The 57,671-nt window shown below is 39.9% G+C and carries 51 protein-coding genes and 1 other RNA gene (1 of these 52 running past the window's edge); 20 read left to right on the top strand and 32 right to left on the bottom strand.

Annotated features, from left to right (window positions below):
* From XEN7305_RS17790 to XEN7305_RS17775, 5 genes are all read right to left on the bottom strand, one after another.
* Positions 1–32, bottom strand: the start of a protein-coding gene (locus XEN7305_RS17790; RefSeq protein WP_006510878.1) for a type II toxin-antitoxin system HicB family antitoxin. 289 nt of this gene lie to the left of the window's left edge; only the first 32 of its 321 coding nucleotides appear in the window; it begins with the start codon at positions 30–32; its stop codon lies beyond the left edge, outside the window.
* Between the two features lie 41 nt (positions 33–73).
* Complete coding sequence (locus XEN7305_RS29120; RefSeq protein WP_006510877.1) at positions 74–247, bottom strand: DUF6444 domain-containing protein; 174 nt, start codon at positions 245–247, stop codon at positions 74–76.
* A 174-nt stretch (positions 248–421) separates the two neighbouring features.
* Entirely contained in the window at positions 422–889 is a 468-nt protein-coding gene (locus XEN7305_RS17785; RefSeq protein WP_006510876.1) for a hypothetical protein, read from the bottom strand.
* A gap of 223 nt (positions 890–1,112) precedes the next feature.
* The gene (locus tag XEN7305_RS17780; RefSeq protein ID WP_006510875.1) at positions 1,113–2,378 is read right to left on the bottom strand and encodes a pitrilysin family protein; all 1,266 of its coding nucleotides are present in this window, start codon (positions 2,376–2,378) and stop codon (positions 1,113–1,115) included.
* Between the two features lie 8 nt (positions 2,379–2,386).
* On the bottom strand, positions 2,387–3,661 hold the full coding sequence (locus tag XEN7305_RS17775) for a pitrilysin family protein (protein WP_006510874.1): 1,275 nt from the start codon (positions 3,659–3,661) through the stop codon (positions 2,387–2,389).
* Between the two features lie 124 nt (positions 3,662–3,785).
* Between XEN7305_RS17775 and XEN7305_RS17770 the strand changes: the two genes are divergently transcribed.
* Positions 3,786–4,514, top strand: coding sequence for an SIMPL domain-containing protein (locus XEN7305_RS17770; RefSeq protein WP_006510872.1), 729 nt, complete (start codon positions 3,786–3,788; stop codon positions 4,512–4,514).
* Between the two features lie 35 nt (positions 4,515–4,549).
* Positions 4,550–5,191: a pyridoxamine 5'-phosphate oxidase gene (gene pdxH, locus XEN7305_RS17765; RefSeq protein WP_006510871.1), complete on the top strand. Its 642-nt coding sequence runs from the start codon at positions 4,550–4,552 to the stop codon at positions 5,189–5,191.
* 229 nt (positions 5,192–5,420) lie between these two features.
* Here the strand turns inward: pdxH and XEN7305_RS17760 are convergent, their stop codons facing one another.
* From XEN7305_RS17760 to msrB, 6 genes are all read right to left on the bottom strand, one after another.
* Positions 5,421–7,508, bottom strand: coding sequence for a M3 family metallopeptidase (locus XEN7305_RS17760; protein ID WP_040898467.1), 2,088 nt, complete (start codon positions 7,506–7,508; stop codon positions 5,421–5,423).
* 112 nt (positions 7,509–7,620) lie between these two features.
* Positions 7,621–8,712, bottom strand: a complete 1,092-nt coding sequence (locus XEN7305_RS17755) for a type I restriction endonuclease (protein WP_006510869.1) — start codon at positions 8,710–8,712, stop codon at positions 7,621–7,623.
* A 331-nt stretch (positions 8,713–9,043) separates the two neighbouring features.
* Positions 9,044–9,241 carry a hypothetical protein gene (locus XEN7305_RS17750; RefSeq protein WP_006510868.1) on the bottom strand — a complete coding sequence of 66 codons (198 nt, stop codon included), beginning with the start codon at positions 9,239–9,241 and terminating at the stop codon, positions 9,044–9,046.
* A gap of 137 nt (positions 9,242–9,378) precedes the next feature.
* Positions 9,379–9,476: signal recognition particle sRNA small type (gene ffs, locus XEN7305_RS26875), an RNA gene on the bottom strand.
* 51 nt (positions 9,477–9,527) lie between these two features.
* Positions 9,528–10,340: a tetratricopeptide repeat protein gene (locus tag XEN7305_RS17745; RefSeq protein WP_006510867.1), complete on the bottom strand. Its 813-nt coding sequence runs from the start codon at positions 10,338–10,340 to the stop codon at positions 9,528–9,530.
* 43 nt (positions 10,341–10,383) lie between these two features.
* Positions 10,384–10,803 (bottom strand): peptide-methionine (R)-S-oxide reductase MsrB, encoded by a 420-nt coding sequence (gene msrB / locus XEN7305_RS17740; protein WP_006510866.1) that lies wholly within the window; start codon positions 10,801–10,803, stop codon positions 10,384–10,386.
* A 180-nt stretch (positions 10,804–10,983) separates the two neighbouring features.
* Here msrB and XEN7305_RS17735 point away from each other — a divergent pair, with 180 nt between their 5' ends.
* Entirely contained in the window at positions 10,984–11,622 is a 639-nt protein-coding gene (locus tag XEN7305_RS17735) for a hypothetical protein (protein ID WP_006510865.1), read from the top strand.
* 186 nt (positions 11,623–11,808) lie between these two features.
* Positions 11,809–13,017, top strand: coding sequence for a DNA polymerase III subunit beta (gene dnaN / locus XEN7305_RS17730; protein WP_006510864.1), 1,209 nt, complete (start codon positions 11,809–11,811; stop codon positions 13,015–13,017).
* A 116-nt stretch (positions 13,018–13,133) separates the two neighbouring features.
* Here dnaN and XEN7305_RS17725 read toward each other — a convergent pair whose 3' ends face one another.
* From XEN7305_RS17725 to bchL, 3 genes are all read right to left on the bottom strand, one after another.
* Positions 13,134–13,556: a DUF29 family protein gene (locus tag XEN7305_RS17725; RefSeq protein ID WP_006510862.1), complete on the bottom strand. Its 423-nt coding sequence runs from the start codon at positions 13,554–13,556 to the stop codon at positions 13,134–13,136.
* A gap of 84 nt (positions 13,557–13,640) precedes the next feature.
* Positions 13,641–15,044 (bottom strand): ferredoxin:protochlorophyllide reductase (ATP-dependent) subunit N, encoded by a 1,404-nt coding sequence (locus XEN7305_RS17720; protein ID WP_006510861.1) that lies wholly within the window; start codon positions 15,042–15,044, stop codon positions 13,641–13,643.
* A gap of 108 nt (positions 15,045–15,152) precedes the next feature.
* Positions 15,153–16,013 (bottom strand): ferredoxin:protochlorophyllide reductase (ATP-dependent) iron-sulfur ATP-binding protein, encoded by an 861-nt coding sequence (gene bchL, locus XEN7305_RS17715; protein WP_006510860.1) that lies wholly within the window; start codon positions 16,011–16,013, stop codon positions 15,153–15,155.
* A gap of 654 nt (positions 16,014–16,667) precedes the next feature.
* Between bchL and XEN7305_RS17710 the strand changes: the two genes are divergently transcribed.
* Positions 16,668–16,946, top strand: a complete 279-nt coding sequence (locus XEN7305_RS17710) for a hypothetical protein (RefSeq protein WP_040898452.1) — start codon at positions 16,668–16,670, stop codon at positions 16,944–16,946.
* Positions 16,947–17,036: 90 nt separating this feature from the next.
* Here XEN7305_RS17710 and hisH read toward each other — a convergent pair whose 3' ends face one another.
* Together hisH and XEN7305_RS17700 are read right to left on the bottom strand one after the other, a co-directional pair.
* Positions 17,037–17,672, bottom strand: a complete 636-nt coding sequence (gene hisH / locus XEN7305_RS17705; RefSeq protein WP_006510858.1) for an imidazole glycerol phosphate synthase subunit HisH — start codon at positions 17,670–17,672, stop codon at positions 17,037–17,039.
* Positions 17,673–17,728: 56 nt separating this feature from the next.
* Positions 17,729–23,350 (bottom strand): translocation/assembly module TamB domain-containing protein, encoded by a 5,622-nt coding sequence (locus XEN7305_RS17700; protein WP_006510857.1) that lies wholly within the window; start codon positions 23,348–23,350, stop codon positions 17,729–17,731.
* 211 nt (positions 23,351–23,561) lie between these two features.
* Here XEN7305_RS17700 and XEN7305_RS17695 point away from each other — a divergent pair, with 211 nt between their 5' ends.
* The gene (locus XEN7305_RS17695; protein WP_006510856.1) at positions 23,562–23,891 is read left to right on the top strand and encodes an STAS domain-containing protein; all 330 of its coding nucleotides are present in this window, start codon (positions 23,562–23,564) and stop codon (positions 23,889–23,891) included.
* 29 nt (positions 23,892–23,920) lie between these two features.
* Here the strand turns inward: XEN7305_RS17695 and XEN7305_RS17690 are convergent, their stop codons facing one another.
* On the bottom strand, positions 23,921–25,060 hold the full coding sequence (locus tag XEN7305_RS17690; RefSeq protein WP_006510855.1) for a PP2C family protein-serine/threonine phosphatase: 1,140 nt from the start codon (positions 25,058–25,060) through the stop codon (positions 23,921–23,923).
* A 95-nt stretch (positions 25,061–25,155) separates the two neighbouring features.
* On the opposite strand from XEN7305_RS17690, the gene XEN7305_RS17685 reads away from it, so the two are divergent.
* The gene (locus tag XEN7305_RS17685; RefSeq protein WP_006510854.1) at positions 25,156–25,977 is read left to right on the top strand and encodes a sulfurtransferase; all 822 of its coding nucleotides are present in this window, start codon (positions 25,156–25,158) and stop codon (positions 25,975–25,977) included.
* A gap of 423 nt (positions 25,978–26,400) precedes the next feature.
* Here XEN7305_RS17685 and XEN7305_RS17680 read toward each other — a convergent pair whose 3' ends face one another.
* The gene (locus XEN7305_RS17680) at positions 26,401–27,795 is read right to left on the bottom strand and encodes a TldD/PmbA family protein (protein ID WP_006510853.1); all 1,395 of its coding nucleotides are present in this window, start codon (positions 27,793–27,795) and stop codon (positions 26,401–26,403) included.
* Positions 27,796–27,863: 68 nt separating this feature from the next.
* Between XEN7305_RS17680 and XEN7305_RS17675 the strand changes: the two genes are divergently transcribed.
* On the top strand, positions 27,864–28,373 hold the full coding sequence (locus XEN7305_RS17675; protein WP_006510852.1) for a hypothetical protein: 510 nt from the start codon (positions 27,864–27,866) through the stop codon (positions 28,371–28,373).
* Positions 28,374–28,563: 190 nt separating this feature from the next.
* Here XEN7305_RS17675 and XEN7305_RS17670 read toward each other — a convergent pair whose 3' ends face one another.
* The 5 genes from XEN7305_RS17670 to XEN7305_RS17650 all read right to left on the bottom strand — a co-directional run bounded on the left by XEN7305_RS17670 (position 28,564) and on the right by XEN7305_RS17650 (position 33,339).
* The gene (locus XEN7305_RS17670; protein WP_006510851.1) at positions 28,564–29,142 is read right to left on the bottom strand and encodes a Uma2 family endonuclease; all 579 of its coding nucleotides are present in this window, start codon (positions 29,140–29,142) and stop codon (positions 28,564–28,566) included.
* A 33-nt stretch (positions 29,143–29,175) separates the two neighbouring features.
* Complete coding sequence (locus tag XEN7305_RS17665; protein ID WP_006510850.1) at positions 29,176–29,817, bottom strand: exopolysaccharide biosynthesis protein; 642 nt, start codon at positions 29,815–29,817, stop codon at positions 29,176–29,178.
* A gap of 49 nt (positions 29,818–29,866) precedes the next feature.
* The gene (locus tag XEN7305_RS17660) at positions 29,867–30,223 is read right to left on the bottom strand and encodes an NAD(P)H-quinone oxidoreductase subunit M (RefSeq protein ID WP_006510849.1); all 357 of its coding nucleotides are present in this window, start codon (positions 30,221–30,223) and stop codon (positions 29,867–29,869) included.
* 97 nt (positions 30,224–30,320) lie between these two features.
* Positions 30,321–30,830 (bottom strand): inorganic diphosphatase, encoded by a 510-nt coding sequence (locus XEN7305_RS17655; RefSeq protein WP_006510848.1) that lies wholly within the window; start codon positions 30,828–30,830, stop codon positions 30,321–30,323.
* A gap of 199 nt (positions 30,831–31,029) precedes the next feature.
* The gene (locus tag XEN7305_RS17650) at positions 31,030–33,339 is read right to left on the bottom strand and encodes a hypothetical protein (protein ID WP_006510847.1); all 2,310 of its coding nucleotides are present in this window, start codon (positions 33,337–33,339) and stop codon (positions 31,030–31,032) included.
* A 337-nt stretch (positions 33,340–33,676) separates the two neighbouring features.
* Between XEN7305_RS17650 and XEN7305_RS17645 the strand changes: the two genes are divergently transcribed.
* Positions 33,677–36,349, top strand: a complete 2,673-nt coding sequence (locus XEN7305_RS17645) for a CHAT domain-containing protein (protein WP_006510846.1) — start codon at positions 33,677–33,679, stop codon at positions 36,347–36,349.
* Positions 36,350–36,361: 12 nt separating this feature from the next.
* Here the strand turns inward: XEN7305_RS17645 and XEN7305_RS17640 are convergent, their stop codons facing one another.
* Positions 36,362–37,432: a glycosyltransferase family 1 protein gene (locus XEN7305_RS17640; RefSeq protein WP_040898448.1), complete on the bottom strand. Its 1,071-nt coding sequence runs from the start codon at positions 37,430–37,432 to the stop codon at positions 36,362–36,364.
* Positions 37,433–37,612: 180 nt separating this feature from the next.
* On the opposite strand from XEN7305_RS17640, the gene XEN7305_RS17635 reads away from it, so the two are divergent.
* Positions 37,613–38,701 (top strand): pre-peptidase C-terminal domain-containing protein, encoded by a 1,089-nt coding sequence (locus XEN7305_RS17635; protein ID WP_006510844.1) that lies wholly within the window; start codon positions 37,613–37,615, stop codon positions 38,699–38,701.
* A 69-nt stretch (positions 38,702–38,770) separates the two neighbouring features.
* Here the strand turns inward: XEN7305_RS17635 and dtd are convergent, their stop codons facing one another.
* On the bottom strand, positions 38,771–39,214 hold the full coding sequence (gene dtd, locus XEN7305_RS17630) for a D-aminoacyl-tRNA deacylase (protein ID WP_006510843.1): 444 nt from the start codon (positions 39,212–39,214) through the stop codon (positions 38,771–38,773).
* A 68-nt stretch (positions 39,215–39,282) separates the two neighbouring features.
* Positions 39,283–40,422, bottom strand: a complete 1,140-nt coding sequence (locus XEN7305_RS17625; RefSeq protein ID WP_006510842.1) for a GTP-binding protein — start codon at positions 40,420–40,422, stop codon at positions 39,283–39,285.
* Positions 40,423–40,663: 241 nt separating this feature from the next.
* On the opposite strand from XEN7305_RS17625, the gene XEN7305_RS17620 reads away from it, so the two are divergent.
* From XEN7305_RS17620 to XEN7305_RS17610, 3 genes are all read left to right on the top strand, one after another.
* Positions 40,664–42,094 (top strand): serine/threonine-protein kinase, encoded by a 1,431-nt coding sequence (locus tag XEN7305_RS17620; RefSeq protein ID WP_006510841.1) that lies wholly within the window; start codon positions 40,664–40,666, stop codon positions 42,092–42,094.
* A gap of 195 nt (positions 42,095–42,289) precedes the next feature.
* Complete coding sequence (gene def, locus XEN7305_RS17615; protein ID WP_006510840.1) at positions 42,290–42,853, top strand: peptide deformylase; 564 nt, start codon at positions 42,290–42,292, stop codon at positions 42,851–42,853.
* Positions 42,854–42,920: 67 nt separating this feature from the next.
* A complete protein-coding gene (locus tag XEN7305_RS17610; protein WP_040898461.1) occupies positions 42,921–43,118 on the top strand; it encodes a hypothetical protein in 198 nt (65 codons plus the stop codon).
* An 89-nt stretch (positions 43,119–43,207) separates the two neighbouring features.
* Here the strand turns inward: XEN7305_RS17610 and infC are convergent, their stop codons facing one another.
* The gene (gene infC / locus XEN7305_RS17605) at positions 43,208–43,741 is read right to left on the bottom strand and encodes a translation initiation factor IF-3 (protein WP_006510838.1); all 534 of its coding nucleotides are present in this window, start codon (positions 43,739–43,741) and stop codon (positions 43,208–43,210) included.
* 231 nt (positions 43,742–43,972) lie between these two features.
* Here infC and XEN7305_RS17600 point away from each other — a divergent pair, with 231 nt between their 5' ends.
* Positions 43,973–44,887, top strand: a complete 915-nt coding sequence (locus XEN7305_RS17600; protein ID WP_006510837.1) for an alpha/beta fold hydrolase — start codon at positions 43,973–43,975, stop codon at positions 44,885–44,887.
* A gap of 80 nt (positions 44,888–44,967) precedes the next feature.
* Complete coding sequence (locus XEN7305_RS17595; protein WP_006510836.1) at positions 44,968–46,344, top strand: ATP-binding protein; 1,377 nt, start codon at positions 44,968–44,970, stop codon at positions 46,342–46,344.
* A gap of 160 nt (positions 46,345–46,504) precedes the next feature.
* Here XEN7305_RS17595 and XEN7305_RS17590 read toward each other — a convergent pair whose 3' ends face one another.
* The 4 genes from XEN7305_RS17590 to XEN7305_RS17575 all read right to left on the bottom strand — a co-directional run bounded on the left by XEN7305_RS17590 (position 46,505) and on the right by XEN7305_RS17575 (position 50,472).
* Positions 46,505–48,268: a fatty acyl-AMP ligase gene (locus tag XEN7305_RS17590; RefSeq protein ID WP_006510835.1), complete on the bottom strand. Its 1,764-nt coding sequence runs from the start codon at positions 48,266–48,268 to the stop codon at positions 46,505–46,507.
* 60 nt (positions 48,269–48,328) lie between these two features.
* Positions 48,329–48,598 carry a hypothetical protein gene (locus XEN7305_RS17585; protein WP_006510834.1) on the bottom strand — a complete coding sequence of 90 codons (270 nt, stop codon included), beginning with the start codon at positions 48,596–48,598 and terminating at the stop codon, positions 48,329–48,331.
* Between the two features lie 203 nt (positions 48,599–48,801).
* On the bottom strand, positions 48,802–49,713 hold the full coding sequence (locus XEN7305_RS17580; protein ID WP_006510833.1) for an Hpt domain-containing protein: 912 nt from the start codon (positions 49,711–49,713) through the stop codon (positions 48,802–48,804).
* A gap of 57 nt (positions 49,714–49,770) precedes the next feature.
* Positions 49,771–50,472: an HAD-IA family hydrolase gene (locus XEN7305_RS17575; RefSeq protein WP_006510832.1), complete on the bottom strand. Its 702-nt coding sequence runs from the start codon at positions 50,470–50,472 to the stop codon at positions 49,771–49,773.
* A gap of 114 nt (positions 50,473–50,586) precedes the next feature.
* On the opposite strand from XEN7305_RS17575, the gene XEN7305_RS17570 reads away from it, so the two are divergent.
* From XEN7305_RS17570 to ruvX, 4 genes are all read left to right on the top strand, one after another.
* Positions 50,587–51,198 (top strand): nicotinate-nucleotide adenylyltransferase, encoded by a 612-nt coding sequence (locus XEN7305_RS17570; RefSeq protein ID WP_006510831.1) that lies wholly within the window; start codon positions 50,587–50,589, stop codon positions 51,196–51,198.
* A 28-nt stretch (positions 51,199–51,226) separates the two neighbouring features.
* Complete coding sequence (locus XEN7305_RS17565; RefSeq protein ID WP_006510830.1) at positions 51,227–51,976, top strand: NUDIX domain-containing protein; 750 nt, start codon at positions 51,227–51,229, stop codon at positions 51,974–51,976.
* Between the two features lie 74 nt (positions 51,977–52,050).
* Positions 52,051–52,680, top strand: a complete 630-nt coding sequence (locus tag XEN7305_RS17560; protein ID WP_006510829.1) for a DedA family protein — start codon at positions 52,051–52,053, stop codon at positions 52,678–52,680.
* 17 nt (positions 52,681–52,697) lie between these two features.
* The gene (gene ruvX, locus XEN7305_RS17555) at positions 52,698–53,141 is read left to right on the top strand and encodes a Holliday junction resolvase RuvX (RefSeq protein WP_006510828.1); all 444 of its coding nucleotides are present in this window, start codon (positions 52,698–52,700) and stop codon (positions 53,139–53,141) included.
* 112 nt (positions 53,142–53,253) lie between these two features.
* Here the strand turns inward: ruvX and XEN7305_RS17550 are convergent, their stop codons facing one another.
* The gene (locus XEN7305_RS17550) at positions 53,254–54,381 is read right to left on the bottom strand and encodes an RNA polymerase sigma factor, RpoD/SigA family (RefSeq protein ID WP_006510827.1); all 1,128 of its coding nucleotides are present in this window, start codon (positions 54,379–54,381) and stop codon (positions 53,254–53,256) included.
* A gap of 627 nt (positions 54,382–55,008) precedes the next feature.
* Here XEN7305_RS17550 and priA point away from each other — a divergent pair.
* Positions 55,009–57,441 (top strand): primosomal protein N', encoded by a 2,433-nt coding sequence (priA, locus tag XEN7305_RS17545; protein WP_052035197.1) that lies wholly within the window; start codon positions 55,009–55,011, stop codon positions 57,439–57,441.
* The last annotated feature ends 230 nt before the right edge of the window (positions 57,442–57,671 follow it).

Genomic DNA, 57,671 nt, shown 5'->3' with positions numbered 1-57,671 from the left:
GCTTCAACAGCATTTTGCACAGCTTCTTTCATACTGTCCCCAGCAGAAAAGCAGCCAGGTAAATCTGGAACAGTTACGCATCGCTTGAGGGAGGTCGAGATGAATTCTGTGAATTTTGCTTGATTTTCTCTTCTATTGTCGCTAATCGCTCGCTCAGAACTGTTACCACTGCTTGTACACTCTTTGGCGTGGCATCCCCATCTGATTTGGCAATTTTTATTCCCGCAATTTCAATTTCTCCACTCATGTTCCTGATTTTAGAACAGGATCTCCCTTTTTACTCACTTTTTTTCGTTACAGTCTGGGACCTTTACGAGATTTTTAAATTATTACTACTTTAAAAACAATTGATAGTTAACAGCTTATAAACTACTAACTATCAACAAAATACGCTAGAGGTTATTTAAAAATTGCTTCTTGATTACACATTGGGATCAAAAGCACGAGATGGAGTAATAGATAAGTCAATACCTAATTCAACAGTACGTTCTGAGCTAAAACCGCTTCCTTTGGCCTTATATGTTGTTTTTCCAGCTTTTAAATAAGCAGGGCCGCCACAGGTTTTAATCAAATCAGTGCCATTTTGTACTTTTATATCGCTACAACCAAATTCACGGCTTCCATCGGGTCCAGTAATTACGATGTTATTAATTACTCCACTTTCCCCTTTAGGTAAAGAAACTATTGCAGAGCCAACTCTGGCATTGCTTTCAATCTTTGCAGGAACATCGACCTTAAATGAGCCTCCTTCAATTGGAACATCAAACATTCTGATAATTGGAGGAATGCTAATTTGTGCGATCGCATTTTGAGATAAGAAGAGCAGCGAAAACGCTAGAGTAACAGCTACAACCTTCAACGACTGCAACAATTTTTTTGATAAGTTCATATTAATTTTCCTGAATTAATTAACGATTTTTTTCTTGTAGAATCTATGTTTTAAATCAGACCCGACATTACTTACTTATGAAAATCACGACAATTTTATGCATTTAGATACAATTCTTCACGTAGTGCAGAAGACAATATTTAATTGAGCAGGAGGTAATCGGACAATGGATACCCTAGAAACTTATCGACAGTATATTCAGGAAATTATGACTGAACATGTTTTAATTATTTAAAGATGGTTTAACAACGGAAATATAAGGATTTACCAGATATTTATTGGCTACAGATTTCGCCTCTTGAGAAGTAACTTGCGCGATTGATTCTTGAAATTGGCGATCAAAATCTATACCTAAACCTAAACTTTCATACCAACCATAAATCTGGGCAATTTCACTATTGGTCTGCTTGCCTAACGCATATTGACCTAAAAGTTTATTCTTGGCTCCCTGTAATTCCGATTCACTGAGCTCGATGTTGCTTAGTCGCTCAACTTCTTCCTGTAGAAGCGCGATCGCGATTTCCGTATTTTCCGGCGCTGTCCCCATATAGGTTACAAAAAAAGCAGGTTCTAAACGAGTGGGGAAAAAAGCTGAGACATCATAGGCTAAGCCGCGTTTTTCTCGTAATTCCACAAATAAACGGCTAGAAAGCCCATTTCCTAGATAGGTACTCAACAACTTTAAAACAGGGTAATCGGCACTATCTACTGCTGTGCCAAGATATCCCAGCATGACAATGGATTGCTGAGTTTCTTGTTGGGTAACTACTTCTGAAGGTTTAGAATTAATCGCCAGAGGCAGATTGATCGCAACTTTCGTATCAGGTATTTGCCAATCACCAAACATTTCCTCAATGAGGCGAACAGTTGATTCTTGGTTAATGCGACCAGAAACACTAATAGTGAGGTTATCGGGACGTAAATAGGTCTGATGATATTCCTGAAGATTACTTTGCTCTAATGGGGAAACTGTATCTTCTGTCCCTAGGATCGAAACTCCATAGGGATGTTGACCATAAATATGGCGTCGCAAGGCATCGAAAGCGACATTGAAAGGTTGTTCTTTTTGTGAGCGAATATTTTGTAGAGTTAATTTTTTCTCAAGTTCCACTTCCTCTATGGGGAAACTAGGAAAACGAATAATCTCGCTCAGCAATCTTAAAATAGGGGTAAAATCTCCCGAGACTGCTTTAAGACTCAATAGGAAATAATCTGTTCCCGCATCGGCACCCAGACTAGCTCCTATGGATTCTACTTGTTCAGCAATCTCTAAAGCAGATAAGTTCCGAGTTCCTTTGGTCATTACCGAGGCGACCAAGTTAGAAAGACCTGCGCGATCGCGACTTTCTACAATAGAACCAGCATTTTTAAAAAAGAAACGACCTGCCACCAGATCTGCCGCTTGATTTTCTACGATCAAAAGGGTGATTCCATTGGGGAGGACAATACGGTGAATATTTTGCTGAGCAGAGTGAGTTTTCAGAGACATTAAAGATTTCAACAAGGTTTCAATATCACACTAGCATAGCGCTCGGGGGACAAGTATAAATCCGCAACCTGCTGCAATTTTTCTGCTGTGATTTTCTTAATAACTGCGGGGTAAGAAGTACATTGGTCTAGCGTTGCGATCGTATTGTAATAACCATAGATGCCTGCCAATTGTCCTGGGGTTTCTGTAGAAAATATATAGTCGTTGAGGAGTAAGCGCTTGGTTCTAGCCAGTTCAACTTCCAGAAGCGGCTCATTAGCCAATTGCCAAACGCGATCGCAGATAATCTTTTCTACCCTATCTAAATATTGAGGCTCCAACCAAGCAGTAATCGTAAACAGACTCGAATCTTTTTGAAGGGAAAACTGACCACAAATATCCAAAACAAGTTGTTTTTCTTCTCGCAATTCTTGCACCAATCGAGAACATTGCCCGCCAGCAAGAATCACAGAAAGCATGTCTAAACCGACCCCAACTTCGAGATCCTCAATACCAGGGCCAATCCAACCCATCAATAAACGAGCTTGTTCAATACGGGGCAGCTGCAATTCGTGACGACGAACCCCAATTAATGGCGGTTCTGCTTCTATCGGCGATCGAGGACATTCCGAACGGAGACTAAACTGAGAAAAAGCTTGATTTGCCATAGATACCGCAGACTCGGCTTCAATTCCCCCCACTAAAACCAGAGTCATATTTTCCGGTTGATAATGGGTGCGATGAAAACAGCGCATTAAATCTGGAGTGTGCTGCATCAAGAGATCTACGTCTCCTAAAATCGATCTTTTGTAAACATGACTCTGATAGAGAGTTTGACACAAAGTTTGAAAACCCAACCAATCAGGATCGTCATAACTAGAGCGGATTTCTTCTAACACAACATCTCGTTCACGAATAAATTCTTCATCGGGAATACTGGCTTGGAGCAGAATATTCGCCAGATAAGGTAAAGTTTCTGCGATATGACTATTCGCCGTAGTTAGATAAAAATGAGCATAATCATGGCTAGTCGCTGCATTAGCAATCCCTCCCGTATTCTCAATCACCCAGTCGAACTCTCCAACTGCGACCTCAGGAGAACCTTTGAAGATCATATGTTCTAGAAAATGAGCTATTCCTGACCAAGATTCCGGCTCTGCACTTGCTCCCGCTCGAACCCAAACATCCGCCACAACCACTGGAGTAACCGGTAAATGTTGATGAATTAGGGTTAATCCATTGTCCAAAGTGAATATCTTAGCTGGCAATTCTGCGAGTTCTGGACTTGGCAATAGCTGTACCATTAATTGTTACTATTTTTGTAATATTAGACTATGGTAACTTTTGGTGATCCGCCCAACTTGTCAAATTTGCTACAAAATATTGTCCAAATTATAAAAATCGCGATGCAATTCGCCCATAACTGTGATGAAGATAAAAAAAATATTACCGCCCCGTCAATTCCTCTGGTCAATACCAATCATCGTTAGCGCTGTTTGTTGTGTTGCTACTCTTCCTGCGATCGCACAAGAGGAAGTTTTGCGGACTCTAAGCGTAACAGGAACAGGCATCGAAATGGTCTCAACAACCATTGCTGAAGTAAATTTGGGGGTCGAGATTCAGGGAAAAAATGCCGAAGAAGTACAGCAAGAAGTCGCCGAACGGACATCGGCAGTGGTAGATTTACTAAAATCTCGGAATGTCGAACAGCTAAAAACTACTGGAATTCGCCTACAACCCAACTATCAATACAGCAATAACAGCCGAACTTTAGTTGGTTATGTTGCGACAAATACCGTCAGTTTTCAACTCAAAACCGAACAAGTTGGAGTTTTGATAGATGAAGCAGTCAAAGCTGGAGCCACCAGGATCAATGGTATTCAATTTACAGCAACAGTGGAGACCCTAGCCGCAGCCCAAGAAGAAGCACTGCGCAAAGCAACTTTAGATGCTCAGGCACAGGCCGATGCTGTTTTGCAAGCTTTAAACTTTACTGCTCAAGAAGTTATAGGAATCGAAATTAATGGAGCCAAGGTTGCGTCTCCTCCTGTTGTTCGTGGCGAGCGATTATCCGCCGCCTCTGCGGATGTGAACACGCCAGTCATTGGTGGTGAACAAAAAGTTTCGGCCTTTGTAACCTTGCATATTAAATATTAACTTAGATTGATTTAAGCAAAATTCCTACTAGACTTATGGATATCAGCAATTTAAGGCAAGAATATACCCTCAAAGGTCTTAGTCGAGAAGAACTTGAGGGTGATCCCTTTAAGCAATTTGAACTTTGGTTTCAACAAGCTTGTGCTGCCAATCTCCCTGATCCTAATGCCATGAGTTTAGCCACAGTTTCCCCTACCTATTCACCTTCACAACGGATGGTGCTTTTAAAATATTTCGATCACCAAGGATTAGTCTTTTTTACTAATTACGAAAGCACAAAAGCTCTGCAAATCGAAGCTAATCCCCAAGTATCGCTGTTGTTTTTCTGGAAAGCTTTAGAACGTCAGTTACAAATCTCGGGAACTGCTGCCAAAATTTCTACTGCCGAATCTCTAAAATATTTTGCGACTCGCCCCAGAGGTAGTCAAATTGGTGCTTGGTGTTCTCAACAAAGCTCGGTTATTTCTTCTCGTAAAATGCTAGAGCTAAAATTTGATGAGGTTAAACGCAAGTTTCACAACCAAGAAATTCCCATACCTTCTGCTTGGGGTGGTTATCGGGTTGTGCCTGCTCGTTTTGAGTTTTGGCAAGGCAGAGCAAATCGACTACACGATCGCTTTTTATATTCTCGCTCTGATGCTAAATCTTCTTGGGATATCCAAAGATTAGCCCCTTGAGATTAAGGATTTTGGTTAAAACATGAAAGAATTTTGGACTAATCTTCTTTGCTTCTTTCTTTGCGTCTTTGCGCCTTTGCGCGAAACGAATTCATATCTGGATTCAACAACGCCAGGATTTTAAAGTGTTACGCGTTAGGAAGCAGGTAATAAAACAACAAAGAGAAAATCTTTCTTATAACCTAAAACCCAACACCTAACACCTAAAACCTAAAATAAATTCCCCAGTCTAAGATGCCGTCGCCAACAAGCCACTATGTCTCAATAATGGTTCGGTTTGAGGTTCTCTTCCACGGAATTTTTTGAATACTTCCATCGGATGTAGGCTGCCTCCCAAAGAAAGAACGGTATCACGATATTTTTTGCCTACCGTCGCAACAGCTTCTTCATTGTCCAAACCAACTTCCTCAAAAGCGGCAAAGGCATCAGCACTAAGGACTTCTGCCCATTTATAACTGTAATAACCCGCTGCATAACCGCCAGCAAAGATATGTCCAAAGGCACAAAGGAAATTATCTTCAGGCAATGGTTTTAATACAGTAGTATTCTCAGCTATTTTATGACGAACATCACTAGGAGTTTGGGAGCCGCCTGGTTGATAACGATGATGCAGTTCAATATCGACTAATCCAAAATGCAACTGACGCAACATTCCAGAGCCACTCATATAATTTTTCGCAGCGAGCAGTTTTTGATAATATTCTTCGGGTAAAGTCTCACCAGTTTCATAATGTTTAGCCATTCCGAAAAGGGTCGGGCGATCGTAACACCAGTTTTCCATAAACTGACTAGGCAATTCCACCGCATCCCATTCCACGTTATTAATCCCTGCGGCACCAACATAATCAATGGTGGTGAGCATATGTTGTAAGCCGTGACCGAATTCATGGAAGAGAGTGGTTACTTCTCCAAAGGTCATGAGACTTGGTTTATCTTCTACTGGGGGAGTTTGATTACAGATTAGATAAGCGACAGGAAGACGAGTAGAAGTTTTCCCCTCTATTGTCATTTTGGCCCTACCAACACAATCATTCATCCAAGCTCCACCGCGTTTTTCCGCTGGGCGAGAATAGGGGTCGAGATAGAAGTAAGCAATAGTTTCATCCTGTTCATTATTAATTTGGAAGAAACGCACATCTTCATTCCATACTGGGGTTTCTCCGTCAGCAGGGGTGATTATTACGCCAAAAATTCGCTTCGCTAAACCAAATAAACCCTCCAAAACTTGAGGCAAGGGAAAATAGGGACGCAATTCTTCTTCTTTAAAATCAAATTTGGCTTCTTTTTGCTTTTCAGACCAATAGGTTGTATCCCAATGCTTGAGCTCTGCTACTCCTGCAAAAGCTTTTAATTCTGCAAATTCTTGCTGTGCTGCATCGTAACTGACAACTCGCAGTTCTTCGGAAAGTTTATCGACTGCTGCAACATTAGGAGCCATTTTGCGAGCTAAGCTAAGTTCGGCAAAACTTTCAAAACCGAGAATATTGGCTTTTTCTTTTCTCAATTCTAAAATGCGATCGATATTGGGATTATTATCTAATTCTCCACTGGAGGCACGAGAGAGAAAAGCTTTATAGAGTTTTTCTCGTAACTCACTACTAGTGGCATATTTCATGAAGGGGATGTAGCTAGGATAGTCCAAGGTCACTACCCAAGGGCCGTCTTCAGGGGTTGCGGCTTCTTCGCCTTCTGCTTTAGCAGTTTGTGCCATCAAACCTAAAGCACTACCGGGTAAACCTTCAACATCTTTTTTGTCAGTAAGTTTTAGTTTAAAAGCTTTGGTCGCATCAAGAACGTTATTAGAAAATTTAGTGGATAATTCTGCAAGTTCTAATTGAATTTGGTTAAATTTGTCTTTGGTTTCGCCTTCTAGTCCGACACCAGATAGTTCAAAGTCTCTGAGGGAAGATTCGATAATACGTTGTTGGGCAGGCTCAAAGTTATCCCAGTCTGAACTGTTACGTAGTTCTTTAAAAGCTTCATAGAGAGCTTTGCTTTGGGAAAGTTTATTATAGAATTTGACAATTTCAGGTTGCATTGTCTCATAGGCTTCTCTGAGTTCGGGGCTATTTTTCACGCCCATGAGATGCCCGACAATACCCCAACTCCAGCCGAGTTTTTCTTCCATGGCGGTAAGGGGTTCGACTAAACCTGACCAACTGGGGTTTACATTGGCTTCGAGGTTGGTTAAATCTGTTTCTAGTTGTTTAAGTATTTCGGTTATGGCTGGAACTACATGGGATGATTCGATTTTGTCGAAGGGTGGTAAGCCTTTGCCGATTAATAAGGGATTTTCTGTAATGGTTGCGTTTGTCATATATGAGATATTGTGATTTACATCTTTAATATCTTTTGACTGTAACGCGATCTGATTGGAGAGTGAAAGAGATAGAGAGTTGGGATAACCGAAATATACTTTTTGATGAGAGTTATTTTGCCAATGTCCTTTGTTCATAAGCATCTACAATCGCTTTAAACTGATCTGCATGCTTATAAATTTCGTCCAGTTCTACAATAGAAACTTTTTCCGAACTTTTGTCTCCATTGATATCTATTGAATAAATTTCTAATTTCCTGTTTTTCGGATTATTAAAATGTAAGCGTACAATTTGTCGGCTACCATTATTGTCTAAAAGGATATTACAGTAGTTTTGTGTATCTCTATACGTAATTCTAGAAGGTTTTACCACCGAACTTAAAATTCCTCTGAGAATGTAAAATCCATCCCGTTCATCTTCAGTAAATTCAGTTTTTTCTCCTGTATGTAAGTCCTCTAGATCATCTTTTGGGTCTACTTTAGGTGGATTAACAGCATCATCCAAAAGATTTTTCATCTCTTCAGTAATGAACTCCTTAATTCCTCTGAGAGTGTACCCAAGAAAATCTTGTTTCAATCTACCTGTATAGGCATTTTCAGGGCATAATTCTCTGAAAAAATATTTCGTAAATTCATCATTTGGTGCTTTTAACTGTTGCCTTAAAAGAGCTTTTATTCCACCTACATACTTTAATTCTGAGGCAGAGCTGATAGCATTACTAACATCAAAGGCAGATTTGGTTAATTTAGACAGTTCTTTAATAACCGATTCATTTAAATTAAGTAAGTCTATTACAAGAAATGGCTTTTTATCCATTCTATTATTCCTATCAAGATCTGCAAAAAAATGATATACAACCCCATCTGTTAAAACGCCAATGCGAGCATCAGTAGACGCAAAATAGCTAAATAATTGGGTGTAATGCCTGTCATGGTTAATGTCTATGCCATAACATTTGCACTCCACTAAGATTACTGGTTGACCATCTTGAAGTATCGCATAGTCTAATTTAAACTTCTTCGATGCTCCTACATTAGCATCATATTCAGGTATAAGTTCATTAGGATCAAACGGGTTGTATCCTAATATCTGCTGAATAAAAGGCATTATTAAAAAATTCTTAGTAGCTTCTTCTGTCTTTATACTGTCTAATTTCTGTGGAACCGAAGCTGCAAATGCTTTAACACGATCAATGAAATCCATAAAAATACGCTCTTATCTCTTGTGTGAGTAGTAAATAAGTAGATAAAACTATTATTCCCAAAACAAGTCAAATCAAGAACAAGATTTATAGTCAGTCAATAGCGAAAAATATCAAAATTAATCTCTAGAATTATAATCACTGAAACATGAGGCTATGCAAAGCGGAGCTCTTCGCGATCGCGTACACTTGCGCTATCCAAAAAGGTTAAAACATTAAGTCAACGTCAGTTCGACGAATTTTTTGTTGATTAAATTTCCCAAGTTGAACAACGAAGTAATAGGCTTTTTCCTAAATCCCCAAATCCCTAAGTCCCTAGATCCTTACTCAGAACTAGTAAATTTTGTACTCATCGAACTTACGTTGAAAGAGATTCCCCCCTGCGCGATCGCCATTATCAATTTGCACTCCATTATCAAGAGGAGTCAAACTAGTGTTTGTTGTGCCGTCAACAGTAATTTGTGCTGTGGCGGCAAAAGTTAGAGCATTACAAAAAAATAAGCCAGAAATGAGGGAGTACAGAGTTTTCATGGGGGAATCTGCTGAGTTTAACTCGTCTCATATTATCTCCAACTACACCTTTAGAATCAAAAGTTTTCCTAAAAGCAAAATAAATAAGAAGTAAATTTAAACCTTCTGCCCTCTGCCTTCAAGGACGAAGTCCAATAAAAAGACCCGAAATCCACGCCTGTCCTAAGCATCCCGTATTGCTGCTACCGTCAGGTCCTGACAAAGTTTGGGCGTTAAAACTGCGTGGGTCCGAGTCAATTAATAAGATAACATAATTGTGGTTGTCGTTACAGAATTTAGTCAATTCTCAATCGAGAGTCAAAAACTTCTCCAAAGCTTCAACCATTGCTGGAGGCCAACGACGAATGCTGGCAACCCAATCCAAATTTTGATAGCGAGGATCTAACCCGACGGCTGCAACCCAATTGCTTTCGGCTTCTCCTTGTTGCCCATCCACCCAGAGTATTGCGGTGATCGCAGCTCGCACATCGGCAAAGGTGGGATATTTGCGAACCAAATTTCTGACCTGTTGTAAGGCATCTTTGCGATCGCCAAGTTGATAGGTGACTAGGGCAAGATTAGAGCGGGCCGTAGAAAAGTCAGGAGCGATCGCGGTAGCCTGTTGATAATCAGCTAAAGCATCCTGCCATCTCTGTTGTCCAGCCGCAGCATTACCGCGATTATTGTAGGCCACAGGATCTTGAGGATCAATAGCTAATACTCGATTGTAGTCGGCGATCGCATGGGGCCAATCTTGTTTTAACTCATAAGCAATGCCCCGATTGAGATAGGGATCGGCATATTGATCCGTAATTGCGATCGCCTGATCAAAATCCGCGATCGCAGCATCCAATTTATTCTGAATCACCCGAACATTGCCGCGATTACTCCAGACCGCCGGGTTACTGGGAAAATCAGCGATTAATTCTGTCCAATAGTCTTCTGCCTGGGCAAAATCACCTTGATTAGCAGCTTGAAAAGCTTTTTTTGCGATCGCGTCTCCCTGTTCGAGTTTCTCTTGGCTAATATAGACCTTATCTGATTGAGCAAATGCGGGGGCATTGATCCCCCACAATGAGCACAAACCGATTAACAACAGACATATTAACCAACGGCGCATTACACTATCTCCCAAAGAAAATATACCTAAATCAATGTGTGTTCTAGCCCTCTGAATTTTTTGGCACAAAATTGAGAGAGACTCCATTAATACAATAGCGTTGACCTGTAGGTTTGGGGCCATCGTTAAAGACATGACCAAGATGTCCACCACAATTACTGCAATGAACCTCTGTTCTGACCATGAATAAGGAACGATCTGTGGTGGTCGCGATCGCGCCTTCTACGGGTTGATAAAAACTAGGCCATCCCGTGCCACTATTAAACTTAGTTTCCGAGGTAAACAATATTGTGCCACAGCCGGAACATTCATAATGACCTTCATCATAAACTTTGTCTAGAGGACTAGTGCCTGCTCTTTCTGTACCATGCTTGCGCAAAACGCGAAACTGTTCTGGAGAGAGAGTTGCTTTCCATTCTTGTTCGGTTTTTTGAACGTCGTATTCGTTGGAAGAGATTGCCATAATGGGGATCTTAAAATTTTTTAAATTTGCCTTACTGTTAAATTATTGCAAGATCCTGATTTCTTAACAACTTTCCCCCATTGCAACACACATCTGATTTGATAATCCAAGAGTTTACTTTACAACTGCACTGAGACTTGCTTAGCTGGAGATTGGGTTTTAATTCAGGGGAAAATAATTTTGGGTGTAGAACTGCGCAGTTACGTTTATTTGGATCGCTTACAATCACAACATGCAGCTTATATTGGCACTGTAGCTTTGGGCTTTCTACCTCTTCCAGGAGATGCTTCTTTGTGGATCGAGATTTCTCCTGGAATTGAGATTAACCGCATTACGGATGTGGCCCTCAAAGCTGCCGTTGTGCGACCTGGGGTGCAATTTGTTGAGAGATTATATGGTTTGCTAGAAATTCATTCCAATAGACAAGGAGAAGTCAAGGCTGCGGGTAGAGCTATTTTAGAAGCCTTGGGGGTAAATCAGAGCGAGGGACTCAAGCCCAAGGTGGTTTCTAGTCAAATTATTCGCAATATCGATGCTTACCAAGCCCAATTGATTAATCGTAATCGTCGAGGACAATTATTGCTCGAAGGACAAACCTTATATGTGTTGGAAGTACAGCCCGCAGCCTATGCCGCTCTGGCAGCAAATGAAGCAGAAAAAGCCGCTTTGATTAATATTTTGCAAGTAACTGCGGTGGGAAGTTTTGGTAGATTATATTTGGGCGGAGAAGAAAGAGATATTATGGCAGGATCAGCCGCAGCGTTAGCGGCGATCGAAAGTGTCGCAGGGAGAGAAACTTATCAAGGAAAGAACGAATAATCTATCATTGACGGGCTACCCCGCACCGCCGCCGCCAGGCACAAGGGAACGCCATTAACCATTAAATATTTTTCTTTCTTGTTCCCTGTTCCCTATTCCCTATTCCCAAAAAACTCGGGTTTATTGTGCCACACGAGTACAAGAATTGCTATAACACATCTAACATTCAACACCATATTACTCAATATGAAAATTGTTTGCAGTCAAAGTGATCTCAAAAGTCAGCTTGCTTTTGTGAGCCGTGTCGTCCCTTCTCGTCCTGAACCAATAGTCCTAGGAAATGTTTTACTCCTCGCCGATGAGGCAACCCAAAGAGTCACCTTGACTGGATTTGATGGTAGCTTGGGGATTCGCACTAGTTTCCCCGCCGAAGTTAGCGCCAATGGCACCATTACCTTACCTGCAAAGTTTTTTAATGACATTGTGTCTCGCCTACCAGAAATGGAAATCACTCTTTCTTGGGGAGAAAGTGATGAAGAAACTGGTGGTTTAGTGGCGATTTTGAGTTCAGCTTCGGGGAAGTTTCAACTTAATGGCATGGACGCAGCAGAGTTCCCCGAACTGCCAATTGTTGATAATGAAGATATTATCGATTTGCCGATCGCAACTATGCTAGAAGGCTTAAAGGGTTGCCTGTTTGCCGCGAGTACCGAAATCTCGAAGCAGATTCTCACAGGAGTTCACCTCGCAGCATCAGAAGATAACAAGGAATTTCTTGAATTTGCGGCAACTGACAGTCACCGTTTATCGGTTTTGCAAGCTTCCTTGACTAATGATCAAGATACGGAAGATGATGCAGGAGCCAATGCGATCGCAGAAGATCAACTGATGATCAACCTGGCAGATTTTTCGGTAACCATTCCCGCAAGAGCTCTACGGGAGCTGGAGAAAATGCTGACCGATGGCAGCCACACCAGTAAAACCGTGAAAATCTGTTATGACGAAACCCAAATTCTGTTTGAACTTGGCGATCGCATTTTAACGACGATGCGCTTGACCGGCACTTATCCTCCTTACCAAAGATTAATTCCTGCCAATTTTACGCGAAATCTAGTTTGCGATCGCAAAAGCCTCTTAAGTAGTTTAGAGCTAGTAGCCGTCCTCGCACAAAAAACTAACATCGTTAAATTCACTTTAAATGCTGCCAATAGTGAACTTATACTTTCTGTAGATGCCCAGGATATTGGCAGTGCAACCCAATCATTACCCGCAGAAATTACGGGGGAAGATGTTGATATTGCCTTTAATATTAAATATCTGATGGATGGGCTCAAAGCCTTATCGGCAAACGATATAAAAATGCAATTGAATGAATGGAATCAACCAGTAATTTTCACGCCAGTAAATGGCTATCTTATGACCTATTTAGTTATGCCAGTTCAAATCAGGAGCTAGACATAGGAATTTATGCTCTCTATCTACCAAATCGACGCCATTCTCTAAGGGTTCAAACATTTATTGATTTTCTTGTAAATCATATTAGTCAAGAATAAGAGCAATTGCCATAATTTTCAATTAGCTATATTTGACAAAGCAAACTCAATAATTGCATCTTGATTGACCATTGTGGCCAATTCTTCTGGTTCGTAACTTCCCGATGCTACTTCTAGAGAAGCTAAATCCAAAGCATTAGGATAGGCTGCGACTAGAATTTCCTTTAACTCTTCCAAGGGTACGTAATAGCCACCAGCTTTGCGTCGTTTATTAGCATTGAGAATTTCACGAATTGAATTACGAATCGAAACATCCCAGGATTTAGTAGTTCTTTTTTCTGCTCGTTGTTTAATCAGGTGTAGAAGAAGAATAATGGCATAGCTACGAATTTTATCAATAATCGCTTTGCGTCCCATTTCTTCTAAATCTTCTACTAAAGCAAGAGAACCCCTAATATCTCCTTGTAGCAATAATTGTTTGAGGTCTAGTAATTCTTCCATAATTTAATGGTAAATCTAGATAGCAAAAATAGAGACACAGTCTAACCATATCTCTATTTTCATGTTGTCACTAAATTGTAAGAACTAAACTTTAGCTTCTTCTTTCACTAACTTATCCCATCCCAAATCTTTGAGATTATTATTGCGACGCAGAGGACGAGTTGCCAACTCTAAAATATCTCTAGCATTGGTAAAACCGTGAATTTGAGCAAAAGTGAATTCCACAGACCATTTAGTATTGATGCCTCTAGCTTCTAAAGGATTAGCATGGGCCATACCAGTAATAACAAGATCAGGCTGTATGTCTTTAATCCGTTGTAGTTGATTGTAGTTATCGGGTTTTTCCACAATAGTTGGGAGAGGAACGCCCATGTCACTACAGGTTTTTTCCAGCAAGTCCAACTCTGCTTTTTGGTAACGCTTATCCATATAGGGAATTCCAATTTCAGGACAAGTCATGCCACACCGAATCAGAAAACGAGCTAAAGAAACCTCCAAAAGATTGTCTCCCATAAAGAAAACAGATTTACCGCGAATTAGCTTAATATAATCTTCCAGATTTTCCCAGATTTTCGCTTCTCTTTCTTCCAATCCTTGGGGTTCAATGCCAAAGACGGAACAGATTTTCTCAATCCAAGCCCGAGTGCCATCAGGTCCAATGGGGAAGGGTGCACCAATAAGTTTGGTTTTGCGACGACGCATCAAAGTTGTTGCCGTGCGAGAGAGGAAAGGATTGACCCCAGATACGTAATAACCTTCTTCGATGACAGGTAATTCGGTAAAGCGTTTGGAAGGCAGCCAACCAGATACTTTGACACCTTGTTTTTTCAGTTCCAACGTCAGGTTTGTAACCACAGGATCGGGCAAGGAACCAAATAAAACCAAGGGAGGATGATCCACATATTCAGCGTCGCCTGCTGTGATATCTTCTTTCTTGCGTCCAAAGTTCATTAATTTGGAAATCGCATTGCGCTCAGTTTTTTCAGCTTCTTCTTTGGGAGCTTCTTTCGGGCATTTATGCGCCATTGCCGCGAGTACGGTGTCTTCTCCTTGGGTGAAAGCATAATCTAAGCCATTCGCCCGAGCTGTAACGATGGGAATACCGATTTCTGCTTCTAATCTGGGAGCTAAACCTTCGAGATCCATTTTGATGATTTCTGTGGTACAAGTCCCAATCCAAACAATCACACTGGGGTTGCGATCGCGCTTAATTTGCTGACATAATCTTTTTAACTCTTCGTAATCATTGAGCTTGGCAGAAATATCTCCTTCTTCCAATTCCGCCATAGCGTAGCGAGGCTCAGCAAAAATCATTACTCCCATAGCATTTTGCAGGAAGTAACCACAGGTTTTGGTGCCAATTACGAGGAAAAAACTATCTTCTATTTTCTGATATAGCCAAGCAACACAACTAATGGGACAAAAGGTATGATAATTTCCAGTTTCGCATTCAAAGTTCAATGCGCTTGGTGTTTCGGCAACGGTCATGTTTTTATATTCTCCTCTATACTTCTTTTTTTAAGATGCTGACTGATAAAAATATGTACGGGCGAATGGCCATTCACCCCTACCGATGACTGATAACTGTTAACTGATTTAGACCATCATTAATTCTTCTTCTTTGGGCTTGGTGGGATTGAGATAGAAATCGGATAGCAGACTAAATAATTCTCTGTCTTGTGACTCATTGGGGACAACTCCTTCTGGTTGTGCCAAAATTTGGTCGGCTATGTTGAGATAATAATCGCAAACGAAACTAAGAGCAGGATCTTTATCTGCCATCTCAAATAGGGTTTTTCCTTTAACCCGAGATACTCGAATGTCTTCAATTAAAGGCAAGATTTCCAGTACGGGCATAGGAACATGGGAGATATATTTGTCTATAAGATCCCGCTTAGAAGTCCTGTTCCCAATTAAACCTGCAAGACGCAGGGAATGAGTTCTCGCTTTTTCTCTAACCGAAGCGGCAATCCGATTAGCAGCAAACAAGGCATCAAAACCATTGTCAGTAACGATTAAGCAATAGTCGGCGTAGTTTAGGGGTGCAGCGAATCCTCCACAAACTACGTCGCCAAGAACGTCAAAGAGAATGACATCATACTCATCAAAAGCATTTAACTCTTTGAGCAGTTTGACAGTTTCCCCGACAACATAACCACCACAGCCAGCACCAGCAGGAGGGCCCCCAGCTTCAACGCAGCTTACTCCACCATAACCTTCATAGATAACGTCTTCGGGCCAAATATCTTCATAATGAAAGTCTTTTTCTTGTAGGGTATCAATAATCGTAGGGATTAAAAAACCTGTAAGGGTAAAGGTGCTGTCATGTTTGGGGTCACAACCAATTTGGAGAACTTTTTTGCCTCTTTTGGCTAAGGCTGCGGAAATATTACAGCTAGTTGTAGATTTGCCAATTCCGCCTTTGCCGTAAACTGCTAATCTTATTTGTTTGCCCACGTTGTTAATCTCTCCTGATTATCTTCCCTCCTATGACCAGAGGAAATTGTTTTAAATTTGTTTTGGTTCGTTAAGTCAATTATTTACTTATTAATACCGAAAAATAAAGCCTTGGGAAGATTCAAAATCAAACTTAATCGGATTATGTAGTTTCTAAAAGTATCATGAACATTTGAAATACTTTGAGAGACCTTGTCAGAATATATAATATGCCATAAATAAATTTTATGTCTTATTTTTATATAAATAACAACAAAAGACAAAATACTGAATATTTCTCAAAAGTGCGATCGCAAACCCTGAGAAATCAAAGATAGCTCTTGAGTATTTATCACTAGAGCACCAGGACTACAGATCGCTGTGATCTTTGTTTTACAAGACTTGAGAGTTAATCAGGCTACTGCATAATTTACCTACGATCATGACTGAGATGAGAATTAAAATTTCGCGGAGACAGGTAAATAATCTTTTTTGTAAATTAAGAATAAATTTTGCAGTTACCTAATCAATTAAAGATGTAATCTGAGAAAATTCTCAGTATTTTCTGGCTGAAGTCTCAGGGAAAAAAGAGAAATTGGAGACAAGGCAGAGAACATAGATCAAAAGTAAGAGATTATTTACTGTTGATTGCTAATGCGATCGCAATTTATGACGATGAAATTAACTATCGAACAAGAATTTGAAAAAGAAAACTTAAAACGCTATTTGGAGGAGCATCCAGAGCAGGCCAAGATGGTTGTCTGGCAATTGTTCGTCAGGATGATTCGAGGCCATCAAAAGCATCAAAAACTAGAATCGCAATATGACGATTTACTTCAAAGATATATAACCCTTCATGATGCCTATCTGGCAAATCTTCGGCTAATTCGCCAAAAAACCGTTGGACAAGCATCAAACCAAATCCAACTGCCAAATTTCAGCCAAGAACATTAAATAAAGGCAGAAGGCAGAGGGCAGAGGGCAGAAGTTCGCTTTTTCCTGATGTACCTTAAGACCGAGGAGAGTGTACGTGGCAAAAATCAATTAAATAAGCACGGCAGTTTTTACCATGCTGACAAAATTAGATAGTATTTGTAGGCCAGCGTCAGAAGATTTTTCCGGGTGAAATTGGACGGCCATTAGATTATCTTTTGCGATCGCAGCTGTAAAGGTTTGGGAGCCATGGGTAACGGTGGCAGCATCAACAACCTTATCTATCGGGTCTACATAATAAGAATGAACGAAATAAACATAGGAATTAGGATCTATGTTTTTCCACAAGGGGCAACCTGGTTGGGTCAGCTCCAATTGATTCCAACCCATATGGGGAATCGTAATTCCTGGTTCGCTCCGAAAACGCTTGACTCTCCCAGGAATGATTCCCAATCCCGCTTCCGAGCCTTCTTCTGAGCCTTCGAAAAGAATATGTAAACCTAAACAAATTCCCAGAAAAGGCTTTCCTGATGCGATCGCCTGTTTGATGGGTTCTGCCAACTTGCGATCGCGAATATGCTGCATTGCGGGATCGAAAGCACCTACTCCAGGTAGTACTACCGCATCTGCTTGGGCAATATCCTCCGGGGAATCGGTTACATTGGTGGTTGCCCCTGTTTTCTCTAAACCTTTACAAGCAGAATGAAGATTCCCCATATCGTAGTCAATTACTGCGATCGTCGCCACGCTCTACCTCATTGAATTATTACTTCTTGAATTAATTATAGACGAGGGTAGAAGTCTCAGAATCTTAATTCGTACTCCAAAATCGTACGACTCTCATCGTCAAAGTTGGTAGAACCTCGTAGCACAAAATTCTCGTTGAAATTGTAGCGAATCCCCACTTGCGCTGGAATCTCACCAATATTGAGGATTTTCAGCACAGAAAAGGAAAATTTATCGGTAACATTAATTGCCAGTTCCCCAGCCAAGGCATCACGGCGATCGCGTTCTTGATCTTCATCAATGATTTGTGTCGGGAAAAGTCTGACTTCACCAATGGGAAAAATATCATTAAACTCTGAATTCAAGCTACCAAACAATGCCGAACCTGCCAAATTTGCCAACCCCAAAGTGCTACTTCCTCTGCCCAAGGTGTCCACAAAACCACCACCTAATAACGCCAAGATTTGCGTTTGACTGCGGGGAGGACTACTAGTAAGTTGTATTTTATTAGCAATCTGACTCGCTAACCCTTCAACCTTAGCTGAAATGCGCACAGTGTCGAGAGTGCCAAGGCTAAAGGTAGGATTATCCTCAATTTCTGAGGACAAAGAGTCTCTAACAACACTATTTTGCTTAGTTTCGATCGCAGAACCAACCAGATCAATATTTAGAAAAGGATCAAGTCCGTTGCTACGGGTAAATCGGGCTGTGTTTTCCTCACCCTGCGCCAGGTTTAGCTGAGTGGTGAAGAGATTCACCTGTCCTCGTTCGACATTAATCGTGCCTTCGGGAAGGGGCTGAAGGAAAGTCCCCTCAAGATCAAGGGTTCCTGTGGCAAAGAAGTTTAAAATAGGAGGCTGACTGATCTTAATATTTTTTCCCAGCTGAAGTTGTAAGTTTTTATATTCGACTGCTGCAGCTAATCCCTCTTCTTGAGCTGAAATTCTAGAATCAGTATTGGAATTTGGATTATCTTCTTCTGTGTTGGAATCTGGATTCTTTTCTTCTTCTTCTGTATTGGGATCTAGATTATTTTCTCCAGGGTTGGAATCTGGATTATCTTCAACAGGAGCAGTGGTATTGCTGAGCAAAAATATGCCATCTTGTAAGTCGATAGAGCCTGTGATATCAGGTTCAGTCGCTGTTCCCAAAATTTGTAAACTTCCTTGGACTCCACCTTGATATAGTCCTTTAAGGTCGATCGCCACATCATCAAGATTAATTGTCAGAGGATTTTCTTGAATGCTATCGCGAGTTAAAGGAATGGTGCCTCCGGCGGAAATTTTACCTCCACCGAAATTACCAATAAAGTTTTCTACCGAAATGTGGTCCAAATCAAAATTAATTTTGCTGTTAACCTCGGTTAGTTGCTCATCGGGCAAGCTTCTGACCTCTATTTTTCCCTGCTCAAGATTAACTGTGCCTTCTGCTGTCAGCTGACTGGCTTGATTTGTCGTTTGATCAAACTTCCCTTGTAAATCTAAGACGACTTCTCCCTGCCCATCGAGCCAATTAATTTCGCCATTTGAGAGGATATTGATAATAGCTAGACCATTGTCTTTAATATTGAGACTTGCCTTAAGGCGATCGCTTTGTGGTGGGGTACTAGCAATGGGCAATTGATAGGGAATCTGGCCATTAATAGTTAAAGGTTCGGCTTCTGGCGCAACAATACTACTAGCACTAAACGTTAAAAGGGCATTATTGTAATCGAAATAGGCTTCGGTCGATTGAATCGAGTCTTGATTGATGGTCGCATCGCGAATGATTAATTCTCCCTTCCCTTTGGGGTTTTCCTGCTTCCCAGTGATTGTCGCTTCGGCGTCGATAGTGCCACCGAAAGCAATTTCAGGGGGCAGAGTCACCACTTGTTCAATTAGTTCAATCGGAATATCATGCAGATCTACTTTGCCCGAGAGATTTTCTCCCCCTAAGCTTCCGGTAATAATTAGTTGGGGTTGCAGGATTTCTTGGTTCCTAGTATTCAGGGGGCGTTTATCTGGGAAATAAATTTTTAAGGGAAGTATGGTTAAAACATTGTTACGCAAATCTCCTTTTAGAGTTATTTCCTCCGCAAAAATATTGTCTTCCAGTGATTCTCCTGTTTGACGCTTCGCCCATTGCCATTGTCGACCTTGGAACTGGAAGTCTGCGGTAATACCCTGATTGAGAGAACCTGAAACTTCTATTTCGCCATTGAATCCACCTTTGAGATCTTTTAGTTCTGGGAGAAAAGAGGATTCTTGTCGTTCCTGCTCCAGCTTATCTAAGTTATATTGGGTTCTCGATAACAACTCTATTTCCTCCCACAATGATTTGGTATTTTTGCCAATACTTGGGGGATTAGTATCAAGTTCCAAATCTGAGAAATCACTATATTTGCGATCGCCGGAAAAATTGCCGATATCTCTAAGCTCAAAAATTTCTAGGGCGACTAAAACATCTTGTATTTCTCCTTTTTCGACTGAGACAATACCATTCACTCCAATATCATCGTCTTTTTGGATAACATCTCCTTTTAATTGATAAACACTACTTCCTTGGGTAAACTTGACATCTTCGATGGCGAGATAATTAGTAGCGTAGTCAAAGCTTCCTGTAACTTGACTCCCATTAAAGCGACCGAAAGTGGGGGAGGTAATCACCAGGTTTTGCCCCGAAGTATCGAGGGTATTAAGATTGGAGGTAAAATCGCCGGATAGTCTCCCCAGTAAGGGTTGAGCAGCAATATTTTCGGGAATATCGAAATCAGGACTTTTGAGCGCGATGATTTTGAGCAATTCTAGGGGGAAGTTGGTTACTTCTGCTTGCAAGATCTCTTGTTTTCCCTTACCGACCACAGAAAATTCTGGATGTTGTAAAGAGAAAAACTGAGGCAGAAAATTGCGATCAAGTTGTAATTGGATTTGTTGGTTTTGCTCACTCAAAGATTCTCGCAAATCTAAATTAATTCCCGAGTTGGGATTAATTTGCACTGTACCCGACAAATTTTCGGCCAGAGTATAGGATTCGACAACAAATTCACGCATTGTCAGATCCCCATCAATATTCATTAATGAGGGCGTACCACTCAAGCGACCTCGAAAATCAAACCTGCCAGATTTAGTTAAATTGACGGCCCAGCTAGGAAGAGTAAGTTTGAGTCGATTAATATCAATCCAATTAGCTCTGGTGACATCGAATTCAAAGTAATTAACGGCTGCTAATTTATCGGGAATATTATCAAAGAAGCTTTCATCTAGTTCGATAAAACCTTTGGTATCAAGGTTATCTCCTGTAGCTTGGAGAATATCTAAGCGAGAGCCATCCCAAATAACCTCAGCCGTAAAAGCGTCTTCGAGCAAATCAATACCACGACTAAAACTGACATTCCCGATCGCCGAAATCTCAGTGGGATCTATTTTTTCCACCTGCCCCGCAACATCTAATTCTCCGGTTAGATTTCCTTCAAGAATCAAATCATCAGAATTGGGATCGGCAAATAAACTTAGATCTACTCCTTGGGGAATAATGATTGTTTTAAAATTACCATCTGCGATCGCCAAATTCTGGGCCGCAAAAATCCCTTCCGGCAGTGTTAAACTGCCATCTCCGGTGGCGATAATTCCTGAGGGAGTAATATTGTCAATGGTTCCCGAAATATTAAAATTGCCATTGATCAAACCAGCAAACTGTTCAGGAGTTGTGGAGTTTAATTGTTTGAGTTCTAAATTTTGGGCATCTGCGATCGTGCTCCAATTATTCCCTGTGACTCTCAAATCAGATAGACTCAGGTTTCCTGTGGCTAATTGGAGATTTCCTTCCCCAGTTATCGTAGTTTCTGTTCCTGGAGCTTCACTGACTTTTCCCGTCAAAAAGACATCACCCTTAATTTGATCATTAAATTCGGCGGGGACTTCAGGGAATAATTGCCTGAGTTTGATCTGATTAGTCGTAAAATCACCTCGCCAAATGCCAGATGCTAGATTAATTTGAGGAGATAGAATTGTCCCCCCAACTGTCTTAACCGTAGCTGTTCCCTCAGCAACCACAGTTTGGAGATTCGGATCATTGATGTATCCTGTGGCACTGAAACTTCCGTTCACTAAGCCCGCACCAATAGTTTCGGGGACATCTTTACCGAAAGGCAGACTATCAAACCTGACATCAGATGCCAGAATTTGCGATCGCCATTGCCGATCTTGATAGCTTAGATTATTGAGGGTCACGAGCCCCGCTCCGAGAACAAAATTCCCCTTGCCATTGCTAATTTGAAAGGTGCTCAAATCATCGGCGGAAAAATCAAGCTGAGCCTTCCCGTTAACTAAACCAATCTCTAGAGGTAGTTTGGTGTTGTAGCTTTTGGCAATTTCTTCGCTAACTAAATCTGACCCTTGAACATTTAACGTAACTTTCTGGCTGGCATCGAGTTTAATCAGTCCCTGAGCTTGTATTTTTCCTCCTGGTTCGGGTATTCCCGTAAAATCTTGGATCACAAGATTATTTCCTTGAAGCACCAAATTGCCCTGAACTTTTTGGAAATCAAGTTGGTCGATTTGAGTCTTTGTTGTGCTAGCAATGCCAAACTCGATGCGAGGATTCTCTAAAACTCCTGACATCGCTAATTCCCCGACGATTTTACCTGTTAGGGGAACAGGAGATTCCAAGTCTAAAGCTGCTAAAACCTGATTGCTATCTATAGGTTTAATTTTGGCATTGAGATTATAATTTCCCTCTCCTGCAATATCTAAAGTTCCATTAGCGACTCCTGGAACTTCTCCAAAGAGGGTTGCGACGCGTTCTAATCTGAGTTGAGAGCCATCAAAATATAGTTGACCATTACTTTTAGCAAAAGTATTAGTTAAACCAGGAATGCCCAGAGTAATATCATTTAGTTTAATCTTGCCATCAAGTTCAGGAATTGGCGCACCTGTGAGTTTGACCCCTATTTTGCCGTTGACATGGCCTTCTTCCAGGGCGATCGGTAAAGCTAAAAGATTTTCAATTTCTGTGGCGGGCAATTTTTTGCCATCAACTACCAAATCAATAACATTATTGATCGCTTCTCCCGTAACCTTAACTTTTCCTCCCTGGTTTAATTTTCCTTGAACTTTAAACCTAATCAACCTGCCATTATTAAGAAAATTGACTTTTCCTGAATTGAATTTGGCCTGCACAGGAGGATTCAGTTTTTTGGTTTCCGGTTGACGCGCCACCAAAGTGATATCAGCTTGTTGGAGGTTGATCGCCTTGACATCAATTTGAATTCCTTCCCCAGAGCCTTCTCCCGAGCCAAAATTAGTAGGAGTCCAACTTCCGCGATCATTCTGTTCAATATAGAGATTCGGACGAATGAGATTTACTTCGAGGGGCAGGTTTTTTTTTATAATAAATGGAATTAAATTAAACTTCACACCCACCGCATCAATCTCGGCACGGTCTGGATTATCTGGAGTTGCCGGTAATGTGCTTGGCCCAAAACGAGCTGACATTAAAGATAATTTTTGCAAATCGCCAATAGTGACCGGACGATGTAGGTATTTACCCAGTTCTACTTCGATCAGGGGAATTAACTTTGTTTGAACAAAATACCAAGCAACAACAGAACCAGTCCCATAAAGACCTAATAAAACCAGGAATGCGATCGCCAACCAGTTCTGCCACCGTACAGTTTTCTTGAGAGATTTTTTGTCTTTTTGGCACTCTTTGGTCGGCTTCATTAATTATGCGATCAACATTAAATTAAAAATAGGATTTTCCCAGTACCTCAGTCTTCTCGTCAATCTTATCCTAGGTTTCTCAATCTTTTCTGTACTTGGTTTGCTTTTCCTCGGACCTGGCTCTTCAGAGCTAATTATGAACCGATTGTAAGTCTTTTTTGGTATACTATTGGAAGACTAGAATCAAATGAAATTTTACAATTAGTATTTTATGAGTTCTGCTGTTCAAATAATTGAACCGAAAGGTATTTTAGATGGGACAAAGGCCGGTGATTTTCGCGACAATATTGATCGCAGCATCAAGAATGGCGTCCAAATTATTCTAGTTGACTTCACGAATGTTACTTTCATGGATAGTTCAGGTTTAGGAACCTTAGTTCTGTCATTGAAAACTGTCCGCAATGCTGGTATCAAGATGTTTCTTTGTTCTATTAATGAGCAGATCAAAATGCTGTTTGAACTAACTAGTATGGATCGGGTTTTTGAAATTTTTGATAACCGGGAAGAATTTGAAAAAATACTCTCCTCAAATGCCCAGTAGCTGAGCAATCTCGCAATTGCTCGGCGAGTTTAGAAAAAATCAATTTGCATAATTGACAAGTCATCATTGAACTGAAAATTGGGGTGCCAATCCCGAACATATTGTAGCAATCGCCCCAGGTTACGGTCTGGGGTTTGTTGATGTTTTTTGAGCAGGCCGATAAACTTATCTAGACCCCAATAAAAACCATTTCTTGGCTCAAATTCATAAATGCCATCACTAAAAAGATAGAGACTAGAAGAATCTGGTATTTCGCAGTGCAAATCTACATACTCAGCATCAGCAAACATTCCCACGGGAATTCCCGGGGTTTTTAATTTGCGCTCTACGATGTCTTGAGACTGCAATTGCGACAATAAAATTCCCGGGGGATGTCCTGCCGTGGAATAGACAAGATGACGTTTTTTATAGTTATAAACTCCGTACCAAATTGTAAAATACTTATCATTATAATCGCTCATTTGAAAAATCTGATTAAGATTATCAAGAACTGAACTTGGTTGATAATAATTGGTATGTTTGAGTTTTTGCGATCGCAGTAGATTAATTACCGACAGAGAAGGCAAAGAAGCTCGCAACCCATGACCAGAAACATCTAGTAGATAAATAGCCAGATGTTCGGCGTCCAACCAAAAATAATCAAAACTATCTCCACCCAATTCCCTTGAGGGGATAAAACGCATATCAATATTTAATCCCGAATGCTGTAGTGGTTGCGGTAATATTGAGCGGACATAGGCGGCTGCTTCAGCCAATTCAGTTTCTAATAATTGTTTCTGCTCTTGTAGATCCTGACTTAGTTGATGTAATCTTAATCCCGCGCGAACCCGAGCGGTAATTTCGTGCATCGCGATCGGCTTGCATAAAAAATCATCCGCGCCTTCATTCAATCCTTTCACGCGATCATCTACTGAGCCTAGAGCGGTTAGTAGAATAAAAAAGGTGGTAGATAATTCCTGAATCCCTTTTACTTGACGACAAACTTCCAACCCATCCATCTGTGGCATAATCCAATCACAGATAATTAACCCAGGACGAAGCTCTTGAGCTTTAGCTAAACCTTCTTTTCCGTCACTGGCCACAGCAACTTCATAACCTTGCTTTTCTAGGGTTCGCTTAAGCAATAATTGAGTTGAAGAATCATCATCGATAACTAAGATATGAACCATAATTTGGTTACTACATGTTGTTTTCTCTTCCAGTGGAAGTTACTGACCATTCAGAAAAAATAATTAATAATTTAAATTTAGATTCATAATAAACAATGCTTAAAGAAAAAGTAATAGTTGATAGTCAATGGTTATTAGAAAACTTGGAGAATCCTCTACTAGTTATTATAGACTGTCGATTTCAATTGGCAGATCCTAGCTGGGGACAAAAAGAGTATGATTACGGTCATATTCAGGGCGCTCATTATTTGAATTTAGACCAAGATTTGTCTAGTAAAGTTCAAAGTCATGGCGGTCGTCATCCTTTACCCAATATACAGAACTTTGCCGCCAAATTGGAGTCAATTGGAATAGTAAAGAATCAAAGTTTAGTTGTCGTCTATGATGATTCTCGTTTTGCCTTTGCCGCCCGTCTCTGGTGGTTGTTACGTTATCTAGGTCACAACACCGTGTCCTTACTTGATGGCGGTTGGAATGGCTGGAAAAACATGGGTTATCCCATTTCGACAAACCGACCTCAAACATCTCAAGGTAATTTTTGCCCCCAAGTTCAAAATGATTGGACTGTCGATATTGAAAAAGTGAAGGGTTGTCAGGAGTCTGCTGCATCCGTTGTGTTGGTTGATTCTCGCGATCGCGATCGCTATGAAGGAAAAAGAGAACCCATAGATCCTATAGCAGGAAGTATTCCCGGCGCCCTCAATTCTCCTTGGAAACAAGTTTCCACGACAGAGGGCTATCTCAAACCCTTAGATTATCAAGAACAATTATGGTCCGATTATCAATCTGCCTCCGAAATCATTGTCTATTGTGGCTCGGGGGTGACTGCTTGTGTCAATCTCCTGTCTTTGGAATTAGCCGGTTTTACCAACACTAAACTTTATCCTGGTGGTTGGAGTGACTATATCAGTTATTAGAAGGCAGAGGGCAGAGGGCAGATGGCAGAAGATAGATGGCAGAAGATAGATGGCAGAAAAAAGCGAAATATGAAGTTGTGTATCTTTTATTAGAGAATCAAATAAAGTCATGTTATCCTGACAACAGAAGCAAAGAAAGAAGCTTCCCTGACAGAGAGTACAGCTCTTGTCCATGTTCGATTAAAGGAGGTCAAAAGGCTGTTAGATTACATATCTGTCTCGTCCAAAAAACACAATAACGCTCAACTAGAAAGCTGATATTTCCTCAATTGGGAAAGAGGGAGTAAGTGGGAAGAGTTTACTTGTCACCGCTCTAAGTTTCATCGATTGATAAGAGGAAAACCCTTAGTTAGTATTGCTTGAGCGTTATTGTTGTGAAGAGTAGCTTTTTCCCATAATTCAGTCTGAATCATCTCCCTTGACTTAAAGACTTTCGCCCCCGACCACCACATCTTTGATTCGCAAACTAGGGCCGCCGCAACCTACAGGTAAGCCGTTTTGCCCAGCTTTTCCACAACCACCAGATTCATCCCAATAAAAGTCATTACCGATCGCTTCAATATTCGCTAGGGTTTTAAATACATTCCCCGATAAGGTGACATCCCGCACAGGTTCGGCAATTTTTCCATTACGGACCATCCAAGCTTCTCCTGCACTAAAGGTAAACATTTCCCCATTGGTCATGCCCCCTAGCCAATTTCGGGCATAAACTCCTTCGTGGATATTTTGAAATAAATCGGCAACAGGAGTATCTCCTCGCTCGATCCAAGTATTCGTCATGCGAACTAGAGGCGGATAATGATAATTGAGGCAGCGGGCATTGCCTGTCGCTGGTTCGCCTAAAATCCCCGCGGTTTCGCGAGAATGTAAGCGTCCGGCTAAAACTCCATCCTTGATTAATTGAGTGGTCGCAGCAGGTGTTCCCTCATCATCATAATAATAGCTACCACGATGTCCTTCAGGGGCTGCACCATCATAGATTTGCAATGAATCAGGGCCAAATCGCTTGCCCATGCTCATAACTTCTAGTAATTCTGGGTTTTCGTAGGCCATATCAGCTTCGGAGAGATGGCCAAAGGCTTCATGAACAAATAATCCTGTCAAAATGGGGTCAATCACTACAGGATAGGTGCCTCCTTTGATACTGGGCAAAGATAGCGCATCGATCGCTCGTTGGGCTGCGCCGATTACTTGTTGATCCAAATCCAATAGATCTTCGTAACCCCTGCGAGATCCCGTGGTTTCCCTGCCTGTTTGAATAATTTCCCCTTGACGGGCGATCGCGGAATAGCGCATTTCGAGATCTGACCAGGATTGCTCGATCAGACTGCCTTCGGAGGTGGCAAGAATAATATTGTGATAGCTGTCGCTATAGCTGACGGCAGTTGCGATAATGCGATCGCTGTAGCTGCGGAGAATTTCATTATAGCGATCGCATAAAGTTTTTTTCTGACCTAAAGATATCTGGCGGGGATCGCTCCCCGTTAAAGGTAAAGCACAGACTGTTTGGATTGGCGTCACTTCTGCCAAAATTGTCTCCTCATCACCAATAATTCTCGCGGCAGTTATAGCTTCTTCGATTCGTTCTGCTAAAGTTGATAAATCGTTGAAAGCAGCAAATCCCCAACCTCCTTTGTAACAAGCTCTAACTTGTCCGCCCAAAGAAACACTTTCACTAAGAGTTTCCACTCGTTCTTTACGCAGGGAAATATCTGTACCTTCTGAAGCTTCGAGACGGATAATCAGGAAATCAACCCGATTTTGATAACGATTGATTAAATCGACGAGGATATTTTTGTGATCGCTTATTAAAGTCATTAGTTATTTGTGTTGCTTAATTATTGTTATGCTGGTCAACAAAGCTTGTTATTTCACTAACTAATATTATGAGTCTTTTAGCAGAACGTATAACTTCTCATCTAAAAAAAGTAGTTGGGCAAAAGTTAATAGATGTTAGCCTCTTCTGCTATGAAGATGAGATTAGTGCTTCAGCTATAGAAAATCTTCCATATTACTTTAGTGGTGAATTAATTTTAAACTTTGAGAGTGATATAGCCATAGTTACCTGGGATGAAAACGCTGGTTGGCAGGACCATTTTTCACTTTATATAGGCTGTAAGCATCTCTATATAACAACGTCCAATCTTGTAACATGGAATATTTCTAAATTGAAACCTTGGCACAATTACATTAATCAAAAGTTAATTTCTACTCAAATTTACGGTTATAACAAGACTCCTCATGTTGTTAAATTTGAGTTTGGGAATCCCACAATTTTTGTTGGCGATAGCAGCGAAATGAGTCTGGGAGATGGAGATGATTTACTAATTACAACTAAACTTCCTACTAATACTTATGATGACTGGGATCTTATGTGGGAAGTATCAAGTTCATGATATTAAAAAGAAAATCGGATAACTATCAAACTAATCAATCAAATAATAGACTCTTGCCTAAATCAAAGTTGTGAATTATTTTTTCTCTAGAAGACGGAGCCGGGCAAGCACAGATGAACAGAGATGAACGCAGATAAGGTTGTTTAGTGATAGATTTTCGCAAAAATCATCTTGAAATTATTTCTATAAATTATTTCGATAACCAACCAAATAATTCTCCCAAAGTCAACTCAAATGCTTGAGCAAAATTAGGTGTTGGTAAAACATCGGTTGCCACTTCAAAAAATTTAGGTTGTTGCTGAGGAAAATAAACCAATACAGATTTTTCACTAGGATCAATTAGCCATCCTAATTTTGTGCCATTATCTAGACAATGAAGAATATTTTTGGTTACCTTGGTCTGACTTTGATTGGGAGACAAAATTTCAATTGTCCAATCTGGTGAGGCTTTAAATGAGTCTGCTATTTCCCCATTGCTATCATGGGGAATTCTCTCCCAAGTAAAGACACTGACATTGGGAACTGTAGAGCAATCGCCAAAAGTACATCTTAATTCAGGAAAAGCCCTAGCAATTTTTGTTGGTTTAAGTATGCTATTGAAAGCAATAATTAACTCTGCTTGGATGATGCTATGTTTACCTTTCGGCATCGGTTTTTGGATAATTTTGCCGTCAATAAATTCGCTAGCTGGTTTCGTTTCTGGTAATATCAAAAACTCTTGTAAGGTAATTTGCTGAGATTGGATCGTAACCATCGCATTATTGGCCATCAGAACATTACTTATGCCGATTTTAGCTAAAGACTAAACACTGTAGGAAATTAAATTACCTAGATATTCTTTGATAAAATCGATAACAGTCCTAACTGCGGTAACCCCAAAAATCAAAATTGAGCTTGTTATAGTAAAACCCACAGAACAAATAAACAAGCCAAAAATACTAATTAGCCCATCATCCTCTAGTAAACCAAAAGCCGTCACGAAAATACCGATCGCTGGGATAGTATTAGTCAGAGGAATCGGCAGCATCATCGAAATCGACATTAATGCGATCGCGCTACCCAGTAAAATCCTTCCTGGCAAACTTGCACAAATATAAGCAAATCTTGGTTTAGTCAATCTTTCAACTCTTTGCAACCAAGGAAGTCCTTTTTTGACAAATCCCTGCACCGTCTCAAGTTTCATCGATCCTTTCATCATTTTGGCTGGCAGCCAAGGACGTTGACGTCCCAGAATAAGCTGAGAAGCCAAGAAAAATATTGCAATGCCAAAAGGAACCGAATAACCAGGGGCTGGAATTGGCAAAGCCGAAGGCAGAGCCAAAATTACCAACAAAAAGCCAAAAATACGCTCCTCTGTCAGAGATAAAATATCTTCGAGAGTTACCTGGGAATCCCTTTCTTCCTCAAAAAAATAGCGATTTAATTCTACAGACAATTTTGCCATATTCAATGAATAAAGGATGAGGGATAAAGGATAAGGAAAAATGAAGAAACTAGAGAAACTTGCCTTCGGTTTCAGGGTTTTCCATCTTAGGTAATCCCATACTATAGTTGCGAACTTTTCCGCCCAGATTATAATTAATTTCTCCCTTATTTAACAAAGAACGCACAAAATGTTCCAAGTCTGAGCCGACACGACGGAGATTATACTCACTAAGATCTTCCCCGCTACTAGCTTCTACTAACTCATCAAATTTGCGATAAACTTTCTGTAAAGCGTCCTCACTCCAGTTGAATTCATTATCTGGATCGACATCCAAAGTCAAAACATTTTCATTTTCTACTAATTCGTTACCTTTCACTTCTGCTGTGTAGATACGAATATGACGAGTAGTTGATTTAACAAGCATATTTTAGGAATTGATAAAAGGGAAGGATTCTATTCTTGATTATTTTAGCTGTTGGGGACATTTTTTGTCCCCATATGGATTAATTACCGATCAAAGTTTACTTATAAGCTTTAATGCATTGTTCTACAAGAGGTCTAACGGCATCTACATCTTGCCAACCAGTAATTTTAGTTTCTTTTTTCTCTAGGTTTTTGTAGGTACGGAAAAATTCAGCTATTTCTTCTAGCCGGTGAGGAGCAATATCCTTGAGGGAAGTAACATTCCCATAGCGAGGATCTTTATCGGGAACACAAAGAATCTTCTCGTCGCTATCTCCACCATCAATCATTCCCAACATCCCAATGGGTCTAGCTGCAATTACACAGCCAGGGAAAGTAGGTTGATCCATAATCACCATGCCATCTAAAGGATCGCCATCATCGGCCAAAGTATTCGGAATAAAACCATAATCGTAAGGATATTGAACCGAAGCATAAAGAACGCGATCTAAGGCAAACGCGTTGAGATCTTTATCGAATTCATATTTATTTTTGCTGCCCGCAGGAATTTCAATTAAAACATTGATAATACCAGGTTTTGGTTGAGCCGGGATGAGTGATAAATCCATGAAATTCCTCCAAATACTAACTGTCAAACTAAAAAAGCATTAATCCCTGAAGGAAAAGTTCTCCAGGCTAAAAATAGAGCTTCTAACTCTGCCATGATGCATTCTACCTGAAGGATCGTATGTATTTTATTTGTAATGACTATAAATACTGCTAAGTCTCCTCATAATGGCGTACATATGCGGATAAGTAAGCACTTATTTAAATCCTTGATAGTCCTGGGTGAACACTTTGTTTTTCTTCTTGATCTACAGAATTTGAATTAATCAAGAAAATACCCAAAATTACAAAAAGAAGAGTCACCACCACACAAATAGCTGGCACTATTAAATTCAGGTTATAATCGCTGAATTTCTTTTGGTCTACTTCTTGTTCTATCACTTGGTCTTTCTGAGGCAGATGAGACTTACCACTACTAGACGATGGTGAATTTATTAATTGGCTATGATCTCGATTTTTTTTATTTTCAGGGTCAGTAGAGTCTGTTTGCTGATCACTGTTTTGATTCTCTAATTCTTGTTTTAGAGTTTCGGCATCAAATATTTTTTGAATTTCAGCTATTGTTTTTTCTGGATTCAAACAATAACGACTAAACCAAATAGCAGCTTTTCGAGTTTGCTCTGCATTTAAGTCGGCAATTTTTTGTAGCCAATCTTGAGTTTCCGGTAATAATTGCTCTTTTTGAGCCTCTGAGACTACTTCTTGTAGTTTAAAATGTTGGTTCAATAATGGAAGAAGTAAAATTTTATGCTCTTGAGACAAATCATGAAAAAACCTTAAAATATAAGCAATATTCAATTTTGGAGCCACTAAATCACTCTCAAGCAATCCTTGATTACGAACAAAACAATATTCCGAAAAATTTATTGTTTCTCCCAAAGAGTTTTCACTCTGATCGGTATTTTCATTGAGGGCTACTGGCAAATCATCAGATTCTGAATTAGGAATCTCATCGCCCAATTCTTCTACAGCGAAAATATCCTCTTCTTCTATTTCATGATTATCATCATAATCTTCTGTTTGATTAGAGTCTACTGACAAATTATCAGATTCTGAATTAGGAATCTCATCGTCCAAGCCTTCTGCTACAAAAATATCCTCTTCTTCTATTTTGTAATTATTATTATTATTATCTTTTGTGTTATCGGATTCTATTACTGAGGACTCAGGTTCCTCACCAGGAGTTTCATGATTGAAATCTTCTACATCAGGAAGATCCTCAGGTTCTTCTTCAATTTCTTCCGTAGAATGAGCCAACTCTTCTATAACAAAAAGATCCTGGAAATCTTCTGTTTGTTGCTCTTCTATTCCATCCTCAAGATCATCAATTAAAAGAAAGGTTTCTTCGTTTAAAATAGCATCATCTAATTCTTCCGGTTGCGACAAATCTTTGTTGGCAAATTCTTCTGAAGAATTGTCAACCTCTTCAACTGATTCTTTGGCAAGAAGATGAGAATTTTCATCCAAAATAGAATCATCCGACTCTTCCACTGCAAAAAGATCCTCAAGCTCTTCTTCGACCTCTCCCGTAGAATTATCCACATCTTCTACAACAAAAAGATCCTCAAAATCTTCTGTTTGTTGCTCTTCTATTCCATCCTCAAGATTATCAATTAAAAGAAAGGTTTTCTCGTTTAAAATAGCATCATCTAGTTCTTCTGGTTGTGACAAGCCTTGGTCGGCGAGCTCTCCCGTAGAATTTTCGACCTCTTCAACTGACTCTTTAGCGAGAAGATGAGAATTTATATCCAAAATAGACTCATCCAACTCTTCTACTGCAAAAAGATCCTCAAGTTCTTCTTCGATCTCTCCCGTAGAATTTTCGACCTCTTCAACTGACTCTTTAGCGAGAAGATGAGAATTTTTATCTAAAATAGACTCATCCAACTCTTCTACTGCAAAAAGATCCTCAAGTTCTTCTTCGACCTCTCCCGTAGAATTTTCGACCTCCTCAGCCGACTCCTTAGCAAGAAGATGAGAATTTTTATCCAAAATAGACTCATCCAACTCTTCTACTACAAAAAGATCCTCAAGTTCTTCTTCGATCTCTCCTGTAGAATTTTCAACCTCCTCCGCAGATTCCATTACCAAAAGAAAGGAGTTTTTATTTAAGATGGCATCATCTAACTCTTCTAATTCCGAGATATCTTTATCTTGAAGATACTTAAGATCTTTTAGAGATTCTTTTGCTTCTTTTATTAAATCTTCTGTTTTTTCTATCCAAGGATCTCCTGGATTGTTGGATACATCAGCCTGCAATTCAATATAAGTTTGCCAGTCAGGGTCGATTTCGCCCATTACCCGACTATACAACCAAAATCCTTCCCAAGAGACATTGATCGTGATTAATGCATCGGTAATATTATTTACCAGTAGATCGTAGTCAAGCTCAATATCTAATTCTCTATTAATATAGATATGTAATACCGACTCTTGAACCATGATTTGAAAATTCAAGCTGTCATATTGACAAGCCTCATCTAAAACCTGAGCAATTAATTCTGGGTCCATAAAAAGAGAGATAGAAAGCATTTAGTCCTACAATTCCCAAATATGAATTTCAGATCAACAATAATATAGAGCATCAAGATGAGAAATTTTTTCTGGTTACTACTGTATTCTCAATGATTGCGATATTTTTTGTTTTTAACTTGGTGTATTAACTGTGTGAACATATCAATCTTCTGTTTTTGATTTAGCAAAAATGGAAGAACTAACACAATAATAATTTTCTGAAGTTAAAATTGATTAACAATTTCAATCAATTAAAGAGGATAGCTGATAAACAACAAAGAATAAAAGGCCGTTACCAGGAGGCAAATTAACAGACCCCATCCATCTCAAACCCATGAAATACCGAGATATAAGAAAAATTATTGCAACCATTCTATTTATCTTATTAGGATTTTTTTCTAGCTTATTAATCGATAATATAAGTATTAATTCGGTTGTGGCACAACAACCAAACCGCAGCAATGTTGAAATTGTCACTCGGCAAAACAGTGCGCTTAGCTTGGAGGAAGCAGGAAGGAAATTTTATTCCCAAGGTAATTATCAAGCTGCTATTGGGCAATGGAAAAAAGCGCAAAAAGCCTATCAGACTCAGGGTAATTTTCTTTTAGAAGCCAGGGTTTTGAGCAATTTGGGTTTAGCATATTATCAAATGGGTAATTGGCAAGAGGCTAAGCTCAAGAATGAAACTAGTCGTCATCTGTTAGTTCATCGTCGTAATCTGTCGGCTAATCAAGATGGCGCCAATATGGATCGTGTTCTGGCACAGATTTTTAATAACCAAGGAATTTTACAATTAGCATCAGGTAATGCTGAGCAAGCGATTCTAAGCTGGCAAAGAGCTCAAGATTTGTATGATGATATTGGAGAGGAAAATGCCTCTATTCACGCGGCAATTAATCAGGCAAATGGCTTTGAAAATTTGGGGTTTTACCATCGTTCTTTCAGAATTTTGTCAGAAGTTAGTTCTCAACTAGAACAACAACCTGATTCTAGGCTCAAATCTATAGGCTTGAGGAAATATGGTGATAGCCTCCGTTTGTCGGGCAAGTTTTCCGAAGCAGAGACGTTTTTAGTCAAAAGCTTAGCGATCGCAAAAAAACTAGATTTTTCTCAAGAGCAAGTACAAACTTTATTGGCTTTAGGAAAACTAAAATTTGTTCAATCGAATTTTAGCCATGAAATTAGTAAATGGAAGGCCTTGGAATTTTATCAACAGGCTCTCATGCTTTGTCAAGCCACAGATAATTGCTTGGCAACTGATATTCCTTTACAAATTAATTTAGCTCAATTTAATTTATTACTGACTACAAAATATTGGTGGCGAGCGGATATTCTGATTCCTGAAATTAAAGTCGATTTTGATAATATACGGCAACTTGATAGTCGAAATCTCATTTCAAAACATATTAGTTTTGCTCATAGTTCTCTGAAGCTTTACCGAAAGGCAATTAATAGTTCCAGGGAACTCAAACATGTTGCTTCATTATCAGAAATTAATCTGACTTTACAAGGTGCGATCGCGTCGGCGCAAGATTTACAAGAGTCTAGATTAGAATCCTATGCTCTAGGGTTGCAAGGTCAAATACAAGAGCAATTGCAAAAATGGCCGCTTGCTCGTGAGTTAACGGAAAAAGCCTTAAAAATTTCCCAAATTATTGACGCGCCAGAAATGAGCTATCTTTGGCAATGGCAACTTGCCAGAATCGATAGAAGAATGGGCAATAGGCAGCAGGCGATCGCTCATTATGATAGAGCTATTAGTGTTCTCGAATTTTTGAGTAAAGATCTAGTTACTATCGATCCTTATCTGCAATATTCTTTTCGGGATACTGTTGAGCCGATTTATCGTCAATCTTTGGATTTATTATTAACTCCTGAAGGAAATCAGCCTCTAACTCAGATTGAACTTAAGAAAGCTTTAACTACTATTGAATCTTTGCAACTTGCTGAGTTGAACAATTTTTTCCGTGAAGATTGTTTAGATGCTAAGTCTATAGAAATTGATCGCATTGATCTCCATGCCGCGGCCATTTATACAATTATCCTTCACGATCGCCTAGAAGTTATTGCTAGTTTGCCAAAACAACCTTTAATTCATTACAAAACTATCATTGCGCAAGAAGATCTAGAAAAAACTATTAAAAAACTGCATGATGGCATTGTAGTTCGCAGTCGCCGGGATTATTATCAGCCAGCAGAACAATTATATGATTATCTAATTCGCCCATTAATTACAGATTTAGAGCAAAATCAGATTAACACTTTAGTTTTTGTTCCTGATGGTGTTTTGCGGAATATTCCCTTGGGAGTTGTATATGATGGGGAACATTATCTCATCGAAGATTATAATGTTGCTCTCAACCCTGGATTACAACTATTAAGCCCGCGACCCCTGAAAGAGGTAGAACTTAGCACTTTAGCCTTGGGGATAACCCAAGAAAGATCAGGGTTTCCTGCTTTAAATTTTGTTGATTTGGAGTTGACAGAAATTCAAAATCTAATTGAGAGCATAGCTTTAATTGATGAGAAATTCACCACCAATTCTTTCCAAGAGGAAATTCAAATTTCTGACTATCCTATCGTTCATATTGCCACTCATGGTCAATTTAGTTCTTCTTTAGAAGATACTTTCCTATTGGCCTGGGATAATCGAATTCAAATAAATCAACTAAATCTGATTTTCCACTCGCGAACTTTGTCTGACAAAAAGGCGATTGAGCTACTCGTCTTGAGTGCTTGTGAAACTGCGGCTGGAGATAAATGGGCCGCCTTGGGCTTAGCCGGGATGGCCGTCAGAGCAGGTGCTAAGAGTACAATCGCAACTTTATGGTCAGTTAATGATGAGGCAACGGCCAAATTAATGAGTCAGTTTTACGAGGAATTGGTTATTAATCACAAAGAAAAATCCCAAGCCATCCGGGATGCTCAGATAGCTTTATTGAACAATTCTCATTATCAACATCCTTTTTATTGGGCTCCTTATGTATTGGTTGGGAACTGGCTTTAAATGAAAGCGGCCTTAAAGAAACCGTTTTAAAACTTCTTGAGTTGCTTCTCCCGTTTTTTTCCAACTAAATAATTTTGCCCGTTCTAAACTAAGATTACTTAACTGCGATCGCATCTCCCGATCTCCCGCAACTTCTGACATCGCATTGGTAATCTCTCCTTGATTATAAGGATTAATTAAAATACCCGCATCTCCAACTACCTCGGGCAAAGAAGCTAAATTGGAAGTAATCACAGGAGTTCCACAGGCCATCGCTTCCAAGGCTGGCAAACCAAAGCCCTCCCAAAACGTCGGAAATACCAACGCGATCGCATTACTCATGATTACCGGTAAATCTTCATAGGCAACGTAATTAATAAATCTTACCTGTTCTTGAATATTTAATTCTCGTACTTGCTGTTGAAGTTGGGGGGTGAATCTTGGATCAGCTGAACCAGCAATCCATAACTGATAGTCTTGCTTACATTTTAGAGCCGCAAAAGCAGCAATCAAGCCCTGAATATTTTTGTAAGGATCATGACGACCTAAATACAAAAAATAAGGTTGTTTATTAGTTGTTTTTTTCCAAGGATAAAAATGATTAACATCAAAAGCTAAAAGTATTGGTGTAATTTTATTAATAGGAATTCCATAAAAATCATGGATATCCTTTGCTGTGGCTTCTGAATTACAAATGACATGTTCTGCTTGTTTTAAAACAGAAGGAACAACATAACGAAAATAATTAGTAAGGGGAGAAAATAAACTTGGAAACCTTAGAGGAATCAGATCATGACACATTACCACGTATCGAGCACTGCTATATAATGGCGCTTCGGGAATTGGAGAATAAATTAAATTAGCGCTCAGCCGTTGAGATATCTGAGGAAGTTGCCATTGAGTCCATAGCAAACGACGAAAATGTCCTTTGCTCCCTTCAGCTGGAGTCATGTTACTAGGAATTGGGTAACAAGAAAAACCTTCCTGATTTTGTGCCGTCAGTAAAACAGGGTCAAGAGAAGATAAATGTTGAGCAATATTTAAAGCATAGTTAGATATTCCTGTGGGCTTATCAAAAACCATTGAGAGGTTGATTAGAATCATTGAGAATTGTGACTTTTGACTTTCTTTCTTGCCGACCGCTTTCGGCGACGTGGGGTCTCGGCGCTTTTGACTTCCGCGGAGCGGCACTGGACTGTTAACTATTTTTTTACCTTCTCCATAATAGGATAACAGTATAATTACCTAATTCACTTGCAAATTTAATAATCAAGGATAACTTAAATGTTTGAAATAGAGCCCAATGATTCTATCTTGTTAGCAAACTTCATTGAGATTGATGATTCATCTGTCGAAGTGATCTCTGGCGAAATTGGAGATACTTTTGCTCCTGCAAATGATGTGGATTTGTTTGGGATTGAACTTAATCCTGGAGAAACTTTATTCGCGGATATCAATGCGGCAATAAATGGTTCTACCCTCGATTCTGTAATAACAATCTTTGATGTCGATGGTAATTTGCTCGTTCAAAACGAAGATAATTTGTTTAATGTTGATGATGAACTAGTGACTGAAGACGATCCATTTCAGCAATTTACGGCTACTCAAGCTGGAATTTACTACGTTGGCGTCAGTGGTGCGGGCAACCTAAGCTATGATCCAAATATTGCCGGAAGTGGTACCGGAGAAAGTGTTGGTGCTTATAGTTTAGTACTTACTGTTGACACATCTTTTGCCGATGATAATGCGGCTGAACCCAATGATGTTATCAGCTTTGCCAACCCAATTGAGCTTAATAGTGAAGAGCCCGTAGTAGTTTCTGGTGAAATTGGAGATAATGCAATTTCTTTGTTTCCAGGTAACGATGTGGATTTATTTGAGGTGACACTGGCGGCTGGAGACAACATATTTGCCGATGTTAATGCCGAGATTATTGGCTCTCCCCTCGATGCTGTTTTGACCGTATTTGATGTCAATGGCGTTGTCCTTGCTCAAAGTGATAATAACATTTTTGAGATTGAAGATGAGATAATAGAGGAGGATGATCCCTTTGTCCAATTTGTTGCCCCCATAGATGGTGATTACTACTTTGGCGTTAGTAGCTCTGGTAATATAGGTTACAATCCCAATGTTATTGGCAGCGGTATTGGAGATAGTTCTGGTTTCTATAGTTTATCTTTTAGTGTCGGTGATGACATCCTAGATGATGGCATTGTTGAGGTTATTCCAGACGATGATATCTTGGATGATGGTCTTGAGATAATTCTAGACAATGGAGTTGACGATAGAAATTTAGACGATATCTCTATCGGAGATGAAGTAATCAATAGACTTGGTGACATCATTCCTACAGACTCAGAATTAACTCTCTAGTCTTAATAAATTATCAAATATCTCCGTTGAACTAATATAAGAGTTTGGCGGAGATACTGTAAGCAATAATCAACGCTCTAAGATCAGAGTGACTGGACCATCATTTGCGATCGCTACATCCATCATGGTACCGAATTGACCAGTAGCAACGTACAATCCACTTTGTCGTAATTTTTCGACAAAGCGATCATAGATTTTCTCGGCAATCTCAGGTGATGCCGAATTACTAAAGGAAGGACGACGACCTTTCCGGCAATCTCCATACAAAGTAAACTGGCTCACCACTAAAATTTCGCCTTGAATATCTCTGACAGATTTCTCCCAGCGACCAGCGTTATTCTCTCCAGGAAATAGTCGCAAATCCAAACATTTACGGCTCATCCATTCAAGTTCGGCATCTGTATCGGTGGGAGCTATTCCAACCAGAAGATTTAGTCCTCGTCCGATTTTACTAACAACTTTTCCCTCAATTGCCACAGCAGAAGATTGAACTCTTTGAAGAACAACACGCATATATCAGTAAACAGTTATCAGTAAACAGTTATCAGTTATCAGTTATCAGTAATTCATCGACAATCATCCTACTTATTTCCAAATCCTTTGCTACCACTAGTGCTTGGAAGAGTAAAACAATTCTCAATTTGTTCTCGCAGTTTGTCATGATCGAGATTTTGACCAATTAATACTAGCTGATTTTTCTTTTGGCTGCCTTGCCACTCTTCATCTTCGATACTAAATCTTTTGCCGCTGAGATGAAAAATATGGCGTTTGGGGCTTTCATTGAACCAAAGAATTCCCTTGGCACGAAAAACATTGCCTGGAAGTTGATTATCCAGAAAATATTGAAATTTCCTAATATTTAACGGCTTATCACTTTGGATCGAAACCGATGTGAAACCGTCATTTTCCAAGTGATTAGAATGGTGATGATGGTGCTCATGATCATGATGCTCGCGGTCGTGATGTTCATGGTCATGATGCTCGTGAGCATGGTTTGCGTGGTCATGATGTTCGTGCTCGTCATGATGGTCATGATCGTGATCATGCTCTGATTCGGTATCACCGAAATATTTGTCAGACTCGAACAGGCCGACACTCAAGATTAGAGGCAAGGCAACTTGAGATTTTGCTGTGCGTAAAATTCTGGCATCTTTCTTAAAATCTCTGATTCTAATTTCTAAGGAATCGACATCCGCCTCATCTACCAAATCAGTCTTATTGAGAATAATCACATCCCCATATTGAATCTGACTATGAGCCGCTTCGGAATTAAATAAATCAAGACTGTAGTTCTCGCAATCTACCATGGTGACAATAGAATCGAGACGAGTCATATCTCGTAGCTCAGTGCCCAAGAATGTTAAGGCGATCGGCAGAGGATCGGCAATTCCTGTGGTTTCTACGACCAAATAATCAATTTTATCTTCCCGTTCGAGAATCTTATAGACTGCATTTACCAAATCCTCGTTGATGGTACAGCAGACACAACCATTGTTGAGCTCTACCATATTGTCATCAGTAGCAACGATCAATTCATTATCTATGCCAATTTCTCCGAACTCATTAACAAGCACAGCAGTTTTAAGCCCTTCTTGGTTGGTCAAAATATGGTTGAGGAGTGTTGTTTTGCCGCTACCTAAGAACCCCGTGATGATAGTAACGGGTAACCCTTTTTTTTGTACATCCATAATGGTGGTGGTTTGAGTATCAACTGTTGCCATAGCGATCGCGTGTAGTAAAAATTTTCAAAACAGCAAATTCTAAGCCCGGTTTTTCTTAACCTGTATTGCTCACATTAATTATTATTATGGCGTATTGGCAACATTACTAGAGTTTTAATAAAATCATTACATATATAATCCAAAACATAATAAAGCACTGTTATTCGTAATTAGTATAAAGTTGGGTAAATTTTTAACAGAAAGAAGAATTTTCAAGTTGCGCGATGGGAGTTAAAGTTTCATGTCAGAATCAAGTTATCTAGTTAATCAAGAACAAATCCCCTTTGGAACCATAATCAATAATCGCTATTTGATTCAAAAGGTTCTCGGACAGGGCGGTTTAGGTCGAACATATCTTGCTTTCGACACCCATCGTTTCAATGAAGCTTGTGTTCTCAAGGAATTTGCTCCTTTAGGTTCGGGAAAATACGAACTAGAGAAGTCGAGAGATTTATTTAAAAGGGAAGCAAAAATACTGCACCATATTAGACACCCACAAATACCCAAATTCTTGGCTTGCTTTGAAGGGCATGGGCGATTATTCTTAGTCCAAGAATTTGTTAGTGGCAAAACCTATTCTGCTCTACTTCAAGAACGCCAGCGCCAGCAAATGGCATTTGGCGAGATGGAGATCGTTAAATGGTTGATGAATTTATTACCAATTCTCGAATACATTCACAATCTGGGGATTATCCATCGTGATATTTCCCCTGATAATATTATGCAACCCGATGGTAAGGATCTGCCTGTCTTAATAGATTTTGGGGTGGGGAAATTAACCAACACACCTCCTTCTGAATATGGTCAAGCAGGGGCCCAAGGTCATTCCTATGTAGGAAAAATGTCTTTTGTCGGCAAAATTGGGTATGCTCCTCGTGAACAGATTAGTATGGGTCGTTGCTCTCCCAGCAGTGATATCTATGCTTTGGGAGTGACTGCCTTGGTGATGCTGACAGGAAAAGAGCCCACGGCTTTATTAGATCAATATTCGTTGGAATGGCAATGGCATAAATTCATCGAGGTCAGTCCTCAATTAACGACGGTACTTGGTCAAATGACTGCTGAGCGGCCGTTAGAAAGATATCAATCGGCGCAGGAAACTCTAGAACATATTCAATACAATTATCCTGTAAATCAATATCCTTCGTTAGCCAAAACCGTTCCCTATCAACCCGACTTCGTGAAACCTGTTCTCACCGAAGAAGAAGATGATGACACAGTGATTGTTCCCCATTCAGTTGCATCTACATCTCCTTCTGTGGTCAACCCAGGGAATTCTCAACCAAGCCCGCAACCAAAATCGAATGTGAGAGAAGTGGAGAATACCACCGAGACTATGCAGGAAACTATGATTGTCAGCGATGATAATCGTGCGAGAACGTCTCAACCTGTTGCTAGAGCGCAGAATCCCCAGCCGTTGCAAAGTAGTGCTCCCCCAAGATACACTTCCCAGATTTCTCGCCCATCTTCTGTCAACAGAATTGATCTTGATTTTATTAAGCGTTGCGAACAGGAACTGGCCTATTGTATTGGGCCCATGGCGGGTTTAATTGTCGAGGAGATTTTGGAGCAGCAACCATCTTCTAATCATGAATTGATGGAGGCTTTGGCGCAACAAATTCCCGATGTCAAAAAGGCGATGGAATTTAGGCAAAAACTTGCGGGTAATTGATGAATTGAAAATATCGCGCCAAGACGCCAAGACGCCAAGGAAGAAACAAGGTCATTGATTGATTGTTACAAGATGTTTTGAGAAGATTACGCGCAAACTGATGACTGTATAGCTTATGACTGATAACTGGTAATGCTATGCTAATTGTTAGGATGAGAAGATAAAACTAGATAATTATTTGACCTCGTTAACTATATGAATCCGGCAATTGCAGTAGAAAAGAAAAAGTTAAAACAGCCGCCGCTAGAACTTCATTATTTAGGCGATCGCGTTCTGCGCCAACCAGCTAAACGGGTGGCGAAGATTGATGACAATATCAGAAAGCTGGCCAAGGAAATGCTGCAAACTATGTACAGCCAAGACGGCATTGGTTTAGCTGCGCCGCAAGTAGGAGTAAATAAACAGTTAATTGTTGTGGACTGTGAACTAGATAAACCAGACAGTCCCCCTTTGGTTTTGATTAACCCGAAAATCACTCGCTCTAGCAAGCAAATTTGCAGTGCTGAGGAGGGTTGCTTAAGTATCCCTGGAGTGTATCTGGATGTAACTCGTCCTGAGGCGATCGAAGTGTCCTTTAAAGACGAAAATGGCAAACCTCGCAAAATCCAGGCCAAGGATTTGTTGGCTCGCGTTATCCAACATGAAATGGATCATCTTAATGGTGTAATGTTTGTCGATCGCGTAGAAAATGAGATCGCCTTAAACGAAGAGCTCAAAAAACAGGGCTTTGCGGTGAATGCGGTTAAGCATGTTAAATGAGACAATCGTCAAGGGAAGGATAAAAATTTAGAAATTAATTTTAAGGAGATTTAATAACATGACCCCTATAACCGCCAAAAGTGGAGTTTTGTTGGCTTTTTGTTGCATTACTGCGATCGCAGCAGTTGGCTCAATATTCGAACTATCCTCAGGCCACCCCGAACTAGGCAGCCTCACGACAGAAATTATTCTTGCTGCCAGCATTCCTTTGACTGTTGTGTCCTTTTGGGGCGCAGTTCAAGACACCAAGGCTAATCAGAAATAATTTAATGGGTAATGGGTAATGGGTAATGGGCAATAGCAAGTAACTTTAGTAGCTAAAACCTAATACCTAAAACCTAATACCCAACACCTCTATTTCTTAGGTGAGATCATCATCATGATATTGCGGCCTTCTCTCTTCGGTCTTTGCTGCACTTCACCAAAATCTTCCAAGTCCGCAGCCATCCTTTTGAGAAGATCCATGGCGAGATTGGAATGTTGAATTTCCCGACCACGGAAACTAATCGTTGCCTTTACCTTGTCTCCCGACTGGAGGAAACGTTGAGCATTTTTGACACGCACCTGATAATCATGCTCTTCAATCTTATAGCGCATTTTAACTTCTTTTACATCGGCATTATGCTGCTTTTTCTTGGCCTCTTTTAACTTTTTGTCCCTCTCGTATTTATACTTGCCATAGTCCATGATTTTGCAAACAGGGGGTTTGGCAGTTTCGCTCACTAGCACGAGATCCAAATTTTTCTCTAAGGCTATAGCCATAGCTTCTTTGGGGGTAATAATTCCCAATGGATTCCCCTCAGAGTCGATAACTCTGATATTAGGAAAGCGGATTTGTCCGTTTGTTTTGGTTAGATCGCTATTATTGGTGCGTCTTTTATCTCTCACAGGCGTTTTTTTGTAACTAAAATGTAATTTGGTAAAACTATAAAGATGGCTAAATAACTTTCACTTACTTGCTATTTTACCTATCTTGTCAGGGTAAAGATCGTTAAAATAGCTATAGTTTTAAATTTAACTTATCTAATATTCGATCATCAATCTAGCTATGAAGAGGAATAGATGGAATTCGGGGAGTTCCATTGATTATTGTAAATATTTTTGAAGTAAGAAATTTTAATGGGTCAGAGATCTTGGCAAGAGAGGATTGGGAACCAACGAGACTGGATTTGGCGTGGTTGGCAAACTCGTTATAGTTATTTCCCCACACAGACGATTTCTTTAGAAGCTAAGCAAACTCCTTTGATCTTAATTCACGGTTTTGGTGCTTCAATTGAGCATTGGCGGCACAATATCCCAGTACTAGGACAAGAATATCCTGTTTACGCTCTCGATCTATTGGGATTTGGGGCATCTCGGAAAGCAGACACTGAATACACAGTCAAGCTTTGGGTAGAGCAAGTACATGATTTCTGGGAAGCTTTTATTGGAGAGCCAGTAGTGCTCGTGGGAAACTCTATTGGTTCTTTAGTTTGTATGAACATTGCGGCGATTTATCCAGAGATGGTTAAGGCGATCGTAATGTTAAGTCTCCCAGATGTGTCCATCCGACAAGAGATGATTCCCTCGGCTATTCAACCTTTGGTAACTTCCCTAGAAAATTTAATCGCTTCTCCTTTATTAATCAAAATTTTATTAAAAATACTTCGTCAACCATCTATTATCAGTCGTTGGGCTAAAGTGGCCTATGAGGATAATAATGCGGTTAATGATGAACTTGTCCAAATTTTGTCAGCTCCTGCCTATGATAAAGATGCAGATAGAACTCTATATAATTTATCTCAAGGGGTGAGAAAAGCAAATTTTTCTCTGGGGGCAAAACAAGTTTTACCAGAATTGACCATTCCCATGCTTTTGATTTGGGGTCTTCAAGATAGGATGGTGCCTTCTAATTTGGCTTCTTTTTTCGCCGGTTTGAATGACAAAATTGAATTAATTGAATTAGATAAGATGGGTCATTGCCCCCATGATGAATCCCCAGAGCTCTTTAATAAAATTCTTTTAGAATGGCTAAGTAAAATACTTATAAACTGAGCATCACTCATCCAACCCGATATAAATCTCTTCTCCTTCCTGTTTCCCGTTCCCTGTTCCCTATTCCCTAATCAATCTTCATGAGCGCTACCAAATCCGAATCGATTTTATTCCCCACCCTGGCCGAAGAAAATCTTGAAAAACTTACTACTTGTGGTTTAATTTTGCATCTAAAACCAGGGGAAATACTGTTCCAAGAGGGAGAACCTGCTGATAGCTTTTACGTTGTGCTAGATGGGGAAATTAAAATTACGAAACAATTAGGCATAGAAGAATTAGTCATAACAATTCATCGTCGAGGCGAATTTACTGGGGATTTATCGATGCTGACGGGGGGAATTTGTACTGCAACAGCAAGCAGTATTAACACTTCCCGTGTGATTAAATTTGATGATTTTAAAAATTTACTAAAAAATTGTCCCGATAGTATTGATTTATTTGTGCCTGCTTTGGCAGAGCGTTCTAAAGAATTGGAAGTAAGACTACGCCAACAAGAGAAATTAGCCGCATTAGGTAAATTATCGGCGGGATTGGCTCATGAGCTTAATAATCCTGCTGCTGCGGGGCGGAGAGCTGCTCAGCAACTCAATTCCGCGATCGCGAATCTGCAATCACAAATGCTTAACCTCCGAGGTAAAAATTTTTCTGCTGAGCATCGTCAAATACTCAAAAATTTGCAACAAACAGCATTAACCCACATCAGCCAAGGGTCACAAATTTCCCCTCTAGAACAGAGCGATCGCGAAGATGAATTAATCGATTGGTTGGAGGAAAAAGATATTCAGAACGCTTGGGAAATTGTCCCTAGTTTAGTAAGCGGTGGCATCGATAGCTCTTGCCTGGAAAAGCTAGCTCAATCAATGGTCAGTGAGGCTTTTAGTGAAGCCTTAATTTGGCTCGAAGCTACTTTAACGATGAATGGTCTAGTTGGCGAAGTGGAACAAAGTACGTCTCGGATTTCCGACTTGGTAACAGCAATTAAAAACTACTCCTATATGGATCGTGCTCCGTCCCAGAAAGTAGATTTACATGAAGGCATCAATAATACTCTCAAGATGTTGCATCACAAAATTAAATATGGCATCAATGTCCATAAAAAATACAGTGGAGATATTCCTAAAATTGTCGCCTACGGCAGCAAACTAAATCAGGTATGGACTAATCTTATTGATAATGCCATCGATGGCATGAATGGTAAAGGAGAGCTCACAATTCGTACTTGTCTAGAAAATAACTGTGTGCTGGTCGAAATTATCGATAATGGCTCAGGAATTGCGAGCGAACTGCAACCTCGAATTTTTGAACCTTTTTTTACCAGTAAAGAAGTCGGCAAGGGCACTGGTTTAGGTTTAGATATTGCTCGTCGCATCGTTGTCCAAGAGCATAAGGGAAATATTCGCTTTGAATCTGTCCCAGGGCATACCAATTTCCAAGTTCGATTACCAATTAAGCATTGAACTTCTGCCTTCTACTCTCTGCCCTCTCTCTTGGTAGACATTCCCTTGCGCCACCTACCCCTAACCCCTTCCTACAGGAAGGGGAACAATATAGTCTCTCCTTTCAGGAGATATTTAGAGAGGTTCGGCGCAGGGTCTCACCGCTGTCCTCTGCCTTCGTTCAAAATTCATTTCTCAAAAAGCGATCGCGACAAATATGGCGTTGGATTTTGCCACTAGAGGTTTTGGGAATAGCACCAGATTTCAAAATTAAAACACTATGGGTTTGTAGGTCATGATGTTTTGAAATGGCACTACGAATTATTTGAACCAATTGTTGAACCTTTTCGGCTTTAGCTGCTGCCTTTTCTTCTGGAGATTGGTCAGAATTTCTTTGTCCATGCCAATAATGACGATCTACTTCTGCCAAGACAACCAATTGATCTTCTTCGTTTTCTGCGATCGCAAAACTAGCAACAGAACTAGGTCGAATAAACTGATTGCAAGCTTCGACAGTTCTCTCAATATCCTGGGGATAATGATTGCGACCTTTGATAATAATCACATCCTTGAGACGACCCGTAACAAATAATTCTCCTTGATCAATAAAACCTAAATCGCCAGTTCGCAAAAAACGCAAATCTTGTATTTCCGGAAGTTGAGCTTCAAAAGTATTATTGGTTATTTCTGAGTTGCTCCAATAACCCTCAGCGATACTGGGCCCTGTAACCCAAATTTCCCCAATTTTTCCTGAGGGACAAGAAGTTAAGGATTGGGGATCGACGATCGCAACTTGCTGATCCGCTAAACTATGACCACAACTTACTAGAGTTCGAGAATCTTCATCAGTAGGGAAAGCCTCAACTACCAAATTCTGCTCTAATTCTTTACTGCTAATAGTCTTTGTCGTAGCAAGGGACTTTTTATTACCACCAGAAATAATTAACGTTGCTTCGGCCATTCCATAACAAGGATAAAAAGCCTCAGGCCGAAAACCGTAGGGACGGAAAGTAGTGGCGAATTTTTCTAAACTTGCATAATTAATTGGTTCGGCACCATTAAATGCTAAATCCCAACTGCTGAGATCCAAATCCAGGTCAAGCTCAGGTTGAAATTTTCGGACACAAAGGTCATAGGCAAAATTAGGGCCTCCGCTAGTAGTTCCCCGATAGCGAGAGATTGCCTTCAACCAACGCAAAGGATTCTGCAAAAAGATCAAAGGAGACATCAAAACTACGGGAAAATCTCCAAAAAGAGGCTGCAAGACGCCGCCAATTAATCCCATATCATGATAGGGCGGTAGCCAAATTACCCCTTGGCTTTGGGTTGTATGTTGAAAACATTGGTGAATTGCTTGGAGATTATGCAACAAATTGTGATGGGCAATTTTGACACCTTTAGGCTCAGCGGTCGAACCAGAGGTGTACTGCAAAAAAGCTATATCATCTACCGAAAGGGGAGTTTTTTGCCATTTAGCAGCATGGTGTGGTTCTAAATCGTCTGTTGCCAACCAGCGTAGAGTTTTGAGCTCTGGTGCTTGCTCGACTCTTCTTTGTAATCCATTGAGAATTGAATTGGTAGTTAAAGCTAAGGTCGGTTGCGCGTCTTTAATGATACTTTGAATTCTCGTAATAGAGCGATTTGGACGAGGTGGATAGGCTGGTATTGCGATCGCACCAGCGTATAAACAACCGAAAAAAGCCTCTATAAAGCCTAGACCAGGGGGATAAAGCAATAAAATCCTTTCTTGAGGAGCGCCCAGAGATTGGAGACCGGCAGCAATAGCTTTTGCTTTTTGGTTTAACTGTTTATAAGTTAAAGTTATTTCCTCGGTTTCTCCGTCCACTAAAAAAGTATATATAGTCTGGTCGGGTTGTGAGCTTGCCCGATATTGTAAGATATCGATTAGGGTATCTGCCGCGATCGTGTTTTCCAAACCACTCATTAACTCTTGATTGTTTTTAATCAATCTACACCATATCCGATAATTCGCCTAAGTGAGAGTTTAGTGAGATTGATAATCAAGGCATTGAATTGCCTCTTCCGTATTGGCAATATAAGGGTGGGCAGTACATTTTAAACGGTGGTCATTAGTAAAAAAATTACATGTTGAGCAAGGGATTTGATGCATTTTCTTGGCAGCAATTACTCCACTAATCACTGTCCGCAAAAAACTCCAAACAAAAATGCCAATAACTGAGCAAGCCAATAAAAAACGAAGCACAACTATAACGATCATGTTTGCTTCGGTAATAAGTTTTCCTAGTTGAAACATAGTAACCCTTAAATTATCATTTCCAACTTTAAAATATAAGGGTTTATTATTTCATATATTAGCCATTGTTACCATTGATAACGCTAGTTTGATAAAACTTAGTTAAAAATCACATGATTTAGAAAGTCGTGCCTTATTTGAATGTTATAACCAATTAGTTATAACCAATTAATAGCTAGGTATCTGTCGAATAAAGATGTATCTCAACTAGAGAGAATTTTAATGATTTGCGATAATTCAGCGCTATTGAAAACTTTTTTCAGCATATTTGCCGCAGCGACAGGCTCTTTAGGAATCGGAATCTGAGGGATTTGTTGGGCTGCAACTGGAGCAGCAGTTTCATTGCTCGCAGGAGCAGTTGCCGCAAGCTGTTGTAAGTTTTTACTCGGAACAATGGCATTTATTTTCCCTTGGTCTAAGTTGTCTCCAGCTTGCTTGATGTCCCTGATGACTATTTGCGCAATAGTTTTAAAAGGATATTTCCGATTACTAATTGCTTTGGTTGCGATCGCGATAAACTTTTGCCAAGTAGCTTGCTCAGGAGCTATGGTCCCCAAACTTTGAGCAAGTTTTTGTAATTCCTGACGATTAGCCGGACTATCGGCTTGTTTAAATAACTGCAACATTTGCTTGAGAATTGCGGTTACTTCCTCGGCAATATTGACAGTTGCCGGTGAGTTCTCGGAAGCACCCTCTGAAAGTAAGCATTCGAGATAACTTTGCAAAACAGAAAAATTAGACTCGGCTTTTTCTAAAGTTTCGATCGCATCGGCATCACTAAAATCAGGAGAACTTTCTAGGCGATCAATTAAATCTTGAAGATGATCGCATCCAGCAAGAAATAAAGATTCTAATTTTTGATCAACGTTAATAGAATTATCTTTAAGAATTTTAAAAGAGTCCTCTAGCCGATGGGCTGTTTTTTGAATGCTGGAATAACCCAACATTGCAGCACCACCCTTAACAGAATGAGCAGCTCGAAACATTTCATTAACCATCTCAGCATCTTGAGCAGATGTAGATAGGTTTAATATTCCTTGTTCCAAAGTTTGCAAATGCTCTTTTGCTTCTTCTATGAAATAGCCTAAAATTCGCTGCTGACTCGCTGTATCCAAAGCTAAATCCCCCCAATATCAATTACTTATATCAAAAACATATATGTCAACACAAGTTTATCCCAGACTATTCAAAGTCGGTAGTTGGTTTTTACTGAGATTTAAATTTTGTCCCCTTCTCAGCCAAAAAGCCTGCATCCCTATTTGTTTAGCACCCTGATAATCTTCGGTGAAACTATCACCAATATACCAAGCCTGTTCGGGTTGGCAACTATAGCTTGCTAGAGCTGTGTTGAAGATTTTGGGTTCTGGTTTGGCAGCTCCTACTTCTGAAGATATAGTAATACTGTCAAAATAATGTTCTAGCTCCAGTAATTTCAACAGGTTGTAGATACGAGTATCAAAATTGGAGATAATCCCCAAAGGAACTTGTTTTTGTTGCCAATTATTTAATACATTAATCACTTCAGGATAAATAAACCAGGGTTTTTCCGTAGAAAAATATACATATAGTTCCTCAAAGAACAGATCGAAATCAGTAAAATTATTTAGAGCTTTTGCTTCTACAAAAGTGGCGATTACAACTTTTTTCCACCAGTAAAATTCTTGTTCGGTGATTGTTTTGGGTGATTTATGCTTAAAGGCCAAAGGCTCTGCCGCGGCAAAACTCTGTCGAAAAGCGCGATCTATTTCCTCAGCTGCCACGCTCACACCATGATTCAGTGCGATCGCGGCGTAAATTTCCCCAACACCGCCTTTGATGCCAAAAAGAGTCCCCACCGCATCAAAAAAAATAACTTTTGGTAAAGATTTGTTCATTAAGCTGTTTTTAGGTTAATTTGCTAGCTTTGGTACAGTGTATGTTATGTCCTTGAAAAATATTTATGGTAAATTTTACTATAAATATAGTTGTTCTACTCAGCCGCAATTCATATGGTGAAAAAAATCGCATTATTTGGCACTAGTGCCGATCCCCCGACGGCAGGACATCAAAAAATACTGGGCTGGTTGGCGGAACATTACGATACTGTTATTGTCTGGGCGTCGGATAATCCTTTTAAGGAACATCAAGCAAGTTTAGAAAATCGTAGCCAAATGTTGCAGTTAGCGATTGAAGAAATTGATTCTGCCCAGGACAAGATTAATTTATTTCCAGAATTAAGCGATCGCCGTAGTTTAATTACCATCCAAAAAGCCCGCGATATTTGGCAAAATGCCGAATTTACCTTTGTTATTGGAGCGGATTTGCTCGTGCAAATAAGTAGCTGGTATCACATTAAAGAATTACTAGCACAGGTTAAAATTCTGATAGTTCCCAGGCCAGGATATCGGATTGAGCAGTCCGATTTAGAGAACCTAAAAAATTTGGGAGGAAACTTTAAGATTGCGGCTCTAGATTCTCTCAAAGCATCGTCTTCTGCTTATCGTGTGCAAGGAGACTCTACAGTATTGACCCCAGCAGTGGCATTGTATATTAAGCAACGAAATCTGTATCAACATAATTCAGAATTTTTGTTTCAAGAGCTAGAAGCAGATATCTGTTAGAGCAAGCAATATTTATCCAATTCAATTAATGAAATCAAACTCACCAACAAATCTCCAAAATTCAGCGCTTAAACAAGATTTTCTGGCAGATTTTAAAGTTGGAGTAGACAATGTTGTTTTTTCTGTTGACACCCAATGTAATCGACTATTAGTGCTATTGCGCAAAAGAAAACAAGAGCCTTTTAATGATTGTTGGAGTTTACCTGGAACCTTAGTTCGTCATGGAGAATCCCTGCAAGAGGCGGCTTATCGAACTTTAGCGGAAAAAATTCAGGTTAATAACTTATATTTAGAGCAGTTATATACTTTTGGCAATCCAGGCAGAGATCCCAGAGAAGCACCGGAAAGTTTTGGCGTGCGATATTTATCCGTAAGTTACTTTGCTCTTGTTCGGTACGAGGAAGCCCAAATTATCGCTCAAAAAGAAAATAATCTTGCTTGGTATCAAGTTCAAGAAGTACCTCAGTTAGCCTTCGATCACAATCAGATTTTGGAATATGGTTCACGTCGTTTGCGGAATAAATTGGAATATAGCCCCATTGCATTTGAGGTGCTGCCAGAAAGATTTACTCTCAACGATATTTATCAACTTTATTGCACTATCTTGGGGGAAAACTTTTCTGATTACTCTAACTTTCGCTCGCGACTTTTAAAGTTGGGTTTTTTATCTGACACAGGAGTCAAAGTCTCTCGTGGAGCAGGACGACCTGCCAGTTTGTACTGTTTTGATGCGATCGCTTTTGCGCCATTGAAAGATAAGCCTTTAGTATTTATCTAAAAGTTAGATTAAGTTGACACTCATGCCTGATCCACGTCAAGATGATATGAAGTAAACCTTTGTAAAGGTTGTGAATGAGCCTAGAATTACTATCGTTAGAGAATACTCAAGAAATCGCCCGCCAATATGGCTATTGGGCAGTATTTATCGGGATCGCGTTAGAAAATACGGGGATTCCCATCCCAGGGGAAACAATCACCATTGTGGGTGGCTTTCTCGCCGGAAGTAGGGAGTTAAGTTTTTGGGGCGTTTTGCTGAGTGCGATCGCTGGTGCTGTCATTGGAGACAATTTTGGCTACTGGATTGGCAAAATTGGCGGTTGGCAGTTTTTAATTCAAATTAGCAAGGTTTTTCGCATTCCTGAGGACAAATTAGAGTTGGCCAGGGACAAATACAGCAAAAATGCAGCGCAAGCCGTATTTTGGGGTCGCTTTGTCACTTTACTGCGAATTTTTGCAGGCCCGCTGGCGGGAATCACTAATATGCCCTATAGAAAGTTTTTGATCTATAACTTTGGTGGAGCAACAATTTGGGCTCTTATCATTGTGAGTTTGTCTTATTTTTTGGGACAAATTGTTTCTTTAGAACAAATTATTGGTTGGATCACCCAAGCAGGAATTTTGATATTTTTGATAATAATTGCTTTATTTACTCTGCCAGTGATTGTTAATTACAGTCGCCAGAAACTCGTTGCCAAGGAGTAGCATTTTAGGGCATAACAATGAAAGAAAAAATATCTGCGTTGGGATTAGATGTTGGCAAAAAAAGGGTTGGCGTAGCCGGTTGTGATGGCACTGGATTAATTGCCACAGGAATCACTACGATTAATCGTAGTTCTTGGGTCGAAGATATCAGGCAACTACAAGAGATTATCAAAGAAAGGGAAGTCACAATATTAGTAATTGGTTTGCCCTATTCGATGAGTGGCGAGTTAGGATTTCAGGCCAGGCAAGTACAAAAGTTTGCTGCGAAAATTTCCCCTGCCTTAGGTCTACCTATTGAATATGTCGATGAAAGATTGACTTCCCATGAAGCCACAAATCAATTGAAGTCTCAAAAGCGCTTTTCAACTTATGATAAAGGGCTTATCGACCGTCAAGCTGCGGCAATTATTTTACAAAGATGGCTTGATGAAAAAAGACAATTAAGAGACCAAAGAATCTAACTGCGTAACATATTTCTGTCAAGACTAAAAAAAATAAATCAATAAAAAACCTGCTTTGAGAGCAGGCTCCGGAGATGAGTTTGCCAATTTCTAGAGCTCAAACGTCAATATTCTAGTTAAGCCAACCTTTTAATCTTCTGGCTACCTGAGGGCGACGTAGTTTTCTCATGGCTTTACTTTGAATTTGTCTGACTCTTTCGCGGGAAATATTGAACATACCCCCAACTTCTTCTAATGTGTAGGGCTGACTAGTAAATAGTCCATAACGCAAGGAGATAACGTCTTTTTCTCTTTGAGTCAAAACATCATCTAACACATCAGTGATTTCCTGACGCATCATCGCCTCACTCATTTTTTCTTCTGGAAGTTGAAGATCATCATCTTCTAGAAGATCTACTAGTTCTGTGTCTTCTGCTTTACCAACTCGATGATTGAGGGAGAGGGATTGGCGACGTAATTCGAGCAATTGACGCAGTTGAGCTGGCGGTATTTTCAACTCATCAGCTAATTCTTGTTCACTCGGATTGCGTTGTAATTTTTGTTTGAGATTGCGTTGGGCTTTTTTGAGTTTATTGAGTTTTTCGACGATATGAATCGGCAAGCGAATGGTGCGGGCATCGTTGGCAATAGTTCTGGTAATCGCTTGGCGAATCCACCAATAAGCATAGGTAGAAAACTTATAGCCTTTATTGGGGTCAAATTTTTCTGTTGCTCTATTTAAGCCGATCGCTCCTTCCTGGATTAAATCAAGAAACGGAACACCCCGATTCAGATAACGTTTCGCGATCGAAACTACTAAACGAAGATTGGAACGAATCATTTTGCGTTTAGCAACTTTTCCCCGATAGAGAAATTTTTCGAGTTCCCTCGTTGAGGATAAGCCGATCGCTTGGGCCCATTCTTCCCTGCTGGGATTTCTGTCAAGTTGCTCGATCAAATCTTGACGGATCGCTTCTGCTTCGACCATCAACTTTACTTCATTGGCTAGGACAACCTCTTCATCAGTATTTAGCAGAGGATAGCGAGCCATTTCTTTGAAAAATGCCCCTACATTATCCTCTAAGCTACTTTTTCTGCCAACGGCTTTTCTTTGATTTGCTGCTTGAATATTTTCCTCGGAAAACTCGACTTCTACTGTTTTTAAATCTGAATTTGTATAGTCTTCTTCTGCTTCTTGAAAAGATGAGGAATTGCTGTCTTGAGCAATCTTGTCGGATTGATTAATCGTAGTTACAGTCATGTTCTTTTCCTCTGTATTTATCGAAATTTTTTAGTAAAGGTTCGGATAAGAGCAAATCATCGCTTTTCCGTTAAATCTAATTATTTAAGCGGTAGTCTCCCGAAGGAGATTTTTTCCCATTTTTTCTTGATTTAATTAATGTTCTTTAATGAATCTGCATCCATTAGAGTTTCCCTATTTTGAGGATATTACCCTCAATTTTTCTGTCTCATCCCATTGAGATAGATAGGGACAAGTCTCGTAAAGGAAGAACAAGACCTACCTAGAAATGCACCAGTTTGTTTATGAACATACATTAAGAAGTGTAAAAAACATTCCTTTAAATCTTAAGTAAATATAAAGATTATTTGCTTTTGTATGGAAAATTCAAAAAATTGTTATAAAAGAGTTCGTAAGTTTCAGATTAGCAAAAATGCCCATTATTTTTGTGAGAATATTTACAAAAAGATAATGATCTACGAAAATTCTAGTTTTTCTGATGTGTCTTTTTATACTTAGTTTTTAGTGATGATAGAATTACAACAATAAAATTAAGGAAAATCTTCTGTGAATAGCGATCGCATTTATGCCGATTTGGTAGAGTCAAAAGCGAATTTTTTAGTAGCCGAACCCCAGCAAGAATATTTAATGTCTTCTCTTCAGCAACAATGGGTTGAGGTTCTAGTTGATTTTCCGGGAATTCAAGGGTTGTATACCTACAGTGTTCAGGCACCGATGGTGGTAAAAGCGGGAGATATTGTTAGTGTGCCCTTTGGGATGCAAATGGTGGGCGGCATTGCAATTCGCCTGGTGGACAAGATACCAGAAGATGTCGATCCCCAAAGAATTCGACCGATAGAAGATGTAATCACCTCCGGTTTCTTTCCCGATCACTATTGGGAATTACTACAAAAATTAGCCGATTATTATCTAAGTGATTTGATGAGTGCGGTTCGGGTCGCCCTCCCGCCTGGACTACTTGGGCGATCGCAAAGACGGATTCGTTTAAAATCGCAATCACTTCCTTCGGGAGCAGAAGTTTTTTGCTCGGTGATTGGCAAACAAGTTTTAGAGTTATTGCAAAGATCAAAAGATGGTCACTATAGTGTTAACTATCTTCGCAATCAGATTCATGGGGCAGATCGCGGCATTCGAGAACTCATCAAAAGAGGTTGGGTCGAAAGTTATCTCGAATCTCCTCGTCGAGTTCAAGCCAAACTACAAAAAGCTGTCACCTTAGTAGCCAAAGAGTTTTTGGAAGATCTAACTTCCCGACAAACAGAAGTGTTAAAGATTCTCCGCAATCATGGCGGGGAAATTTGGCTCAGCGAATTAACTAAAGTTGCGGGCACCTCGCCCAATACTCTCAAGAAAATTGCGGAAAAAGGCTACATTATTATTTCAGAGCGAGAAGTCCTGAGAAAAGAACAGGGAATTGCGCAGCAGGCAGACCAGGCCAAAAAATTAAGTTCTTATCAAGCATCAGCATTAGCCATCATTAATCAACAAACAGGCTATGCTCAGTTATTACTCCATGGGGTGACTGGTTCAGGAAAAACCGAAGTTTATCTTCAAGCGATCGCGCCTATGCTTGCCCAAGGACAATCAGCATTAGTCTTAGTTCCCGAAATTGGTTTGACTCCCCAACTTACAGATCGCTTTCGTGCTCGTTTTGGAGAACAAGTTTGTGTTTATCACAGTAAATTATCTGATGGGGAAAGATATGATACTTGGCGACAAACAATTCAAGGGGAACCGCAGGTTGTTATCGGTACGAGATCGGCAATTTTTGCTCCCTTACCAAATCTGGGGTTAATTATTTTAGATGAGGAACATGATTCTAGTTTTAAACAAGATCGTCCCATTCCCACCTATCATGCCCGCACTGTAGCTAATTGGCGCGCCGAATTATCAGATTGCCCTTTGATTTTAGGTTCAGCAACTCCTTCTTTGGAAAGTTTAGTTACAAGTCAGAAACCAGAAAAATCAGCTCATTATTTGTCTTTGCCCGAACGAATTGGTTCGCGATCGCTGCCTCCTGTAGAAATTGTAGACATGCGAGAGGAATTGAATCAGGGAAATCGTTCAATATTTAGTAAATCGCTACAAAAAGCACTCTCAGATATTCAAACCAAAAAACAACAGGGTATTTTATTTATTCCCAGGAGAGGACATAGCACTTTTGTCTCCTGTCGTAGTTGTGGATATGTTATTGAATGCCCCCATTGCGATGTTTCCCTTTCCTATCACTACATCCATGAGGGCGCAGCCAAACTACTGCGCTGTCACTATTGTAATTTCACCAGTGTTCAACCAGATGCCTGCCCTGAATGCAGTTCTCCCTATCTCAAACATTTTGGGAGCGGAACCCAAAGAGTAACTCAAGAACTGACCAAGCTATTTCCCGATCTTAGTTTTATTCGCTTTGACAGTGATACGACTCGTAATAAGAATGCCCATAGGGATCTGATTGCTAGTTTTACTAATAAGGAAAAAGATATTCTTGTGGGCACCCAAATGCTAACTAAAGGATTAGATATTGCAGGAGTAACTTTAGTTGGAGTGGTCTCAGCCGATGGCTTATTACATCGTTCCGATTATCGCGCTGCCGAAAGAGCTTTTCAAACTTTAACTCAAGTTGCAGGCAGAGCTGGTAGAGGAGATAAACCGGGAAAGGTGATTATTCAAACCTATTCGCCTGAGCATTCGGTGATTCAAGCTGTGAAAAGTCATGACTATAGTAGTTTTAGCCAAAGAGAACTAGCACAAAGAGCAGCTTTGAGTTATCCCCCCTACGGTAAATTAATTGTGATTAAACTTAGTGGGGTAGAAGAAGAGGAAGTTCGAATATGTGCGGAAAATATAGCTGATGAATGTTTGAATTTATTGGACGAGGATTGGGAATTGTTGGGGCCTGCTCCAGCGACAATTATGCGGGTGGCGCGTCGTTATCGTTGGCAAATTTTGTTGAAGTTCCCTGAGGTTAGTAGGCCAGATTTACCGAGTTTAAATCAATTGAAAAGTCTCTGTCCAAAGGGAGTTGCGATGACGATAGATGTTGATCCAATAAGTATGGATTGAGAATAATTGAAAATTAAAAATGGAAAATGGAAAATTATCTAACCCGTTTGCTGCTATTGGTTTGAAATTAACAGTATTTAGTTAAAATTAAAGCTGCTGTCTCATAATGTTGGCCTTTTTGCATGATTAAAAAAGTTTTAGGTGGATTTGGGACTGTTGCGGGGGCAACCTATCCTTTTAGAGCTTTAATATTATTTATCCGTCATCCTAAAGTTGTCATCATAAAGTAT

Source organism: Xenococcus sp. PCC 7305, from assembly GCF_000332055.1.
Classification (GTDB): Bacteria; Cyanobacteriota; Cyanobacteriia; order Cyanobacteriales; family Xenococcaceae; genus Xenococcus.
The sequence above is the reverse complement of the archived record's forward strand: the minus strand, read 5'-3'. Positions and strand labels throughout refer to the sequence as shown.

What these genes read in the sequence shown, in the direction of transcription:
- priA (WP_052035197.1), top strand. Translation starts at nt 55,009, where the DNA reads ATGTCTTCTCTTCAGCAACAATGGGTTGAGGTTCTAGTTGATTTTCCG.
- XEN7305_RS17590 (WP_006510835.1), bottom strand. Translation starts at nt 48,268, where the DNA reads ATGAGTGGTTTGGAAAACACGATCGCGGCAGATACCCTAATCGATATC.
- XEN7305_RS17680 (WP_006510853.1), bottom strand. Translation starts at nt 27,795, where the DNA reads ATGACTTTAATAAGCGATCACAAAAATATCCTCGTCGATTTAATCAAT.
- msrB (WP_006510866.1), bottom strand. Translation starts at nt 10,803, where the DNA reads ATGGCAATCTCTTCCAACGAATACGACGTTCAAAAAACCGAACAAGAA.
- XEN7305_RS17785 (WP_006510876.1), bottom strand. Translation starts at nt 889, where the DNA reads ATGAACTTATCAAAAAAATTGTTGCAGTCGTTGAAGGTTGTAGCTGTT.
- XEN7305_RS17760 (WP_040898467.1), bottom strand. Translation starts at nt 7,508, where the DNA reads ATGACAAACGCAACCATTACAGAAAATCCCTTATTAATCGGCAAAGGC.
- XEN7305_RS17700 (WP_006510857.1), bottom strand. Translation starts at nt 23,350, where the DNA reads ATGAAGCCGACCAAAGAGTGCCAAAAAGACAAAAAATCTCTCAAGAAA.
- ruvX (WP_006510828.1), top strand. Translation starts at nt 52,698, where the DNA reads ATGAAAGAAAAAATATCTGCGTTGGGATTAGATGTTGGCAAAAAAAGG.
- XEN7305_RS17770 (WP_006510872.1), top strand. Translation starts at nt 3,786, where the DNA reads ATGAAGATAAAAAAAATATTACCGCCCCGTCAATTCCTCTGGTCAATA.
- XEN7305_RS17595 (WP_006510836.1), top strand. Translation starts at nt 44,968, where the DNA reads ATGAGCGCTACCAAATCCGAATCGATTTTATTCCCCACCCTGGCCGAA.
- XEN7305_RS17570 (WP_006510831.1), top strand. Translation starts at nt 50,587, where the DNA reads ATGGTGAAAAAAATCGCATTATTTGGCACTAGTGCCGATCCCCCGACG.
- XEN7305_RS17650 (WP_006510847.1), bottom strand. Translation starts at nt 33,339, where the DNA reads ATGGACCCAGAATTAATTGCTCAGGTTTTAGATGAGGCTTGTCAATAT.
- pdxH (WP_006510871.1), top strand. Translation starts at nt 4,550, where the DNA reads ATGGATATCAGCAATTTAAGGCAAGAATATACCCTCAAAGGTCTTAGT.
- XEN7305_RS17560 (WP_006510829.1), top strand. Translation starts at nt 52,051, where the DNA reads ATGAGCCTAGAATTACTATCGTTAGAGAATACTCAAGAAATCGCCCGC.
- XEN7305_RS17575 (WP_006510832.1), bottom strand. Translation starts at nt 50,472, where the DNA reads ATGAACAAATCTTTACCAAAAGTTATTTTTTTTGATGCGGTGGGGACT.
- XEN7305_RS17645 (WP_006510846.1), top strand. Translation starts at nt 33,677, where the DNA reads ATGAAATACCGAGATATAAGAAAAATTATTGCAACCATTCTATTTATC.
- XEN7305_RS17600 (WP_006510837.1), top strand. Translation starts at nt 43,973, where the DNA reads ATGGGTCAGAGATCTTGGCAAGAGAGGATTGGGAACCAACGAGACTGG.
- XEN7305_RS17780 (WP_006510875.1), bottom strand. Translation starts at nt 2,378, where the DNA reads ATGTCTCTGAAAACTCACTCTGCTCAGCAAAATATTCACCGTATTGTC.
- def (WP_006510840.1), top strand. Translation starts at nt 42,290, where the DNA reads ATGAATCCGGCAATTGCAGTAGAAAAGAAAAAGTTAAAACAGCCGCCG.
- XEN7305_RS17670 (WP_006510851.1), bottom strand. Translation starts at nt 29,142, where the DNA reads ATGGCCAATAATGCGATGGTTACGATCCAATCTCAGCAAATTACCTTA.
- XEN7305_RS17695 (WP_006510856.1), top strand. Translation starts at nt 23,562, where the DNA reads ATGAGTTCTGCTGTTCAAATAATTGAACCGAAAGGTATTTTAGATGGG.
- XEN7305_RS17635 (WP_006510844.1), top strand. Translation starts at nt 37,613, where the DNA reads ATGTTTGAAATAGAGCCCAATGATTCTATCTTGTTAGCAAACTTCATT.
- XEN7305_RS17750 (WP_006510868.1), bottom strand. Translation starts at nt 9,241, where the DNA reads ATGAAAACTCTGTACTCCCTCATTTCTGGCTTATTTTTTTGTAATGCT.
- XEN7305_RS17775 (WP_006510874.1), bottom strand. Translation starts at nt 3,661, where the DNA reads ATGGTACAGCTATTGCCAAGTCCAGAACTCGCAGAATTGCCAGCTAAG.
- XEN7305_RS17725 (WP_006510862.1), bottom strand. Translation starts at nt 13,556, where the DNA reads ATGGAAGAATTACTAGACCTCAAACAATTATTGCTACAAGGAGATATT.
- dtd (WP_006510843.1), bottom strand. Translation starts at nt 39,214, where the DNA reads ATGCGTGTTGTTCTTCAAAGAGTTCAATCTTCTGCTGTGGCAATTGAG.
- XEN7305_RS17640 (WP_040898448.1), bottom strand. Translation starts at nt 37,432, where the DNA reads ATGATTCTAATCAACCTCTCAATGGTTTTTGATAAGCCCACAGGAATA.
- XEN7305_RS17720 (WP_006510861.1), bottom strand. Translation starts at nt 15,044, where the DNA reads ATGACCGTTGCCGAAACACCAAGCGCATTGAACTTTGAATGCGAAACT.
- XEN7305_RS17565 (WP_006510830.1), top strand. Translation starts at nt 51,227, where the DNA reads ATGAAATCAAACTCACCAACAAATCTCCAAAATTCAGCGCTTAAACAA.
- XEN7305_RS17710 (WP_040898452.1), top strand. Translation starts at nt 16,668, where the DNA reads ATGAAATTAACTATCGAACAAGAATTTGAAAAAGAAAACTTAAAACGC.
- XEN7305_RS17665 (WP_006510850.1), bottom strand. Translation starts at nt 29,817, where the DNA reads ATGGCAAAATTGTCTGTAGAATTAAATCGCTATTTTTTTGAGGAAGAA.
- dnaN (WP_006510864.1), top strand. Translation starts at nt 11,809, where the DNA reads ATGAAAATTGTTTGCAGTCAAAGTGATCTCAAAAGTCAGCTTGCTTTT.
- XEN7305_RS17755 (WP_006510869.1), bottom strand. Translation starts at nt 8,712, where the DNA reads ATGGATTTCATTGATCGTGTTAAAGCATTTGCAGCTTCGGTTCCACAG.
- XEN7305_RS17660 (WP_006510849.1), bottom strand. Translation starts at nt 30,223, where the DNA reads ATGCTTGTTAAATCAACTACTCGTCATATTCGTATCTACACAGCAGAA.
- XEN7305_RS17620 (WP_006510841.1), top strand. Translation starts at nt 40,664, where the DNA reads ATGTCAGAATCAAGTTATCTAGTTAATCAAGAACAAATCCCCTTTGGA.
- XEN7305_RS29120 (WP_006510877.1), bottom strand. Translation starts at nt 247, where the DNA reads ATGAGTGGAGAAATTGAAATTGCGGGAATAAAAATTGCCAAATCAGAT.
- XEN7305_RS17585 (WP_006510834.1), bottom strand. Translation starts at nt 48,598, where the DNA reads ATGTTTCAACTAGGAAAACTTATTACCGAAGCAAACATGATCGTTATA.
- XEN7305_RS17745 (WP_006510867.1), bottom strand. Translation starts at nt 10,340, where the DNA reads ATGCGCCGTTGGTTAATATGTCTGTTGTTAATCGGTTTGTGCTCATTG.
- XEN7305_RS17685 (WP_006510854.1), top strand. Translation starts at nt 25,156, where the DNA reads ATGCTTAAAGAAAAAGTAATAGTTGATAGTCAATGGTTATTAGAAAAC.
- XEN7305_RS17550 (WP_006510827.1), bottom strand. Translation starts at nt 54,381, where the DNA reads ATGACTGTAACTACGATTAATCAATCCGACAAGATTGCTCAAGACAGC.
- XEN7305_RS17655 (WP_006510848.1), bottom strand. Translation starts at nt 30,830, where the DNA reads ATGGATTTATCACTCATCCCGGCTCAACCAAAACCTGGTATTATCAAT.
- XEN7305_RS17675 (WP_006510852.1), top strand. Translation starts at nt 27,864, where the DNA reads ATGAGTCTTTTAGCAGAACGTATAACTTCTCATCTAAAAAAAGTAGTT.
- XEN7305_RS17625 (WP_006510842.1), bottom strand. Translation starts at nt 40,422, where the DNA reads ATGGCAACAGTTGATACTCAAACCACCACCATTATGGATGTACAAAAA.
- XEN7305_RS17690 (WP_006510855.1), bottom strand. Translation starts at nt 25,060, where the DNA reads ATGGTTCATATCTTAGTTATCGATGATGATTCTTCAACTCAATTATTG.